Below are 57,671 nucleotides of genomic sequence, written 5' to 3'. Positions count from 1 at the left end.
ATCGGCTATGCAACGGTGCGCGATCCGGCGCCTGCGATCGACGCGGAGACGCGGGACGAGATCGGGAAGCTGATCGACCGGCTGGAGCTGGCCGAGCGATATCCCGTCGACTAGCCGCTCCAGCGTATGATGGCGGCGGACCGCGGCGGCGGAGGATGCGCGTATGGTTCTCGATAGCCGGAAGTGGGACGCCCGCTACGGTCACGATCTGCTCGCGGCCTACGGGCCGACGTACACCTCGTATCTCGCCATCACGTCGCCGAGCGCCTGGGCCGTGGTGGAGGAGTACTTTCCCAACCCGCCTCGTCAGCTCGAGTTCCAGAAAGGTATGGCGGAGGAGTATGTCGAGCCGCTGATCGAACGGTTGCCCGACGCCGACGTGGTGCTGGGCATCGGCGGCGGCAACGCCCTGGACGTGGGGAAATTCGTCGCCTGGAAGCTGGAAAAGCCCTTGGTGCTGATTCCCACCATCGTGTCCACGGGCGCGATCTTCCAAGCGCCCGTGGCGATCCGCCGGGAGAAAATCTGGGAGTTTTGCTTCGACACCGTGGCGCCGGACTATCTGCTGCTTGATTACGACGTGATCGCGGCGGCGCCGCCGCACCTCAACCGCGCCGGCATGGGCGAGTGCATTTGCAACCTGGGACACGTGGCGTCGTGGCGTTGGTGGGGGGAGCAGGGTCTGGACGGCCTCCCGCCGATGGACCAGGCCGTGGCGGATGGGACGCTGGCGTGGATCCACGCACGGTGCCGGCAGTTCAGCGAGGGCCTCGACGAAAACGGGCAGCTGAACGACCACGCGATCCGCATCGCCAGCGAAATCAACCGCGAACGCTACGACGTGCCCACGTTCGACATGAAGATCTCGCGCAGCATCGACCACACCTTCGTCATCGCGTTCGAGTGGGTGCTGGGCCGCGAGCTGATTCACTCGGAAGTGGTGTCGCTGGGCTCGCTCATCAACGCACACGTGTACGAGTGGGGATTCGACGAGACGAAGGCGCTGCTCGACCTCTGCCGCGTGCGCTACCGTCCCGCCGAGGTCGGCTGCACCTGGGACGAGGTGAAGACGGTGCTTGGCAGGATCAACGAGCTGCACGATCTCCTGGGCAATCCGCCCAACTGGTTCCACCACCGCACGCTGGACGACGCGTCATTCGCGCGGATGGCGGCGGCCATCGACGCCGAATAGCGGAAGGAGTGCTAGCTGTGGTGGTCGCTCCGTTCGTGGTGAGCCAGTTGAACCACGGCCCTGAGGCATTCCCAGGAGATGCCCTTCGACAAGCTCAGAGCCAGCCCCGTACTCGATACGGGGGCGAACGGATCTGTCGCTAATGTCGCAATCGGTCGTACGCGTCGCACTGATCGGCGCGGGGAACTTTGGCGGCGAGGTTGCCAAGATCGTCGCCCGGCGTCCCGAACTGGACTTGGTCGGCGTGGCCGACGTGAACGCCGACGCGGCGCGAAATCGTGGCGAGATGTACGGCGTGCCGTGGTGGGGCGATCACGGCGACCTGCTGGCGGAGTGCGACTGCGACGCGGTTGCCGTCGCCACCCCGCACAACACGCACCGGGACATCGTGGTGGCCGCGGCGGCTGCCGGGCGCCACATCTTTTGCGAGAAGACCATGGCGATCACCGTGGCCGAGTGCCACGACATGATCGAAGCCGCTGACGAGCACGGCGTGAAGCTGATGATCGGCCACAAGCGACGCTTCCGCGGCGCGCACGCCGAGATCAAGCGCCTGCTCGACACCGGCGAGTTTGGCCGGCCGCTTTCCATCAACGTGCACGGCTACTTCGGACGGCGGATTCACGGATTCTGGTCCCGCCGGGCGGCCAACGGCGGCTTGCTCTACTGGGCCGGCACTCACGACGTGGACACCATCCGGCACTACCTGGGCGAAGTCGACACGGTCTCGGCGATGGCCGGTCCGAAGCTGTTTCCCGACGTCACCGACTATGACGACGCGATAGCGGTGAATCTGCGGTTCCGCAACGGGGCGCTGGGCTCGATCCAGGTCACGACGGCCTTTCCCATGGCGACCTATCGCACCTCGTTCAGCTACCAGATCGCCTGCGAGCACGGCGGCATCGCCTACGACCCAAGGCAGGTGGCGGTGCACTACGCCACGCACGACGGCCCGATGCAGACGACGTTCTTCGAGGGCTACGGCTTCGAGGAGGCGTTCGACACCGAGTGGGACAGCTTCGCCGGCTGGGTGCTGCGCGACGAGCCGCCGGTGCTGACCGGCGAGGACGGCCTGCGAGCGGTGGAGATCATGCAGGCGGCCTACATCTCGGTCGAAGAGGGCAGCCGGCCGATCTCGCTGCCGCTGGACCGCAACGAACGGCGGCCGTTCGGCTAGCTAGCGCCAGCCCGGCCCGCCGCTGCGGGGGTAATGCTCGCGCATGGCGTCGTACCCCTTTTGGCGCGCCTCTCGCTTGTGGAGAGTCGAGCGCATCCGCTGCTCGGCTGACGGGCTCAGCCAGCGCGAGAATCGGCGCGCGAGGCGCATGACGAAACGAGGCAGCGCGAGGATGACCCGCATAGAGGACCTCCTCTGCTTGGCGCGGGCGCGCCAAAGCGTGGTGATGGCTTGATTCTATCGGGTCAGGACGCCGCGTGAGCGAGTCCGGTGCCTTCTCCCCTGGTGGAGAACCTTGCGGAATCCGGTAGGGGCGGGTCTCAGACCCGCCCGATGCCAAGCGTCCGGCGCGCCTCCAGATTTGACCCGACTGGATTCCGGCCTCCGCCGGAATGACGGAGGGGTTTCGGAAGGGTCGCCCTGATAGGAGCCGGAAAGGCTGAGGGAAATCAGTGCGGAGAGATGAGCCCTAGGACCTACGCCGTCGAGCCAGTCACCCTCTCCCATCTAGAACTTGGGGATCGGGAGCGATGGAGGAGCGATGCCAGCTGCCGCCACCGCGCGGTAGCGGTTGTCGAACTCGACGCTGCCGTCGTCCTCGCGGGTGGTGAGCGTGACACCGCGTTCGAATGCCGGCTGGTTGCCGAGCGTGAAGTCCCGTTCGTAGGCGCGCACCGACACGTATTCGGCGGTGCCACCATCGGGCCAGCGGACGGTGTAGATCGTGCGCGGAAGGGGCTTTGGCCCCGTCACGTCTCGGCGCAAATTCTCGAGCGCCTGCTCGTCGATCTCGACGCCCAAGCCGGGCGCATCGGGCACGCGGACGTAGCCGCGCCGGATGTCGAGCGGCGTGCGGAGCAGGTCGTGGGCGTAGACATTCGACGCGGTGACGGCCGGCCAGCGGGCCGCGGGCAGTGCGGCGGCCAGGTGGGCGGCGAAGGCGGTGGTGATGCCCGTCCCCACGAGCTGCACGAAGAACGGCAGGTTGGCGGCCTGGGCCAGCGCGGCGTAGTGCAGTGTGCTGGCGGCGCCTTCGCCATGGCCGGCGAAGCCGTCGCAGACCCCCTCCCGCATGGCGGTGAGGAAGTCCGGCTCTTCGAAGTGCAACGCGATGGCGCGCGGGGACTTGGCCCGCAGCGCCGCGTTGCCGGCGACGTCGCGCTGCGGAATGGGAGTCTCGAACATGTGAATCTTGGGAAAGGCCTCGAGCTCGGCCAGGACCTGCTGCGCGAATCCGGCATCGAGCAGGAAGCCGTTGAAGTCGAGATCGAAGGTGACGTGGTCCGGAGTGGCGGCGCTGATCGCCTCCATCTGCGCCATGAGATCGAACCAGGGACGCGGCTTGAGCTTGAAGTCCGTATAGCCCGCGGCGACGGCGTCCTCGGCCTCGGCGGCCCAGTCCTCCGGCGGCATGTCGTAGCACCACCACGCTAGCGGCACCCACGCGCGCGCCTGGCGGCCGATGAGCCGGTGCGCGGGTACGCCGAGCGCCTTGCCGGTGAGGTCGAACATGGCTTGCTGCAAGCCGGAGCCAAGCTCGTCGCGCCAGAGCAGCTCCGCCGGGTTGCGGCCGATGACGCCGGCGTCCACGGTGGCCATATCATGGCCCCAGTTGTGCATGGCGCGGGACTCGCCCCAGCCGACGATGCCGGTGTCGGTGGTGACGCGGCAGATCTCGATCAGCGAGAAGTTGGTGATGCCGCGCCGCATGTGCGGCTCGGTGCGCGGGGTGAACCCGACATCAAGCTCGATGCGCTCGACGGCGGTGATCTTCATGCCGACACGAGACTCATGGGAACTCCCATGTGACGCTTGCCCTCCATACCGTCATTGCCGCGGAGGCGGGAATCCAGGCCCCTTCCAAAGCCCCGGAAATGCCCTCACCCTAACCCTCTCCCAGAGGGAGAGGGAACTATGAAGTCGTCTCCGATTCGGTGTAGCGATGCTGCTCCAGGTAGTCCTCGTCGATCTCGATACCCAGCCCCGGACTGTTGCTCACGGTCAGGAAGTCGCGCTCGAATCCCAGCGGCTCCAATAGCGGCGCGTTGTAGACCGGAATCCAGCCCATGGCGTGCTCCAGCCGGTAGAAGTTCGGCGTCGTCAGCCCCACGTGCGCGCCCGCCGCGATCTGGATGGGTCCGGCGGCGTTGTGCGGGCTCAGGGGCACGTAGTGGGCCTCGGCCAGCGCGCCGATGCGCCGCAGCTCACTGATGCCGCCGGTCCAGCACACGTCGGGCATGACGAAATCGGCGAGGCGCCGCTCAAGGATCGGCGCGAAGTCGAAGCGCGTAAACAGCCGCTCGCCCACGCAGATGGGCACCGCCGTGTTCTCGCGCACCTGCCGCAGCGCGTCGTGGCTCTCGGGCGGCACCGGCTCCTCGAGCCAGGCGACGTCAAGCTCGGCCAGGCGGTCGGCGATGCGGATGGCGCTGGGCACGTCGTATTGGCCGTGGGCGTCGATCAGGATGTGGACGTTGGGTCCCACGGCCTCGCGCACCGCCGCCACGCGCGCGATTCCCGCCGACTCGTGCTCGGGCGTGATCTCGCCACTGATGTAGGCATAGAACGCTTCCGCCATTTCGAGGAATGGATCGAACTTCAGCGACTGGTGGCCGCTGTCGACGGTGCGCCGCGCGGCGTCGGCATAGTCCTGCGGCTCGCGCGCGCCGTCCGGCCACCAGGCGTTGGCGTAGACCGGCACCGTCTCGCGCACCTTGCCGCCGAGCAGGTCGTAGATCGGACGTTCCAGCGCCTTGCCCTTGATGTCCCACAGCGCGATGTCGATGGCGCTGAGCACCTGCGTGGGCAGACCGCGCGAGCCCATGTAGGTGTAGCGGCGGTAGATGGCGTGCCAGATGGCCTCGATCTCGGACGGGTCCCGACCGATCAGCATGTCTCGGACCTGCTTGATGCCGAAGTCGGCGATCAGCGCCGCCCCGCCGGCCCAGGTCGACCCCTCGCCCCAGCCCGAGATGCCCGCGTCGGTGTCCACCCGCACGAACAGGATCGGCCCATAGCGCCGATCAGCCTCACCGGCCCGATAGAGAAAGGTGCGGACGTCGGTGATCTTCATCGCGGGGCGCTCCGGTGGTGAGTCACCTCAGGGAGCGATTGTGGACGACGGGGCGGCGGGTGTCATGCGGCCGTGGCGCCGCCCGACGATGGCTCAGTTCGTCGCGCGGCGGTATTCGTAGGTGGCGGCGGCGACGAGGACGGCGCTGGTGGCCAGCAGCACCCAGAATCCGGGGACGATGTGCTCCCAGATCCAGCCGTCGATGATGATGGTGCGCACGGCGACCAGGATGTATTCGATGGGGTTGAGGCCGACGGCGAACTGGAACCAGCCGGTGATGAGGTCGCGCGGCATGAAGGCCGAGGTGAGAAACGCCAGCGGCATGAACAGCAGCCAGCTGTTCACGGTGACCTGCACACTGCGGGTGCGCACGGCGATGATGAGCCCCACGCAGCCCATGGCCACGCCCAGCAGCGTGGTGCCCACGATGACGGCCAGGATGCCCAGTACGCCGCCTTCGAACCGGACGCCGATGGCCGTGGCCACCAGCACGATCGCGACCACCTGGGCGATGGCCCGCGTGGCGCCGATGGCGAGCGTGCCGAGCAGGATCGAGAAGCGGTTGACCGGCGAAAGCAGCAGCTTGTCGACGTAGCCCGACATGATGTCGGTGAGCAGCACCATCGCCATGTCGCTGCCGCTGAAGACCACGGCCATCACGATCACCATGGCGGTCAGGAAGGCCTGGTAGTCGGTGGCCGGGAATCCGGGCAGGCCCGTGATGCCGCGCAGCGGCTCGCCGAAGAAGAGATACATGACGGCGGACGAGAACACGGCGGCCACGATCATCGAGGGCTGCGCCAGCCAGGTCTTCAGATTGCGGACGTAGATGTAGGAGCTCTCGCGCAGGATCAGCATGGTTACCTCCGGTTCACGCCCATCCACTGGCCCCACACGCGCGACTCGGCGTCCTCGTCGGCGGCGGCCTCACGAATCTCGCGTCCCGTGTGATGCAGGAAAACGTCGTCGAGCGATGGACGGGTGACGGCGAGGTTGGCCACGGGGACTTCCACGTCGTTGAGCGCGCGCAGAATCGCGGGCGCGGCCGTACCGCCGTCGTCGACCGTGGCGGTCAATCCGTCAGGGGTTGTGTCGGCTTCCTGCACCGAGGGGAGCTGGCGCAGGGTGCCGAGCGCGGTGTCCGCGCGGCCGTCGGGCGATTCCATCGGGCCGAAGCTCACGCGCACAACGTCGCCGCCGACGCCGGCCTTGAGCGCGCTGGGTGAGCCTTCGGTCACCAGGCGCCCGTGGTCGATGATGGCCAGCCGGCGGCACAGCCGGTCGGCCTCGTCCATGTGCTGGGTGGTGAGCATGACGGTCACGCCCTCGGCGTTGAGTTGCTCCAGGTGCTCCCAGATCGCCAGGCGGCTCTGCGGATCGAGGCCGGACGTGGGCTCGTCCAGGAACAGGATGTTCGGACGGTGCATGAGCGCGCCGGCCAGGTCGATGCGCCGCCGCATGCCGCCGGAGTACGAGCCGATCTTGCGCTTGCCGACGCCCGAGAGTCCCACCAGCTCCAGCAGCTCATCGGCGCGGCGGTTGGCCTCGGCGCGTCCGACGCCGTAGAGGCGCCCCTGCAAGACCAGGAAGTCGCGACCCTTCGAGAGATCGTCCAGGCCGACCTCCTGCAGGGCGACGCCGATGGACGCCCGGACGCCTCGCGCGTCCCGGTCGATGTCGATGCCGGCGACTTCCACGTGCCCGGCGCTCTTGGGCAGCAGCGTGGCCAGGATCTTGATGGTGGTGGTCTTGCCCGCGCCGTTGGGTCCGAGGAAGCCGAAAAACTCGCCCTGCTCGACGGTGAAGTCGATGCCGTCGATGGCGCGCGTGCCGCCGGGGTAGGTCTTTTCCAGACCCTGGACCACGACGGCGGGTTGACGCTGCAAGGAGTCTTCCGATGGACGATGCGCGGTGCTGCGGCGAGCCTACCAGCGAGGGCGGGGCGGCGAATGGAAGGGCGCTTACAAGTGGATTGGCCTTAAAGATCCACCTGAGGCCGATCCCACGCTGCACGCAGCGCGGGCCACCGGATTTGGGCCACCGAACCCCTCACCCTGACCCTCTCCCGCGGGGAGAGGGAGCCGGAACGTGGCGACGACGGGCACGCGGGCGCCCACAAGGGGCGCCCCTACACGAATTCTGGGTTCCCATCGGGTGTAGGGGCAGCCCTTGTGGCTGCCCGTATCCGATCCGGAGGGCGCCCACCAGGGACGGCCCTACAGGGACTAGCCGTAGGGGCGCAGCGTCGCCAGGTCGATTTCGATGCCGAAGCCGGGGGCGTCGGAGGGGCGTAGGCGGCCGTCGACTGGGTGAGACGCGCCGGGGACCGAGACAGCGTCGGCGAGGTCGGTGCCGGGGCCCGAGGCGACGAAATACTCGCCCCAGGGAATGCCGGGCAGGGCGTAGCACGCGTGCTGGCCGTAGGGCTCGTTGACGCCGCCGTGCGGGATGACCGACAGCCCGGCCGCGTCGGCGATGGCGCAGATGCGCATCAGGGCCGTGATGCCGCCCACCCACATGATGTCGGGCTGCAGGATGTCCACCAGGCGGCGGCTGGCGGCGTGCTGGAACGGGACCGGGGTATACCAGTGCTCGCCGGTGGCGAGGGTCTGCCAGGGCACGCGGTTACGCAGCGCGGCGTGGCTGTCCATGTCCTCGGAGCGCAGCACCTCCTCGATCCACTTGAGCTTGAAGGGCCGCAGTTCCTCGATGAGGCGCACGGCGTACTCCACGTCGAGTGACATCCAGCAATCCAGCATCAGCTCGATGTCCGGCCCGACGAAGTCGCGCAGGGCGGCGATGTCGTCGACGTTGCGGCGCAGTCCGTCCAGGCCGTCCGGCGGGCCGTAGCGGCAGGGGTGCTTGGTGGCGGTGAAGCCCAACTCCAGGTGCCACTCGTGCTGTGGCCCGGTGGCGTAGCAGACGATTTCGTCGCGGGATGGGCCGCCCATCAGCTCGTACACCGGTCGATCCAGCACCTTGCCCTTGAGGTCCCACAACGCCAGGTCGATGGCGCTCACGGCGTATGAGGCGAGCCCCGTGGCGCCGAACGGCGAGCACAGCCGCAGCATCATGTCGTACAGGCGCTCGGTGGCCAGCGCCGGCTCGCCGACGATGCGGGGGCCGAGGTAGTCGTCCACCAGGGCGGCCATGGGCCGGCCGAGCGCGCCGATGCCGAGGCCCTGGGTACCGTCGTCGGCGGTGACCACCACGCCCACGCCCGGCCAGTCCGGCGTCCAGCTGGAGCGGACCTCGGCGTAGCGCGGGTAGGGGGCCATGGGCGAGCCCACACGGGCGTCCTCCGTCCACGACGCGCGGGGTTTGCTGGTGGCGCGCCGTTCGCCAAAGTCGAGGGCGACGGCTTGGACGCTGGCGATTCTCATGCCGTCACGGCTCTCATGTTCCCGCCTTCGGAGGCCTCCGAACAAATGGTCAACATCCCACGCCCAAGCCTCGGCTCACCCTCACCCTAACCCTCTCCCATGAAGGGAGAGGGAACCGGAACTACTCTCAAATCTCTACTGGAGGGATTGCGCAAAGGTCTCCCCCGTATCGCGTACGGGGCAAGCTCTTCGCCGGGGTGATGGGCTCGGACGTTGGTGATGGTCACCTCGGTGCGGCTACGGGTAGCTGACGGATTCGCCCGGCTTGAGCTCGATCACGCTCGTGCGGGGCGTGAGGTCGGCGATGCGCCGCCGCAGGTCGTCGATATCCGCCGCCTGGTTCGGGAAGGTGTCGTAGTGGCAGGGGATGACGGCCCGCGGTCGCGTCAGCGCGGCGGCCATGGCCGCTTCCTTGACGCCCATGGTGTATTTGCCGCCGGCGGGCATGATCACCAGGTCGGGCGCGTAGAGCTGGCTGATGAGCGCCATATCGCCGAACACGCCCGTGTCGGCGGTGTCGTAGATCACCGGCCCGTCGTCGAACGTCAGCACGAAGCCGCAGACGCTGCCGTCGGGCTCGGCGTAGACGGCGCCTTCGCGGTAGGCCTGGCCGTGCATGCCGGTCGAGTGGTCGGCGCGCACCATGGTGTAGGCCACGCCGCCCAGCTTGGCCGTGCCGCCGATGTTGAGCGGGCAGGAGTCGGTGTCGAAGCCGATGCCGTGGGTGTCGGCGTATCCGGCCACTTCCGGGCTGGCGATCAGCGTGGCGCCGGTCTTCTGCACGATGGCGATGGCGTCGCCGAGATGGTCGACGTGCCCGTGCGACACGCATACGACGTCCGCGCGGTCGACGTCGGCCAACCCCTCCGAGCAGACGGGGTTGTCGTCGAGCCAGGGATCGAAGTAGATGACCTCGCCGGTGGGGGCGGTGAAGCGGAACGACGCGTGGCCGAGAAAGTCGATTTGGACCGATTTCATGGGATTAAGTCCTCCGAATGGCTGGTCGCGTGTTGCCCGACGCGCTTAGTCGACCCTGAACACGAGCGTTTGAAGCCGAATCTTGTCGTCGGTGATGACAAACGAGTCCGTGCCCGACGCGCTGCGGCCGTCGGCGTGACTGCCCTGCCACTCCAGCACCACGATCGGCTCGGCGGTGGTCACCGACACCTGCTCGACGGAGAAGCCGTCGAGCGCGCCGCCGATATCCATGAAGAACGCGGTGATCTCCGCGTGACCCTGGGCAACCTGGCCCGGTCGCACGAAGAGCGCGTCGTCGGCGTAGTCGGAAAGCAAGCGGTCCATGTCGCCGGACATCACCGCGTCCCAATGATCGTCGAACACCTCTTGGGCGGTTCGCATCTGGCGGCCTCGCTTCGGGGGCGCCGGCTCGGCGTGGCGGCGCGGCGGGGACCTTATGATACCGAGGTGGCGGGAGCGCCCCGCCGCCAATCGCCGGTGCTGGCATGCCCCGAGACACCGACCCCAAGCGCAGCGTCGCCGACCTGCATATCGACGATCCGGTTGAGCTGGAGATCACGCGCAACAGCTTGGTCGGCATCTGCGAGGAGATGGGCGTGGCCATGCTGCGCACGTCTTACTCGACGATGTTCAACGAGGCGCGCGACTTCTCCTGCGTGGTGTTTGACGCCGAAGGCGAGATGATCGCGCAGGGCGACTTCTGCCCGGCGCACATCGGCGCCATCGTGCACACCGTCGAGTGGGCCATCAAAGAGGTTGGCCCCGACAACATGCATCCGGGCGACGTGATCCTGCACAACGACCCCTACCGCGGCGGCTGCCACCTGCCCGAGTTCATGACCCTGAAGCCCTGCTTCTACGAAGGCGAAGTGGTGGCCTACGCGGCCAACATCGCGCACATGACGGATATCGGCGGCATGGTGCCCGCCGCGTTTGGCGACACGCGCAACATCTTCCAGGAGGGATTGCGGCTGCCGCCGATCAAGATCTACCAGGACGACGAGCCGGTGGAAGACATCTTCGCCATCATCACGTCGAACGTGCGCACGCCCAAGGTGTCGCGCGGCGACCTGATGGCGATGGTGGGCTCGACCTACCTGGCCGAGCGGCGCATCGTGGGCCTCGTCGAAAAGCTTGGCGTCGAGCGCTTCCGCCAGCTTTCCGGCCAGATCAAGGACGTGTCGGAAGTGCTGATGCGGCAGGCCCTTGATCGGCTGCCGGACGGCGCCTACACGGCCGAGGGCTTCCTGGAGGACGACGGCGTGATCCCGGACCGTCCCTGGAAGATCCGGGCCACGGTGGTGATTCGCGGCGACGAGGTGATCGTCGACTACACCGGGTCGGACTCGCAGGCGGCCGGCGCGATCAACCAGTCGTTCGGCACCACGGCGTCCGCGACGTACGCCGGCATCTTTCACATGATCGACATCCCGATTCCGTGGAATCACGGCGCCTACCGGCCCATTGCCATCGTGGCGCCGCCGGGGTCGATCGTGAACGTGAACTATCCCGGGTCGTGCGTGGGCGGGAACTCCGACACCTATCCGACGACCGTTGACGTTCTGCTGGCCGCGTTCGCGCAGGCCAGCGATCGCAGCTCCGCGGCCGACGGCGGCACCTGCGGCCTGCTGGGGTTCTATGGGACGAACATTGACACCGGCGAGCCCTTCGTGATCCTGCACCACGAGGGCATGGGCTGGGGCGGCCGGCGCGACGCCGACGGCAACGACGCGCAGATCGTGAAGAACGGCAACTGCCTCAATGCGCCGTGCGAGGTGTGGGAGACGCGCTATCCGGTGCGTCTGGATGAATACTCGATCGCCGAGGGCGGCGCGGGCGCGGGGGCCTATCGCGGCGGCCACGGCGTGCAGCGCATCTGGACGTGCCTGTCGCCGATCACCGTGAGCGCGCATCTCAACCGCACATCCAACCGGGCGTGGGGGCTGCACGGCGGGTCCGAGGGCGGAACGACGGCACTGCTCTTCCGACGCGCCGGGGAGAGTGACTGGCAAACGGCCCGGGAGATGTTCGACACGATCTCCGACGGAAAGTTTTCGAACGTCGTGCTCGACATCGGCGACCAGATCCTGCTGCGCACACCGGGCGGAGGCGGCTACGGCGATCCGAGCGAGCGCGATCCGGCGCTGGTGCTCGAAGACGTGCGGGATCTGCTCCTCGATCCGGACGAGGCGCGCGAGATGTACGGTGTGGCCGTCAACGTGGCGGCTGGCCACGCGGAGCTTAACGAGACGGGCCAGCGCCGCACAGCCAATGGAGCCGCTGAATGAGCCAAGCGCCTGAATTTGACGATGCCACGCGAGAGCGATTCCAGGCGCTGCACTCTGCGCTGATCGCCGACAGCCTGGACCGCATGGGCGTGCCGGTGCAGGCCATGCGGCGCGACGTGCGTCCGATGTATCCCGGCGCCCGCATCGTCGGTCGGGCGCTGCCGCTCTTGCAGACCGCCGTCTACCGGCCGCCGGACGAACCCTACCAGGTGCTGTTCGAGGCCTTCCGCGCCATGCGGCCCAACGACGTGTTGGTGATCACCACCACCGGGCACTACGAATCGGGCGTCTGGGGCGGCCTGCTCAGCACGTCCGCACAGACTCGGGGCGCCGTGGGCTGCGTGATCGACGGACTGACGCGCGACGTGCACGAGATCGAGGAGATCGACTTTCCGGTATTCGCGGTCGGCCAGAGTCCGGTTGACTCCGAGGGCCGTTGCGAGGGCATCGAGTGGGGCCAGCCCATCGATTGCGCCGGCGCGCGGGTTGCCTACGGCGACGTGATCGTCGGGGACGACATGGGCGTGGTGGTGGTTCCGGGCGAGGCGGCGGCCGAAGTGCTGGACCGCGCCGAGGCCAAGGGCCGGGGCGAGACCAACGTGCGCGAGATCCTGGCCACCGGTCGCGATGTGGGCGAGGTGTTCAGGGAATACGGCATTCTGTAGGCACGCGACGTTGGTCCGCGCTCACGCGTGGTGACTGCCCCGTGATTGGATGGCGCCGATGACCGAGCCCCGCTTCCGGGTCGTGATCACCGACTGCGATTTCGAGATGCCGCCGGTGATCGAGCAGGCCGAGCTCGATCCCATCGGCGCCGAGCTTGTCGTCGAGCAGTGTTTCACCGAAGACGCGCTGATCGAGAAGGTGGCCGACGCCGACGGGCTGCTCGAGCAGTACGCGCCGATCACGGCTCGGGTGGTCGACGCGCTGGAGCGCTGCAAGGTGATCGTGCGCTACGGCACCGGCATGGACCCGATCGACGTGGCGGCGGCGACGGCGAAGGGCATCGTGGTGTGCAACGTGCGCGACTACCAGGTCGGCGAGGTCGCGGACCACACCATGGGCTTTCTGCTCGCCCTGGCGCGCCACATCGTGGTCTACAACGACGACGTGCGCGCCGGCATCTGGGACGCCAGCGGCGGCGTGCCGGAGCGGATGGAGCGCGTCGAGGGTCAGACGCTTGGGCTGATCGGTCTGGGACAGACGGCGCAGGCCGTGGCGGCGCGTGCGCGGGCTTTTGGGCTGCGGGCCATCGGGCACTCGCCGCGCGCGCCAGACTCGGCGTTCGAGGCGGCGCAGGTCGAGCGCGTGCCGTTGGATGATCTGCTGCGAGAGTCGGACTTCGTCTCGGTGCACACGCCGTTGCGGGCGCAGACGCACCACCTCATCGGCGAGGCCGAGTTCGACCTCATGAAGCCCAGCGTGTTTCTCATCAACACGGCACGCGGCGCGGTCGTCGACAACGCGGCGCTGGCGCAGGCGCTCAAGGACGGGCGGATCGCCGGCGCGGGGCTGGACGTGACGGAAGAAGAGCCGCTGCCGATGGACTCGCCGCTGCGCGAGGCGCCGAACCTGATCGTGACGCCGCACGGCGGCTTCTACTCGCGGACGTCGATCCGCATCCTGCGCCGTGAGGCCGCGGCGGAGGTTGCGCGGGTGCTGCGCGGCGAGCCGCCGAAGTCGCTGTTCGAGCCGGAGTAGCGGGGCCGCTGGACTTCCGCCTTCGGAGATCCTTGCACTACTGGCCGACTGCCTAGCTCCAAACTCCAGATCCCCCTCACCCTAACCCTCTCCCTCAGGGAGAGGGAACAGGGCCGGCTCTCAGATTTCCGGCGGAGGGGTGTTATGCAGGGGTCTCAAGTCCGGGTCTAGTTCCCGTCGAAGGCCGTCCAGTCCACGTCGACCCAGCGGCGTTCCTGGAAGCTCTGCAGGGCGGCGTCGTGCACGATTTGGATGCCGTAGCCGTCCTGGAACGTGGGAAACGTCGGCGCGTCGGGCTGGCCGCCGTCGCCGACGGCGCGGTAGACCTCGCGGAACAGCAGGCGGAAGGTATCGCCGAAGCCCTCGCGGTAGGCGCCGGGGTTGTCCATGAACCGGCTGCCTTCCTCCGTCGCCTGGCGTGGGTCCGGGAGGACGATCTCGTTGGGCTCGGTGCGGTGTCCGAGCCACAGCTCGTTGGGCCGCTCGGAGTCCCAACTCACGCCCATCGCCGTGGCGTCGATCTCGACGCGGATGCGGTAGGGGTGCCCCACGGCCACGTGCGACAGCGAGAGCACGCCGCGGGCGCCATTTTCCCAGTGCACCAGCAGGTTCGAGACATCCTCGCCGGGCGCGTGGTAGTCGTCCATGCCCCCGTCGGAACGCGGGCGCTTGCGCACGTCGTGCGCCGTGAGGAAGTCCGCGCACACGGCCACGATGCGGCTGCCGATGAGAAAGCTGGTCAGATCGAGCAGGTGGCTGCCGGTGGTCGAGGTGACGATGGTCGGCCCGCCCATTTCGGGGAGCAGGCGCCAGTCCCAATCGGTTTCGAGCCAAAAGGTGTCGTCCGCGACGGATGCTCGGACGAGCATGACGCGGTCCAGCGTGCCCAGCCGCCGGCGCGCGGCTAGCTCTTGCACCAGCGTGTAGAAGCGGTTGTTGAAGCAGATGGCGTGCACGCGGCCCGAGTCCGCCGCGCGCCGGTAGAGCTCTCCGGCCGACCCGGCGTCGGTGGTGAGGGGCTTCTCGCAGACCACGTGCGCGCCGGCGTCCAAAGCCATGCCGGCGTGCTCCAGGTGGTAGGTGTCGGGCGTGCAGACGTGCACCACGTCCGGACTGGTGGCGCGAAGGGCGGTGGCCACGTCCGGGTCGCCGCGGGGAATGCCGAATTCGGCTGCGGCGGCAATGCTCCGCGATTCGCTGCTCGCCACCACGCTCACGATGTCGACGTTGTTGCGGCGCAGGGCGTCGATGTGCACGCGCCCGATCACGCCCGTGCCCAGCACGATGGCTCGCGGTTGCTCCACGGTATGGCCTCTATTCCGGTGCGGCGGCGCCGACCCAAGCGGGGTGATGGCTATGGTAGGCAATGCGCGCATGCGCCGGGCGCATTTCGGTCATACTTGAGCGGCGCGCGATTGCCGGCGGACCAGGGAGCGTTGACATGAGACTCGGCCTTTCACAGGCGGCCTACCGCTGGGTGTCCTACCCGGGGCTGCGCATCGATCAGCCCGAGTATGGATTTCGCGGCCTGGAGTATCCCTACGGCACCACCACGGAGCCGCCGGCGGAGCTTGACGGGGCGCTGGAGTGGTGGATCGAACGCTGCAGTGAATGGGGCTTCGACAACCTCTATACGGCGGCGTCGCTGTTGGACGGCAAGGAGGCAGCCGCTGCCAATGGTCGCCTGCTGGCCGAAAACGGCATCGAGTGGGTCGGCTCCGTAAATGGCGCTTGGGCCGTCGATCGCGACGAGTGGGCGCCGGTTCACGAGCGCGCCGCTATGCACCTGGAGTGGATGCAGGCCGGCGGCGTGCGAACCAGCGCCATGGTCAACGCCGACCCGCCCGGCCCTCCCGGTCAGCCCATGCCAAACGGGGGACTGCGGTTCGGGCACTTCAGCACCGAGACGCCGATCGGCGTGCAGATCGACCGCATGATCGACAACCTGTCGAAACTGGTGGTCGACGCCGAGAAGTGCGGCATCGTCCTCGCCTTCGAAAACCACATGGACTACCGGATCAGCGAGATTGTGCAGGTGGTGGAGGGCGTCGCGTCGCCGTGGCTGCGGATCAACTACGACTTCGCCAACAGCTACTCGGTCGTCGAGGACCAAGTGGATGCCGCCCACATGGCCGCGCCGTACACCGTGATGACGCATCTCAAGGACATGCGGGTTCAGTCCATCACCACGACCGGCGAGCCGAAATTTTTCCACGCACCGGTCGGCTACGGCAGCGTGGAGGTTCTCGAGATCATGGAGATCCTGCAGCAAAATGCGCCTGATCCCGACTACCTGCCCCATTGCATCGAGACGTGCTGTCTGCCGCAGTACGACCCGCAGCTGTGGATGAAGCTGACCGTCGAGTGGCTGGAGCAGAACTGCGCGCAGTACTTCCCCAAGCGGTTTGCCAGCGCGTGAGGCAGGCGTTCGGTAGCCGAGTGGTTGTCCCCCTGCGATGAGCCGTCGGTTTCGCGTGGTGTCCGCAGGCGCGGGGCTGCCGCATCACGATCGAGAGGCCGAGGCGCTTGCCGACATCGCCGACATGATGTTTCTGGGCGCGCCGCCGCGCGCCGAACTCTACGACGCCATATTCGACGCCGACGTGATGCTGACCGAGCTGACGCCGGTGGATGGCGATCTGCTCGATCACGCGCCAAAGCTGCGCGGCGTCGTGGTCTACGGCGTCGGCACGGAGAAGGTCGATCTGGACGCAGCCAAGGAGCGCGGCGTGGTGGTGGCGCATACGCCCGACGCGTTCACCTCGGAAGTCGCCGAGCACGCCATCGCGCTGCTGCTGGCTCTGGCGCGCTGTGTCACGGACTCGGACGCCGACGTGCGCCAGCGCCATCTGTGGCGCACCTACGACGACACGTTTCGACCGCGGCGCCTCCGCGGCTCGAGGCTTGGGGTGCTGGGTTATGGGCGCATCGGCCGGGCGACCGCGGCGCTGGCCGCGGGGTTTGGCATGCGGCTGGTAGTTTTCGATCCCTTCCTTCCGGCGGATCGGCTCACTCCGCCGTCGGGTGCCGAGATGCGCGTGGCGAGCGACTTCGATGATCTGCTCGGTTCGGTGGATGCGCTCACGGTGCACGTGCCGCTCACGGACGACACGCGGGGCATGCTGGGCGCGCCGGAGTTCGCTCGCATGCGCCGCGGTGCGCTTCTCATCAATGTGTCGCGCGGCGGCATCGTCGATCACCATGCCTTGCAACGTGCGCTGGCCTCCGGCGACTTGGGCGGGGCCGGTCTCGACGTGTTCGAGACCGAGCCGCCGGACTTCGACCATCCACTCCTTCGCGAGCCAAACCTCATCGTCACGCCCCACATTGCCTGGAAGTCGGAAACCGCGGCGTTGGACTGTGAACTTGCGGCAGTGGCCGAGGTGCGTCGTATCCTGCTCGGCGACGAGCCCCAATATCGGGTGATCTGAGGCAGGCGCGCATTGGCGATTCGCATCGGTATCGACACGGGCGGAACCTTCACCGACTTCGTCGCCCTCGATGAGGCGACGGGGGAGGCGCAGATCGTCAAGCGGCCCTCGACGCCCGATTCCCCGAGCGACGCGATCTTCGACGCGATCGAGCACAGCGGCATTCCCGCCGACGAAGTGGGCTATTTCGTGCTCGGCACCACCGTCGGCGTCAATGCGCTGCTCCAACGCAAGGGCGCCCGCGTGCTGTATGTGACCACCTCGGGATTCGAGGACGTGCCATTCCTACAGCGGGTCGATCGCAAGTTTCACTACGACCTCGACTGGGAGCGACCGGAGCCTCTGGTGACACGCCGGGACTGCCTGGGCGTGGCGGAGCGGCTGGACTACATGGGCGCCGTGGTGGACCCGTTGACGCCGGAGGCCCTCGGCAATCTCGGCGACATGCTGCGCGCCCGGCTGGACGAATCGACGAATGGCGCCGTCGCCGTGGCGGTCAATTGCTTGTTCTCGTACGTCAAGCCCGACCACGAGCGCAAGATTCGCGAATACCTGGCCGGCGAATTCCCCGAGCTGTCGATTTCGCTTTCACATGAGGTCGCGCCGATCTGGCGGGAGTACGACCGGGCGAGCACGACCATCGCCGACGCCTATATCAGGCCGCTGCTGCAGGGATTCATCCACGCGTTGGATGAGGGCCTGGACGCGTGGGGCAATACCCGCTCGTGGGCGGTGATGAAGTCCAACGGCGGCCAAATGCTGGCGGAGTCCGCGGCCGACCGGCCGGCGCAGACGGTGCTATCCGGCCTGCCGGGCGGGATCATCGCGGCGAAGTACTACGCGGAGTCGCTCAACGACGACAACATCATCAGCTTCGACATGGGCGGCACCAGCACCGACGTCGGCGTAGTGGACGACGGCGCCATCGGCTACACGACGGCCTGGGAAATCGAATTCGGCCTGCCGGTCGCGGCGCCGTTCATCGAGATGACGACCATGGGCGCGGGCGGAGGGTCCATTGCCTGGATCAACCGCGGTGGATTGCTTCAGGCCGGGCCGCAGAGCGCCGGCGCCGTGCCGGGGCCGGCGTGCTACGCGCAGGGCGGTGCCGAGCCGACGGTCACGGACGCCAACGTGGTGCTGGGCCGGCTCAATCCCGAGAACTTCCTGGGCGGCGAGGTGAGGCTCGACGCGGACCTCGCGCATCGGGCCCTTTCCGACCTGGGAGGCAAGCTCGGCCTCGGGCCGGAGGCCACGGCTCAGGCCGTGCTGGACATTGCCGTCGAGAACATCGCAGAGGCCATGCGCCTGCTCACCGTGAGGCGTGGTCTGGATCCGCGGCAATTCAGCCTGGTGGCCTTTGGCGGCGCCGGCCCGCTGCACGCGGCGGCCATCGCCAAGGTGATCGGCGCGCGGCGAGTGCTGATTCCGCCGCATCCGGGTCTCTGCTCGGCTTTCGGCACATTGCTGGCCGACATGCGCGTGGACAAGACCTGGACGCACATTCTTCGGTCGGATCGATTGGACGCGCCGTCCATTGACGCGCGGCTCAACGAGCTGGTGGCGGAGGCCACGGCCGACTTGCAGCACGAGGGCTTTGCGGGCACGCCGCAAGTTCAGCGGTCCGTGAACATGCGCTACCTCGGTCAGAACTACGAGGAAGAAATCCCGATCCCCGGCGGCGAAGTCACGTCTGAATCGCTGTCCCGGTTGCTTGCGGCGTTCGAGACGCACTACGAGGCCACCTACGGCTACCGCATCCCGGATGAGATCATCGAGCTGGTGCAGTTCAACGTCACCGTGTTTGGGGACACCGCCAAGCCGGCGTTGCCGGTGCTGCCGGAGGGGCCTCCCGCGGAACCGGCCGGGACGCGCGACGTGTGGTTTTCGTCGGAAGGTCCGGTCGAATGCGCGGTCTACGCCCGGGAGGACCTCTCGCCCGCCGACCGCATCACCGGGCCGGCCATCATCGAAGAGCTCGACTCAACGACCGTCGTCCACCCCGGTCAACTTCTGACCGTCAGCCCGCATGGCACGGCCGTGCTCGAATGGACCGAGGCGTCCGCATGAATGCAAGGTGTGTAGGGAGACGCTATCAATGACAACGTCCAGCGCCCCATCCAGCGTCGACCTCGTCACCCTGAACGTGGTCTACAACCGCCTCGTCGGCATTTGCCGCGAGATGGGAACCACGATGATGCGCACGGCCTACTCGCCGATCTTCAGCGAGAGCCGCGACTTCTCGTGCGTGCTCTTCGATCGCCACGGACGCATGCTCGCCCAGACCGAGTTCTGTCCCGCCCAGGTGGGCGCGATTCGCTTCGTGGTCAAGTGGCTCATCGCCGAGATCGGCGAGGAGAACGTGCGCGAGGGCGACATCATCGTGCACAACGACCCGTACCGCGGCGGCGTCCACATGCCCGAGCACGTGGTCATCAAGCCGGTCTATTTCGACGGAGAGATCTTTGGCTACGTGGCGAACATCGCGCACCTGGTGGAGATCGGCGGTTTGGCCGTCGGCGGGTTCGCGGCCACCGCCACCGAGATCTACCAGGAGGGCCTGCGGCTGCCGCCGGTGTGGCTGATGCGCGGCGGCGAATACAACGAAGACGTGTGGCGCATCATGATGTCCAACCACCGCGCGCCGCGTTACACCTGGGGCGACCTGCACGCCATGATGGCGTCGCTGAACGTGGCCGAGCAGCGCACGCACGAGCTGCTGGACGCCTACGGCGTCGAGCGCATCACGCAGGTGAGCGACGAGCTGCTCGACTATGCCGAGCGCTGGATGCGAGATGAGATTCGCGCCATTCCCGACGGCGAGTACACGTTCGAGGGCCACATGGAGGACGCCCGCGACGTGCCGCTGCACGACTGGATTCGGCTGCGGCTTGTCGTTTCCGACGGGAGCCTGGTGGCCGATTTCAGTGAGAGCGATCCGCAGGCGGAGCACGTGCTGAACTGCACCTACGGCGTGACCGCCTCGGGCACCTACAACGCCGTGTTCCACTTTGCCGACAACAACGTGCCCCACAATGACGGCGCCTATCGGCCGATTACGGTGATCGCGCCGCCGGGCACGATCACCAACGTCGTCCATCCCGGGCCGTGCGTTGGCGGCAACACCGAGACGCATCCACGGGTGTGGGGCATCGTGATCGGCGCGCTCTCCAAGGCCGTGCCGGACCGGGTCTCGGCCGACACCGGCGGCACCTCCTGCAACTTTCTCTTCGGCGGCACGCATCCGGACACCGACCGCTACTACGTGCACTACCACTTTGACGGCGTGGGCTGGGGCGGGCGCGCGAACGCGGACGGCAACAGCAACCAGGTGATCCCCAACGGCAACTGCCCGTCGACGCCGGTGGAGATCTTTGAGACGCGATATCCATTCCTGGAGCGGTCCTATCGCCTGCGGCAGGACTCCGGCGGCGCCGGCATGCAGCGGGGAGGGCTTGGCTCGGAGCGGATTCTCGAGGTGCGAGCGCCCGAGATCACCGTGTCGGCGCTGTTCGACCGCATGGTGTCGGGCGCCTGGGGCCTCTTTGGCGGCGAGGACGGGCAGCGATCGGCGCTGCTCGTCAAGCGCGCCGGGGAAGACACGTTCGTGACATTCCGCGAGGAATACGGCACGGCCAGCAACTCGCGCGTGGCCAACATTGTGCTGAAAGAGGGCGATCAGGTTATGCTCGCGAGTCCCGGCGGGGGAGGCTACGGCGACCCGAGGACACGTGCCGCGGAAGCCGTGCGACGGGATGTCTTGGAGGGATTCGTGTCGGAGACGGCCGCGCGCGACATCTACGGCGTCGCGCTGCAGCGCCTCAACGGAACGCTGACGATCGATGCCGCCGAGACGGCGAGCCTCCGCGCCGACGCCCCGGCTCCCGCGGCGCCGACCGTCACCGACGAATCGCGCGAGCTCGTCGCCGCAGCGCCCCGATCCGAGACCGGCGGACACTGGGAGGAGCACAAGGGCGATTGGTGGCAAACTAGCGTCACGAATTGCCAGCTATGCGGCCAGGTAGTCCCGCGCGACGTGTGGGTGAGCGCCGGCGGCATGCGCTTCTGCTCCGTGGAGTGCGATGATCGGTATCACGACTACTGGCTGCCGAGGCACGCGGACCAAGTGATTGAGCAGGCGACATGAGCGAGAACGGCATGAGCGAAAACGGCCACTTGCTCGAGGTCAAGGATCTCGCCGTCCAATTCAAGACGGACGAGGGCATCGTTCGGGCGGTCAACGGGATTGCCTACGAGCTTGCGGCGGGCGGCTCCCTCGGCATCGTGGGCGAGTCCGGCAGCGGCAAGAGCGTCAGCTCGCTGGCCCTGCTGCGGCTGATTCCTCAGCCCGCCGGTCAGATCACGGGCGGCGAGGTGATGTTCGGCGACACCAACGTGATGGATGTCGATCCCGAGGAAATCATCGAGACGCGTGCCGGGCGGGTGTCCCTGTTGCAGATTCCGCCCAACGAGATGCGGGGAATTCGCGGCGGAAGGATCTCAATGATCTTTCAAGACCCGATGAGCTCGCTCAATCCGGTGCTGACGGTGGGCCGGCAAATCGACGAGGCGCAGCGGCTGCACATGGGCGTGAGCAAGGACGAGGCCCGCGCCCACACCGTCGAGCTTCTGGATCGGGTAGGCATTCCCTCGCCCGCCGAACGCGCCAACGACTACCCGCACCAGCTCTCGGGGGGCATGCAACAGCGCGCCATGATCGCGATGGCGATCTCCTGCGAGCCGCAGTTGCTCATCGCCGATGAGCCCACGACCGCGCTGGACGTGACCATTCAAGCGCAGGTCATCGAGCTGATCTCGAGTCTGCGCCAAGAGCTGGGCATGGCCGCGATCCTCATTACCCACGACCTGGCGCTGGTCGCCGGATTCTGCCAGGAGATCGTGGTGATGTACGGCGGATATATCGTCGAGCGCGCACCCGCCCGGGACGTGTTCTATACGCCGAAGCATCCATATACGATCGGCCTGCTGGAGTCCATGCCGAGCATCTCCGCGGCGCGGGGAGACAAGCTGAGCGCCATCCCCGGCGCCCCGCCGGACATGACCAATCTTCCGGTCGGGTGCCCATTTGCGCCGCGCTGCCGGTTCGTGAAGGACAAGTGCATCGAGGAAATGCCGCCCGTGGAGACGATCGGCGAGGGCCGTTCGCTCCGCTGCTGGGTGGACGTGGATACGGGTGAGTTGCGATGAGTGAAGCCAGGGCCGGCGAGACGATGTCCACCGCTTCGAGCCGCAACGGCTCCGCCAATGGCGAAACGCTGCTGACGGTCAAGGGGCTTACGAAGTACTTCCCCGTCATGCGCGGCTTCATCATTCGCCGCCAGTCCGGGCTGGTGCGGGCGGTTGACGGCATCAGCTTCGAGCTGAATGCGGGCGAGACCCTGGGCCTGGTCGGCGAGTCCGGCTGCGGCAAGACCACCACCGGCAACACGATCATGCAGCTCGAGCCGCCGACGGCGGGCGAGGTGATCTTCGAGGGCAACGACCTCGTGCAGCTCTCCCGCGACGACCAGCGGCGCGCCCGCCGGAAGATGCAGATGATCTTCCAAGACCCGTACGGCTCGCTGAATCCGCGGATGTCCGTCGGGCGGATCATCGAAGAGCCGCTGCAGGTGCACGACCTGCATGGGAAGCGTGAGGAGCGCCGCGAACGCGTACGCGAGCTGCTGGAATTGGTGGGGCTCGATCCTCGCTTCTCGAGTCGCTACCCGCACGAGTTCTCCGGCGGACAGCGCCAGCGCATCGCCTTTGCCCGCGCGCTAGCGGTGCAGCCCTCGTTCATCGTCTGCGACGAGCCGGTGTCGGCGCTGGACGTGTCGATCCAGGCGCAGATCATGAACCTGCTGCTTGACCTGCAGCAGCAGTTGGGCGTGGCCTACCTGTTCATCTCCCACGACTTCAAGGTCGTGCGCCAGATCAGCCACCGCATCGCGGTGATGTATCTCGGCCAGATTGTCGAAATGGCGCCCAGCGAGCAGTTCTATCTGCGCCCGCTGCACCCGTACACGCGATGCCTGCTGTCCGCGGTGCCGGTGCCGGACCCCGACCTGGAAGCCAAGCGCGAGCGCATCATCCTCACCGGCGACGTGCCCAGCCCGGTGAACCCGCCGTCGGGTTGCCGCTTCCATCCCCGCTGCCCGTGGGCCCAGGATCGTTGCGCGACGGAGGAGCCGGAGCTCAGGGACGTCGGCGACGGTCACTTCGTGTCCTGCCACTTCTGGGACGACATCGAGGAGGCCGGCGGCGCGCTGCCCATGGCCGCGAACGGGGCTTAGGCCGACCAGGAGTCGGGTCCGCTCGGCAGTTGTTTCGGGGCTCCACGGGCCGGGAGCCAAAGGGCTCGCGCCGCTCACCCGATTGTCGTGGAGCCTCGGCGCTCGCAGTTCGGACGGGTGCCGCCAAATCCGCCGAAGTGCTTCCGGTGAGGCCATCGGTGGCGCCCTTCGCGACGCCAGTTGGCTCGGTTCAGCAGTTCCACGGGCTCACAAGCCGACTCGATTCGCAGCCGGGCGGCTCCGCCGAACGAGGTTGGCGTGCCTCAGCCTCAGGCGGCTCCTGCCGGGTTCGCGCTATCAGCCCCTTGCCAAAGTCTCCTCCACCCGTGGACTTGGTGGGACATTTCATCCACCAACTCCTTGTTGCCTATTGGGACGTCATGGGCATCCACGGTCCCCGCCCGAGGCGCGCATGCCTGCGCACAATCGGATTTCGTTGATATAACGTGACCATGACGGCTCTGGAGAATCATGACGACATCTGCATACTGCTGAGAATCAAAGTCAGCGCTCGGCTCGACATGCATTCACCTCCCGAGGAGGCCGTATCAGTGACTCTCCGGCCCGTCACATTCGCGGTCATGCTCGCCTTCGCGCTCGCGACGGCTGCGTGCGACGCGCCCGCCGACACCCGTGAGGCGTCAGGCCCGGCGCCGGCGGCTGCGACTGCACTCGCCACCTCCGCCGCCGACCGGGAGGCGCTGGTCGCGCTCTACCACGCGACCGACGGGCCGAACTGGACAAACAACCGCAACTGGCTGAGCGACGTTCCTATCAGCGAATGGCATGGCGTCACCACCGATCGCACCGGCCGCGTCATCGTGCTGTGGCTCCAGGAGAACCGACTCAGCGGGGCGATTCCGCCCGCGCTGGGCCGCCTCGCCAACCTGAGGATTCTGTGGCTCCAGGAAAACCAACTCAGTGGGGGGCTCCCGCCCGAACTTGGCAGCCTTTCCCAACTGGGGCAGTTGCGGCTCCAGGAGAACCATCTCAGCGGGGCGATCCCGTCCGAACTGGGCAGCCTCTCGCAGCTGAGGCAAATGCAACTCCAAGACAACCAGCTGAGCGGAGAGATTCCGACGGAACTCGGGCGTCTCGAGAGCCTGACATGGCTGGCGCTTGATCGGAATCAATTCAGGGGGGTAATCCCAGCCGAGCTGGGTAGTCTCTCCAGCCTGGAATGGCTGTCGCTCGAGCGCAATCAGTTGAGTGGGACGATCCCGCCTGAGCTGGGCCGCCTCGCCAACCTGGAATTCCTGAATCTGCATGCGAATCAGTTGACGGGAATAGTCCCACCCGAGCTAGGTCGCCTTACCGACCTGACACAGCTATGGCTCAATGAGAACCAGCTGAGCGGGACGATCCCGCCCGAGTTAGGCGGCCTCGCTAAGCTGACGCACTTGGGGCTCAGTGGGAACCAGCTTAGCGGGGCGATCCCACCCCATCTGGGCGACCTCCTCAGGCTGACCCAACTGGGGCTTGGTGACAATCGACTCGATGGGGCGATCCCGCCCGAGTTGGGTTACAGACTCACGAGGCTGACGCACCTCGATCTCAGTGAGAATCAGCTCAGCGGATCGATCCCGCCCGATCTGGGCCATGGCTCCACGCTGCAATGGCTGCTGATTAGCGGAGGCAACCAACTCAGCGGATGCGCTCCCGAGCAGTTGGAGGGTGTAGCGCTCAGTGATCTCGATGCACTCGGTCTGCCATTCTGCGGAGCTGACGGAGGCTCGAGCGTCGCGGCGCCGGTCCAGACGCCCGCGCCGCCCGCTGATCGAGCCGCGTTAGCCGCGCTCTACCACGCGACCGACGGACCGAACTGGGCGAACAACAGCAAGTGGCTGAGTGAGGCGCCAATCGACGAATGGTACGGCGTCACCACCGCCGGCGGGCGGGTCACGTGGCTGCGGCTCGGCGACAACCACCTGCATGGCGAGCTACCGTCCGAACTGGCCCGCCTCACCCATCTGCGAGTGCTGCATCTGGAGCAAAACCAGTTGACTGGGGCGATCCCAGCCGAGTTTGGCCTCCTCACCAATCTGTCCCAGTTGTGGCTGAGTGAGAACCAGCTCAGCGGATCGATCCCGTCCGAGCTAGGCCGCCTCGCCAACCTGACCCTGCTAACGCTGAGCGAGAACCGGCTCAGCGGGACGATCCCGCCCGAGTTGGGCGACCTCACCAACCTGACGGAGTTGTGGCTCAGCGAGAATCAGCTCAGCGGATCGATCCCGCCTGAACTGGGCCGCCTCGCAAACCTGACCAAACTGGGGCTTAGGGAGAACCAGCTCAGCGGCGCGATCCCAGCCGAGTTGGGCCGTCTTTCTAATCTGACAAGACTGTATCTGCATGGCAACCAATTGCATGGAGGGATCCCATCCGCACTGGGTAACCTCGCCAGATTGCAGCGGATGTGGCTCGCCGACAACCAATTGCGCGGGGTGATTCCGCCGGAACTGGGCAGACTCTCGAACCTGGCAGTGTTGGATCTGAGCAAGAACCAGTTAAGCGGGGCGATTCCGTCCGAGTTTTCCGGTCTTGACAACTTGGGGTTTCTGTCGCTGGAAGGCAACCAGCTAAGTGGTGAGATACCGTCCGAATTGTGGCGTGTCTCCCGCCTGGCATATCTGCTACTCGGAGACAACCAGTTAAGCGGGCCGATCCCGCCCGAGCTGGGACGCCTCGCCAACCTGATTCGACTGGGGCTCAATGGCAACCAATTGCATGGAGCGATTCCGCCCGAACTGGGTCGGCTGTCTCTCACCGGCGCTAATCGTCTCTCCAGATTGACCGTGCTGCGGCTCGACGACAACCGGCTGAGTGGGGAGATTCCACCTGAGTTGGGCTACCTTTCCAACCTGGACGTGCTGATGCTCGGCGGGAGCAACCAAGTCGCGGGTTGCATCCCCGAAGAGTTGCAAGAGGTGGAGGTCAATGACCTCGGCGAGCTCGGTGTGCCGGCCTGCGGAGCTAGCTGAAGCTCAAGCGTTGCGGCCATGAGCAGAGTCTGTCTACGTCTCCTGGCGTGATGTCTCCGCTGGCCCCATGCCGCCGACCCCCTAGTTGATGGACCGGCTGGTGGTCCAATGGCTGCACCGCTCCAGCGTGGTGGTCTCGCCTTGCGCAATCGGGCTGAATCTGGATTCCCGTGTGCGCCGGAATGACGAAGTTGAGATACCCCAACACCGCCTCGCCCCTTGGCTGGACGGGACGGGCCCTACTGTCTAGGCTCGCGCGCGGCGCGGCATTGGTGAGGCGAGCCTAGTGCGGATTCGTTCCGTCGAGGTGCGGACGGCCTCCGACACGCACCACAACGCCAACTACGTCACCATCACGACGGAGTCGGGGCTGGTGGGCCTCGGCGAGGCCTACGCCGCCGGTCCGGACCTGGCGGTCGCCGAGACGGTGCGCTACCTCGGCGAGTGGCTGGTGGGGCAGGACGCCACGCGCCGCGAGCGGCTGTGGCACCTGTGCTATCGCGGGCTGCGGTTTCCGGCGGGCGCGGTCGGCTGGGCGGCCATCAGCGGCATCGACCTGGCGCTGTGGGACCTGGCGGGCAAGCTGGCCGATCAGCCGGTCTATCAGCTGCTCGGCGGCCCCTATCGGGACCGTGTGTGGGTCTACTTCGACGTGGTCACCGGCGAGCCGGCGGACATGGCCCAGGAAGCCAAGGCCATGGCGGGCGACCATGGCTTCACGGCGTTCAAGCTGTTTCCCTACTCGCCAGAGGACGACCGCTTGCCGTGGCAACAGGCCATCCGGCTGGTGACGGAGCGCGTTGCGGCCGTGCGAGATGCGGTGGGCGACGCGGCGGAGATTGGCGTCGACTTCCACGCCAAGCTGGAGGAGCCGGCCAAGGCCGCCGAGCTGGCGCGGGCGATCGAGCCCTTCCGGCCGATGTTCATCGAGGAACCGATCCGGCCCGGCAGTCACACCGTGATGGCCGAGGCGCGGCGGGCGATGAACCTGCCCGTGGCGACGGGCGAGAGCCTCTATGGCAAACACGAGTTTCAGGCGCTAATCGAGGCGCAGGGCGCCGACCTGCTGCAGCCCGACATCCTGCTCTGCGGCGGCATGACCGAGATTCGCAAGATCGCGGCGCTGGCCGAGGCGCACATGCTGTCGTTGGCGCCGCACAACCCCTTCGGCGGTCTATCCAGCGTCGCCACGGCGCATTTCGGCGCGGCCACGCCCAATTTTCTCATCATGGAGTCGCCGCAGACCGTGGGTCCGCGGGCCCAGGCAAGCGCGCTGCGGCAAGGCTTTCTTCACGGCGGCATCGAGATCGAAGACGGCTATGTCAAACTGCCGCAGGGTCCGGGTTGGGGCGTGACGCTCAACGAGGCGCTCGTCGAGCAGCACCCCTACCAATCGTGGCGGCGCCCCGTGCCGGCGAAAGCCGACGGCGGCTTCGGCTACTACTAGGAGCAGTGGGTATGGACTGGGCGCCGCGATACTCCGTGGGTCTGTATCACCATCTGGGAATGGTCGACGGCCCCTCGATGGACCAGATCGACGAGGCGTTTCGCGCCGTCGACAAGATTCCCGACCTGGCGGGCATCGAGTTCTTCAGCGGCACGTGCGTCACGCTGGACAACGCGCACCAGGTGAAGCAGCGGCTCGACGACCGCGGGCTGCAATGCTCCATGATTCACCACGGCGAGCCCTACATTCGCGGCTCGTTCCCGTGGGCCGCCTATACCTCGCCCGATGCGGCCGAGCGGCGCGAGGCCATCGACATGTGCCTGCACGCCGTCGAGGTGGCGCGCGCGCTCGACGGCCTGGGTGTCTACGTGTTCACGCCCATGGACGGGGCCGACTACCCGTTTCAGCAGGACTTTCGCGCGGCGCGCGAGCGCACGCTGGACGCGCTGCGCGAGATCTGCGCGGCCGCGGGCGACCTGAAGGTGGCCCTGGAGTTCCGGCCCTACCTCCCGCGCGGCTGGGCCACGGTGGGCTCGATGAGCAAGACGCTGGAGATCATCGGCGAGCTCAACCTGCCCAACCTCGGCGCGCAGCTGGAGGTGAGCCACACCTTCATGAGCGGCGAGAACGCAGCGCAAGCGGCGTGGGAGGCCGCCCGCCGCGGCCTGCTGTATCACGTGCACCTCAACGACACCCAGCTGCCACAGGACCTGTCGACCATCTTCGCCAGCAGCCACCTGTGGGAATCGCTGGAGATGCTCCACTGGCTGCGCGAGGCCGACTACCCCTACTACCTGGGCATGGACGTGGTCTGGACGCGCGAGGAGCCCATCCGCAGCGCGCAGCAGTTCGTCTCCAACACCAACTACCTGCTGCGCGTGCTCGACGCGATCGACGCCGAAGCGCTGGCCGACGCCATGGGCCGCAACGACATCCTCGATACGCAGGAGTTGGTGTGGAAGGCACTGCGCGAGACTTCGTGAAGAGTCGCCCATGAAGCTCGGCATCTCACAGGCGTGCTATCGGTGGATGGCCTACCCGGACATGCGCCGCGACCGCCCGATATTCCTCCAGGACGAGTGGCGGCTGCCCTATCTGCAAACGCTGGACCCGCCGGACCCGGACGAACCCCTCGAGAACTGGCTACTGGACCGGGTGGAGTCCCTGGGCGTCGAGTCGCTGTACGTGGCGTCGCGGACGTTCGCCGGGCGCGCGGCGGCCCAGGCCTTTCGCGAACGGGCGGCGGCCGCCGGGGTGATGTTTGTGGGCAATGCGGCCTTCAACGTCGCCGCCAGCGCCGAAGAGTGGGAGGGCGGGGAGTATCACTCGACCATCCAGCAGATCTGGCGCAGCGCGTGGGGCGGCGGCACGGTGGCGGCGGCGGTGCACAACCAGGCGGTGCGACACAACCACTTCACCAAGGACCCGCCGATCGAGGTTCAGCTGGAGCGGGCGGAGGCCAACTTCAGATCGCTGCTGCCGGTGTGCGCCGAGTACGGCGTGGTGCTGGCGTGGGAAAACCACATCGACTACCGCCTGTCCGAGGTCGTGCAGGTGGTTGAGGCCATCGACTCTCCCTGGCTGCGGATCAATCTCGACACGGCCAACCCCATTGCCGTGATCGAGGACCCGATGGACGGCGCGCGATTGGCAGCCAAATACGCCGTAAACATGCACCTGAAGGACATGCGCATCCAGCCGGCCACGGGCACCGGTGAGGCGCAGGTGTCCTGGGCGCCGTTAGGGCGGGGCAGTGTCCCAATTCTTGAGATCCTGGACCTAGTGCAAGCCGAGGCGGCGGACCCGGACGTGATGCCCGTGTGCGTGGAAGTTGCGCCGCCGCCGGATCACGATCCCGACGTGTGGGTGCGGGCCAGCATCGAGTGGCTGCGCGCCGAGCGCGGGCATCTGTTCGAGCCGGCATGAAGCTCGGACTCTCGCAGGCGAGCTATCGCTGGGTGGCGTATCCCTGGCTGCGCACCGATAGCGCGACCTACCGCTATTCCACCGGACGCCTGCCGTATTTCGAGTCGGTCGATCCGCCGGAAACTGCGGGCGACCTTCCAATGTGGATGATCGAGCGGGCGCGCGTGCACGGGCTCACGGCGCTCTACATGGACCCCGGCTGGTTCGGGGACGAGGCCGGCGCTCACCAATTTGGCGGCATCATGCGCGATGCGGGAATTGAGTATTTCGGCATTGCCGTTCCGGATCTTCCCGCTGACGCCGACGCCTGGGGCGCCACGGATCTGGCCGCGCGGCGCGGCGCCCGCGACGCGGTGTCCTACCGGCTGTCCGAGACGGCGAATGGATGGAGCGGCGGCACCGACTTTCAACGGTGCGTGCGGGCCATCGAGCTTTCCGCGGCCGCGGGGGCGACCATCGTCAACGTGGTCCACCGCGAGGCCGGGTTGCGTCACCGGTTCATCGACGACCCGCCGCTGGCGGAGCAGCTCGACGCGATGATCCGCAACCTGGCGTCGCTCATCCCCATCGCCGAAGAGCTGGGCATCGTCCTGACCACCGAATCGCACATGGACTACCGAGTCGCCGACTTCGTGCAGGTGATGGAGGCCGTCGCGTCGCCCTGGCTGCGGCACAACTTCGATTTCGTCAACTCGATTTCCGTCGTCGAGGATCCGCTCGACGCGGCGCGGCTGGCCGCGCCCTACACCGTGATGACGCACATCAAGGACATGCGCGTGCAGCCCTATACGCTGATCGGCGAACCAAGGTTCTTCAACGCGCCGATCGGGGACGGTGACGTGCCGGTGCTCGAAATCCTCGAGGTGTTGCAGCAGGGCGCTCCGGACCCCGAGAACCTGCAGCATTGCGTGGAGGTCCTCGCACCGCCCGAGCACGACGCCGAGGCCTGGGTTGCCGCCAGCTTGGACTGGCTGCGCGAGCACGCCGCGCCGTACTTTACGTAGACCGTTAGGATTGCCGCTTCGGTTGCGCTTCGAAGAACTACCGTGTGCAAGGAGAATGCCCGTGTTTTGCCAACGCTTAAGGTTCACCGCCGATGACTGAGTCCGATCGCGTACCCGTCGCCCAGCGCCTGTCCGCGCGGGAGGGCGGGACGGTCACCTCGCTGTCCAGCGTCGTGGGCGCGGACGGCACGACCACGGTGTTCGCCGGCACGCTGACCGGCGTATTTCGTTCCGACGACGCCGGTCAAAGCTGGGCCCCGACGAGCGCGTTGCGCAGTCCATTCATCGAGGCCGTCGCCGTCTCGCCGGACTTCGACAACGACCAGACGGCGATCGCCGGGACCACTGACTCCGGGCTGCACATGACGTATGACGGCGGCGAGCGCTGGGAGCGCCGAATGTTCTGGGGCGAGCATCCAACGGTGACCGCCCTGGCGTTCTCCCCCTTCTACGCCGACGACGAAACCATCGCCGCCGGAACCGACGGCCGCGGCGTCTATATCTCCGATAACCGCGGCGGATCGTGGAACGGCTACGGCCCCGAGTTGGCCGACGCGCTGATCACCGCGTTGGCGGTAGCGCCCCACTCCGCCGATGTGCTGTTCGCGGGCGCGGTCGAAGGCGGCATCATGCGCAGCGTCGATCAGGCGCGATCCTGGTCGGCAGGCGCTGGCCTTCCCGACGACGCGACGGTCCTGGGCATCGCCATGTCGCCGACGTTCCTCGATGACGGCCTGGCGCTTGCAGGAACGGAGATGCACGGGCTCTATCGCTCGCAGGACCACGGCACCACCTGGAATGTCATCGACGACGTGCCGCCGAACCGTCCCATCAACGCGGTCACCGTCGTTGGGGGCGCCGACGGGGCGGCGATTGCGGTTGCCGGCAATACGCTCTGGCGGTCGCAAGACGACGGCGCGACCTGGAAGCGCGTGCGCCTACGGGGAGCGCGCAGCGCGTCGCTGCTGGCGCTGGCCACCGCGGGAGATGGGGTCGTGCTGGCCGGAGTCAACGGCACCGGCGTTATCCGCTCCACCAACGGCGGCCAGAAGTGGGCGGCGAGCAGCAACGGCCTGACGAGCCTGCCCATCCTTGCCCTGCAGCCGTCGCCCGACTTCGCCCGCGACGGCGTGATTTTGGCCGGAACGGCCAGCGAGGGCGTGCTGGTTTCTCGTGACGGCGGTCGGCATTGGTCTGCGGTGACCAGCGGGTTCCCCGAACCCACGGTGCTCGGCCTGGCGCTTTCGCCGGCGTTTGCCGAAGACGGTGTCGCCTTTGCCTTGTCTGCCGACTTTCTGATCGGTACGTCGGATGCCGGCGAATCCTGGAATCTGGCGTATAGCGTGCCCGCCAAGCATCCGGTCATGGCGGCGGCCTTCTCGCCGACGTTCGCCGAGGATGGGCTGATCGCGCTCGGCTGCTACGGCGGCTACGTGCTGATGAGCAGCGATGCCGGCAAAACGTGGAATGCGGCCAGTGAGCGGTTTCGCGGATCGGCGGTCGTGGAGCTGGCGTTTTCGCCGCGATTCGCCGAGAACGGAACGATCCTCGCCGCAACGACCGGAGAAGGCGTGATTGCCGTCTACCGCTCCACCGATCGCGGCGCGTCGTGGTCGCGCTACGTGCAGCAGGACGGCGCCTACCACTGGGCGTCGATCACGGTCCCCGATGCAGAGCCCGCCGACGGTGAGGAGTTCTTCTGCCTGGCGACCGGACCGCACGTGCTGCGGCCCAGCGGCACGGTGGTCGGTCACTGGAACGCGCTGTATCCCAGCAGTCTGGAAACGGCGATTCGCACCGTGGTCGCGTCGCTCGACTTTGCGGACGACAACACGCTGTTCGTGGGGACGAGCGCCGGTCTGCTCCGGTCCTCCGACCGCGGACGCTTGTGGTACCCGCTGGTCGCCGAGCTCGACGGCGTCCCGATTGAGTCGGTGGCCGTCGCGCGCGATGCCGCCGGTGGCCAGGTGCTCTTGGTTGCCACCATCCACGGCGCGGTCTGGCGGATTGACGATCCGGCGACTGTTCCGACGTAGCGGCGGGGTCTAGGGCGCCGGATCCTGCACGGCTGATTCCGGACCGTCGTCGCGGAGGCGTTGCTGCAGCCGACGCCAGAGTTCCGATTCTCGTCCCGAACCGCGGCCGTCGTAGAAGCGGTGCTCCCGCAGCGAGGGCGGCGCATACGTCTGCTTGACATAATTATCTGGGTAGTCGTGCGGGAACAGGTAGTCCGTGTCCACCTCGTGCGGCCCGCGCGGCGGCGTGTTGCGCAAATGCGCGGGGACTTCGAGGTCCGCTCCCGCGGCGATCGCCTCTTCCGCGGCGCCGAGGGCGCGTCCGGCGGCGTCGCTCTTGGGCGCGCAGGCGAGGTAGATCGTTGCCTGCGCCAGGGCGTACCGACCTTCGGGCAGGCCCACGCGCTCGACGGCCGCCGCGGCGGCGGTTGCGATTGGGAGCCCTTGCGGATCGGCGTTGCCGATGTCCTCCGAGGCCAGAATCACCAGTCGCCGCGCGATGAACTCCGGCGCCTCGCCGGCCCGCAGCATCTTGGCGAGCCAGAGCAGCGCGGCGTCCGGGTCGGATCCGCGGACGCTCTTGATGAACGCTGAGATGGTGTCGTAGTGGTCGTCGCCGGCGCGGTCGTAGCGGACGCCCCGCTCGAGCACGGCTTGACGAACGGTCGTGGCGTCCACGGTGTCCTCGCCGAGCATCGTGGCGTGCAGCGCCGCGGCCTCGGTCCAGTTCAGCGCCGTGCGCGCGTCGCCGCCGGCGCCGGCGACGATGGCGTCGACGGCCGTTGGGTCGAAGGTGAGCCCCGACTCTCCCAGGCCGCGACTCTCATCCTCGACGGCCCGGTGCACGATTGCGCGCAAGTCGTCGCGTGAGAGCGGCTCTAGTCGGAGCACCCGCACTCGCGAGAGCAAGGGCGCAATGACGCTGGTGTAGGGATTCTCGGTCGTCGCGCCCCAAAGGACGATTGTGCCGTCTTCAACGTGCGGCAGCAGGGCATCCTGCTGGGCCTTGTTGAACCGGTGGATCTCGTCGATGAACACGACGGTTCTGGCCTGGTGCAGCGCCCGCTGCTCGCGGGCCTCGACGACGGCATCGCGAAGGTCGCGCACGCCCGAGGTGACCGCGCTGAGCTGAGCGAAGCGCCGGCGGGTGGCGGAGGCCGCAAGTCGTGCCAGCGTTGTCTTGCCGGATCCCGGCGGCCCCCAGAGGATCGCCGACCAGATGGCGTCGCGTTCGATCGACGCACGCAGTGACGACCCGGGCGCCAACAGATGGCGCTGACCGACAAGCTCCTCGAGTCTGCGCGGCCGCATGCGCGCCGCGAGCGGCGCTTCGGCCTCGATGGTCTCGCGCGAAGCGTATTCGAACAGATCGTCAGCCATGGGCAGGAGGAAACCGCCGAGTGGACGCCTGCCGAGGACGATGTGTTCGGCTATCGGCGACGTCTAGCGGTCGGGCCGCTCGCCCAGCATGACTTCGGTTCGTTGTGGCTCGTCTCCCGCGTCCGTCCGCAGGTACCAGACTGTCACGGTACTGCCTGGTCCGTACTTTGCCAGAATGCGGCCCAATTCGCCGATGTCGGCGACAGCTTCGTCATTGATGCCGATGATGATATCGCCGGCCTCCAGGTCGGACTGGTCCGCGCCGGAGCCCACGGTGATGGCCTGAATGTACAAGCCATGGTTGACCGGCAGGTCGAACTGTCGCGCAATCGCGGGCGTAATGGTGGCTGACCGAATGCCCATGAAGCCCCGCGTGACAACGCCGTCCTGGATCAGGGTGTCGATCACCAGCTTGGCGTTGTCGATGGCGATGGCGAAGCCAATGCCCTCGGCGGCGCCCGCGCCGGCGGAATTCACGGCGACGACCTCGCCGTAGAGATTCAGCAGCGGCCCCCCGCTGTTGCCCGGATTGATCGAGGCGTCGGTCTGAATGAGATCACTCAGGGTGAGGCGTTGCGGTCCGATGTTGGTGAGCACCCGTCCAATGGCGCTGACGACCCCAGCGGTGACGGTGGGTCCGCCGGGAAGGTCCAGGGCGTGGCCAATGGCAACCACGACTTCACCGATTCGCAGATCCGCCGAGGTGCCCAGCGGCAGCGGCGTGAGCCCTTCTACGTCGACGCGAAGTACGGCCAGGTCCGTCTGCGGATCGAGTCCGACGATTTCCGCATCCACCGCATGGTCCAAATGGCGGCGACTCGTTCGCGGCGGACCCTCCGTTTCGCTTGCGTCAGTCGCCGTGGCTTCGGGAGGTGGGAACGTCACCACGACGCGATCGGCGCCCGCCACCACGTGGTTGTTGGTGACGATGTAGCCGTCGGCGCTGATGATGAACCCGGTGCCAACGCCGCCGCCGGGCGTGGGGGGTCTACTGGTATCGGTCGTCGCGACCTCGGTGGCGATGTGGACGACCGAAGGGCGCGCGAGATCGACAAGGTCCGGAATGGTCACCGCACGTCGCAGGTCTTCGCCGGCGAGGGCGGACTCCGCCGTCTCCGGCGTCGTCGTCGCGGTCGGTGCCGGGACGGCGGCAGTCGGCGTGGTGGACACTGCCGGGGCGGTCGCCGTGGGCTGGGAGACCGCAACCCCCGCCGTCGGCGCCGCAAGGTTGGCGGAGGCCGTGGTCGCGGCCAGGTTCGCCGTTGGGCCAACAGCTGAAATCCCGGTCGGCGAGCTATTGCCGTCGCACGCGGCGACGGCTAGCGCAAGGCCGACCGCGATTGAAATTGTCAGGACGAGTCGCCGGAGATTCATGACCCTACTCTCAGGTGCTCCGGGAATCCTCCGTCGAGGCTAGCACCGGAGTCTTGGCCGAAGCGCGGGCTTTCTCACGTTCACCGGAAACCACTTGCAGGTCGGGCTAGGATGGCCCATCCGCCCGTCAATGGATGATGCAGCAACTGATGGCGACGCCGGAGCAGGCACCCGAGGCGATCCAAGAGGTCGTGCGCCGTGCATTGGCCGAGGACATTGGTCCGGGCGACGTGACGACCAACGCCGTCGTCGATGCGCACGGCAGCGTGGAAGCGCGGATGGCGTTCCGCGAACCCGGCATCGTGGCGGGAATGGCTGTGGCGCGCGAGGTGTTTTTCCAGCTGGATGCCGCGGCCGAGGTGCAGGCCGCCGCGGCCGACGGGGCGCGGGTCGGGGCCGCCGAAATAGCGGCCGTGGTGCGCGCTCAAACCCCCGCCATGCTCACGGGCGAGCGCGTCGCACTCAACTTTCTGCAACGCCTCAGTGGCATTGCCACCTTGACTCGGGCCTTCGTGGACGCCGTGCAAGGGACCGGGGTGCGCATCCTCGACACGCGAAAGACCACCCCGACGCTGCGCGCCCTGGAGAAGTACGCCGTGCGGACGGGCGGCGGCGCCAACCATCGCGCCGGGCTCTACGACGCGATCTTGATCAAGGACAACCACATCGCGGCCGCGGGGGATGTGGTCCGGGCCATTTCGCGCGCGCGGAGCGGAGCCCCGACCGGCATGGCGATCCAAGTTGAGGTCGAAACTCCCGACGAGGCAGCGGCGGCCGTTTTCGCGGGCGCGCACGCCCTGCTGTTCGACAACATGCCGGTGGCGGAGGTTGAGCGCGCCGTTGGGGTGGTCACCGGCGAGGTGCGCCTGGAGGTCACGGGCGGGGTGACCCTGTCGAACGTGCGGCAATATGCCGAGACCGGCGTCCACGATATTTCGGTTGGGGCGCTCACGCACTCGGCCCGCGCCATCGATATCGGGCTGGACTTCTAGGTAGCGGCGGTCGCCCTTACGCGCCGAGCATGGGCTGCATGCGCGGCCAGGCCGCTTCGTGATCGAGAAGCTTCTGCTTCACGCCGGTGCCGCGGACGTAGCCGCCCAGACCGCGTGAGCCGACGATGCGGTGGCAGGGGACGAAGATGAGGTTTGGGCTCGATCCGACGGCCCGGCCAATGGCCCGGGTCGCATGGGGGCTGCCGACCGCTCGGGCCAGCCAGGCATAGCTGCGAGTTTCGCCGAACGGCACGTCGCGGATGGCGTCCCAGGTGCGGCGCTGAAAGTCGGTGCCTGCTCGGTGGTCCAGGGCGACGTCCAGGCGCTGGCGCCCGGACGTGAGGTACTCCCACAACTCTTCGAGCGCTTGGCCGGCCGTCTGGTAGGCGGCGCGTCCCGCGACCGGCCACTGGTCATGCTCGGCGCGCCGTCGGCGCAAGCGCTGCGCCCCTCGTGACCGGGTGCGCGCGGCCCCTGACGTCTGTTGCAGGGCGGTGACGCAAGCCGCTTCGCGGCTGTGTGCCAGCGTCGCGCCCACCAGCCCGACTTCGCTGGCCGCGACGCCGCACCAACCCCAGCCATCGATGGTCCTGACGGCGAGGGCGAACTCGAGGAAACCGTCGGTCATGTGGTCAGGCGGCGCTTGCTCCGGGGACTGGCAGTGTATCCAGCACCTCCCGCACCACGTCGCGGGTGTCGACGCTGCGAATTCGGGCGGCCGGGCTCACGATGACCCGGTGGGACAGCACCGCCACGGCCAGGTCCTTCACGTCGTCGGGAATCACATAGTCCCGGCCGCGCATCGCCGCCAGCGCCTGGCTGCCGCGATAGAGAAACAGGCTGCCTCGTGGACTGGCTCCAAGGTAGACCTCGCCATGGTCGCGGGTGGCCCGCACGAGATCGACGATGTACTCGTGCACCAGTTGGTCGATGTAGATTTCCCGCACGGCAGCTTGCGCCGCCAGGATCGTGTCGACGTCGGCCACCTGCCGCACCTCGGTCAGCGGATGGGTGTGCTGCTGGGCGCCGAGGACCTCGACCTCGTCGGATCGATCCGGGTACCCCAGGTTGACGCGCAGGAAGAAACGGTCGAGCTGGGCCTCCGGCAGCGGGAAGGTGCCCTCGTACTCGATGGGGTTTTGCGTGGCCATGACCAGGAATGGGCTGGGCAGCGTGTGAGTCACGCCGTCGACGGTGATCTGGCGTTCCTCCATGGCCTCCAGCAGCGACGATTGCGTCTTGGGGGTGGCGCGATTCACTTCATCCGCCAGCAGGATCTGCGACATCACCGGGCCGGCGCGGAACTCGAACTCCTGCGACTTCTGGTTGTAGATCGTCACGCCCGTCACGTCGCTGGGCAGCATGTCCGGCGTGAACTGCACGCGGCTGAACGTGAGGCCCAGCGACTGCGCCATGGCCTTGGCCAGCGTCGTCTTTCCGACCCCCGGCACATCCTCGATCAAGATATGCCCGTTGCTCAGCAGGGCAACGACGGTGAGTTCAACGGCGTCGCGCTTGCCGACAATGACCCGATTGACGCTATCGGAGACGCGCTGCGCAACTGTGCCGATGTCATCCATGTGGTGCTCGCTCACGTGAGGGCTGGTCCCGCCCGCGCCAAGCCAGCGAGCCGCACTATACCCGAAGCGGCCCCAGTTGACGGCGGTTCGGACGCGCGTGAAGCTTGGGGCGCCGGGCGGGCCCGTTCCCGGCGGGGATAGTTGAGTGGCCCAACGTGGGCTTCCCAAGCCCAAAACGCGGGTTCGATTCCCGTTCCCCGCTCCATCGTCAGTTCAGCGGCGCGTCTAGGCGCCCGTGCCGTCGGCGAGGCGCGGGAGGACGAACTGACGCAGCCTGTCCTTGCCAAGCACGATCATGCGCCCGTCGATTTCACTGACCCAGAGCCCGCGAATATCGCCGAAAAAGTCATCCGAGCCGGCGTATTTGAACTGCCGGACGAAGGTGCCCGCGGTTCCCTCGCGCTTGTCGATTTCGACGATGCGCTTGTTGGATACGTCGGCCAGGAACAGACTCTCCGACTCGGCGTCGGTGAAAATCCGGGACGCGCGCAGCGCGTCACCCTCGAGCCCGGTGATGGTGAAGCCGATCTGGGAACCGCCGCGGAACCTCAGAATCGATCCGTCCTCGAGCAGGACATAGATGTCGCCGTCGATCGCGAAGTCAATGGCCGTTGAGATGTCGATTTCATCCCGAGCGTCCAGATAGCTCGTTGGCCCCAGCTCATATCCGCCTGCCGTCCACTGGTATTTGAAGATCGTGTTCGCGCCTGGGTCAAGCACATAAAGATTGTTGTTGAAGTTGTCGAAGGCCACCGGGGTCCGCCACTCCTCGGTGCCGGTGATGCGCAGCAGGCGCGCCGTATCGCTCTCATCGATGCTGAAAATGTTGTATCGATTGTCGATGACGATTGGGCTCAATGATCGGTCGATGACGGCGATCAAATCCTGAACGGTCACCGAACCGACGACGTCGCCCTTCCTGAGCAGTGACACGCCTTGGCGCGCGGTCTCATAGGACAACAGCTGATCCGAAATAGCATCGATCACATATTTCGAGTCCAGTCGAACATCAAGGGCTTCCACCGCACTGCCGATGCCTGCGCTATCGAACTCGTCGATGGTTGAGCTTGGAACGATCTTGTAAACGCGATTGATGCGTTCTTCCTCACGCGTGATGTCGTCGAGGAGACGGTTGATGTCCTGATCGAGCAGCCGGGCGGTGTCTGCCGATAGCGCTTGATTCGCCAAGTCTTCGGCGTCGCGCAGCATCAACAGTGTGGCGGCGCGGCCCTCCTCGGGCCCGCGGTCTCGCGCCTCGCGGAACAGATCCTCGGCCTGGGTGAGCAGCTCCGTGGCCCGTGAGCTTGACTCAACGGGTTGAAAATTGCCCGGAGTGGTTGTGGCAGCCGGCGCCGGACCGTCGGCCGGGGGCGTTTCGATGAGATCGCTCTCAGCCGGCGCAGGCGAGTTTCGGAGAATCAGCACCACCGCCATGACCACGAGTAACGCCAGCGACAAGCCGAAGAGGAGGGTGCCCGGCCCTGGGAACGAGCGCCGGCGGCGGACCAGCAGCGGATCGCGGTGTCCCTGCAAGTCGGCGCCTACGTATTCGAGCGGGCGCGCCGTCGGCGCCGCATCGACCGGGGACCGCTGGACGCTGGGACCTGCGGCCCGAAGGTCACGCAGGCTCTCCCAGTCGTCGCTAAGCTGATCGGCCGGCGGCTCCGGCGCGGCAGCTTGCGGCTGAACGCGGCGGTTGCGGCCTCTGCCGGTAACGAGATCAACGAGCGCACGCACCCCCACCATCGGCAGCACCACAATGAGCGTGATGAGCGTAACGGGCAGCGCGACAATCCGCTGTGCCAGTGTTTTCCTTGGCGCCGACGCCGCCCGATGTCGCGAAAGGTCGGACTGGGCTTCGGCGGCGTAGGGCCCACCTGTCTGAACGCGCCTCCCGAGACTCGGGTCCGCTTGACGCGGCCACTCCGGGCTGGCGGCGGGCGACTGGCTCGCCGGCTCGCTGTCGTAGCCGAGCTCCGGGTCCTCGTCGTCCAGGGAGCCGATGGGGGGCACGCCCCTCGCTGCGGGGGAATGCCTGTCACCCGTCGGGACTCCACGGGCCGAGATGTCCGCGAACTGCACGACCAAGACCTCGCACTGTTGCCCGCCGCGCTGGGCGATGAGGGCGCACATGTCATACGCCGCTTCCTGGGCCGAGCGCCGGCCCAGCATCCCGCGGATTTCACGTTCCGTGAGTTCATGCCGGAGGTCCGTCGACGCCAGAACCAGGCAGTCACCGTCCTGAAGCTGCGCGCGAAACAGGTCGACCTCCTGCTCAACCTCAAGACTGGATTGGTATGCGGAGTCGAGATCGGGCTCGTTGGGAAGAGCATTGATCGTGCCGTTGCGCAAGAAGAAGACCTGCGTGGGCATGACTTGGGCGATGTAGACGATGCCGTCGGCGATGACGGCCCCCGTGGCGCCGACGATCGCCGCCGCCTCGCCCGGGTCGGCCGCCACGGCGACGCTGTACGACGCTTGCCGCATGCCGCTGACCAACGCCGCGGCGATGTCATCGGGCTCACCTGAGAAGTAGGCGGTGGTCGCAGTGCTGGCAAAGGTGCGGCCCTGGCGGTCCGTGCCGCCTTGCACCACGACATAGAGGTCCCCGAGTGCGGCTTGAGCCGTCGGTGCACGGGCAACCTGGATTCGGGGGCTGTCGTGGCGGGGTGTGCCGCCTCTCAGGCTTGCCTGGCCAGTGTCAACCAAGCGCAGCTATTTCCTTCGAGCTGTGGGACCGGGCGCGCCGTGCGGCCGATCCTGCGGTTGCTAAGTGCCCCGGTCCTCATATGCTAGCGTTAATCGAAGTATTGGTTGACGCGACGCGCCTCGGCGCAAGGAGTTGTCTCTGCGAGCCCCCCACCATCGATTTGCGGAACAGCGGACCCGACCCAAGGGCCCCCGGGTCAACGATGAGATCCGGATCCGCGAAGTTCGCTTGATTGACGAAGACGGTCAGCAGATCGGAATAGTTCCGACAGAGCAAGCCCTGGCAGTGGCGCGGGGGCGTGGGCTCGACTTGGTGGAAGTTTCGCCGGACGCCCGTCCGCCGGTCACGAAGATCCTTGACTACGGCAAATTCAAATACCACCAAACACGCAAGCAGGGTGAAGGCAAGAAGCGCCAAAAGGCCGGCACGGTCAAGGAAGTTCGATTTCGTCCGGCCACTCGTGAGCACGATTTGGAATTCCTCATCCGCCGACTAGAACGCTTTCTCAAAGATGGGAACAAAGTGAAGGCCACGGTTCGGTTTCGCGCTCGCGAACGCATTCATCCCGAGTTCGGGGTCCGAATTCTCGAACGCGTCAAGCAGACGCTGGCCGATAGCGGGGTGGTCGAGCGGGACATCATGCCCGAGCAGGACGGCCGGGTGCTCAGCGTGATCATGGCGCCGAGCGGGCGAGCCTAGGCAGCGCTCCCCAGCTTTCAGACACAGCCGCGCCGTGACTTCTGCTGAACGACCCGCTCCGCTGCGCGCCACGTGGCCGCAGCGCACGCATACGTGCGGCGCATTGCGACTCGCGCACGCCGGCCAGGCCGTCACGCTCAACGGCTGGGTGCACCGTCGCCGCGACCAGGGCGGGCTGATCTTCATCGACCTGCGCGACCGCTACGGCATCACGCAGATCGTGATCAACCGCGACGAGGCGCCGGAAGCGCACGCGGCCGCCAGCCGCGCGCGATCGGAATTCGTGCTCAGCGTGTCCGGACCGGTTCGCGAGCGACCGCAAGGCACCGCCAATCCCGACCTGGCCACGGGCGACGTCGAGCTTGGCGTGCAGGCCGTGACGGTGCTGGCGGAGTCCAAGGCGCCGCCGTTCGAGATCACGGCCGAGACGAACGTGGACGAAAGCGTCCGGCTGCGCTACCGGTATTTGGACCTGCGCCGGCGGCGTCTGCGTGAGCTCATCGAGCTGCGCCACAAGGTCGTGCGCGAGATGCGAGAGTATCTGTGGGCGCGCGATTTCCTGGAGTTGGAAACGCCGACGCTCGTCCGCAGCACGCCCGAGGGCTCGCGTGACTTCGTCGTGCCCAGTCGGCTGCATCCCGGGAACTTTTACGCCCTGCCGCAGTCGCCCCAGCAGATGAAGCAGCTGATCATGGTGGCCGGACTGGACCGCTACTTCCAGTTGGCGCGCTGCTACCGGGACGAGGACCTGCGGGCGGACCGCGTGTTCGAGCACACCCAGCTCGACATCGAGATGGCCTTCGTGGAGCGCGAGGACCTGCTGGAACTCATTGAGTCGCTGTATCTGCACATCGTCGACAAGCTGTCGTCGCAGGCGCTTGCGGAGGTTCCGTTCCCGCGAATCACTCACGCGGAGGCGATCCGCCGGTTTGGCACTGACAAACCCGACGTGCGCTTCGGCCTCGAGCTGGTGGACGTGGCCCCGGATGTCTCCGGTCGCGGCTTCCGCGCGTTCGACGACGCCGTCGCCGACGGCGGACAGGTCAAGGCCGTGGTGGCGCCCGGCATCGCCGGCTACTCGCGGCGCGAGGTGAGCGCGTTGCAGGACATCGTGCAAGAGGCCGGCGCGGCTGGCATGGCGACTATTGCGTTGAACGACGATGGCTCCATCCGCTCACCGCTGGTCCGGTTCTTCGGCGAGGACGCGCTCCGCGAGGCGGCGCGGAACGCCGGCGCAAACCAGGACGATCTTGTCTGCATCGTCGCCGGATCCGCGCCCGTCGTGGCCGAAGCTCTCGGGGCCCTGCGTCTGCATCTGGGCCGAGCCCTGGGCTTGATCCAGCCGAACCAGTTGGCGTTCGTGTGGATCATCGACTTTCCGCTCTTCGAGATCGACGAGGAAACCGGGGGCTTCACGTTCAGCCATAACCCGTTTTGCTCGCCGGCCGACGATTCATTCGATCTTCTCTACACGGACCCGGGGCGCGCGCTGTCCAAGCAATACGACTTGATTTGCAACGGGCACGAGATCGGCGGCGGCAGCATCCGCGCCCATCGCGCCAAGGACCTGCGGCGCATCTACCAGGTGATGGGCTACAGCGACGCGGAGATTGATGACAGCATCGGCCACATGTTGGACGCGTTTACCTACGGCGCGCCGCCGCACGGCGGCATCGCGATGGGCGTGGATCGGCTGGCGATGCTCCTTGGGGGCACCGAAAACCTGCGCGACGTCACCGTGTTTCCCAAGAACCAGGCCGGATTCGACCTCATGCTTGGAGCGCCCGGGCCGCTGGCGCCGGAGCAATTAGACGAGCTGCATCTGATGGTGCGCGGCGAGCAGGAAGAGTCCCCGGCGGACTAGCCGCGGCCCGAGGGCTCCCGCGGCGGGGCCGCGTCTAGCCGGGCATTGAGCCACCCACGAATGTCGTTCAGCTCCTCGGGAGCGATGCGGTGGGCGACTGAGTATTCGCGGTAGGTGACGTCGGCGCCCTTGGCGATCAGGACGTCTCGGGCCTTGTGGCCCTCGGTCACGGGGATGAGTGGGTCGGCATTGCCGTGTCCGATGAAGACGGGCAGGTCGTCGAGCCTTCCGCCTTCGGCGCATACCACCGACTCGGGCAGGTACCCACTCAGCGCGACGACGCCGGCCAATCGCCTGGGATCGGTGGAGGCCGTGGCCAGCGACATCACCGCGCCTTGACTGAAGCCGAGCAGGAATACGCGGTCTGCATCGACCGGGTAGCCCGCGACAACCTCATCGATGAACTCTCGCAGCCGGGCCAAGCTCGGCTCGAAGGTCACGGGATCGGGATCGCCAATGTCGTGCATGTCGTACCACGCGTAGCCGATGCCGAATGGACCGGGGAGCGCGTAGGGCGCTTGCGGGGACACCACCAGCAGGTCTTCGCGACCCAGTTCGTTCGCCAGTGGCAGAAGGTCGTGCGCGTCGGCCCCGCGCCCGTGCAGCAGTACGAGCAGCGCGCAGGTCTCCGAAACCGTCCGCGGCGGGGCGATGAGGTGATCCAGAGGAGCCGAAATGGGATTCCAGCCTCCGGGCACCATCATGAATCCCTGGCCGCGCGGCGCGCGGTGGCGCTGTCAAGCTCGTCCATCGTGCCAAGACCCAGCGTATGCAGGCCGTGATACAGACCGCCGTGGTCGAGCAGCTCGTCGTGCGTGCCGCGCTCCACGATTCGCCCGTGTTCCAGGACGACGATCTCCGTTGCCCGCTGCACCGTCGAGAGGCGGTGGGCGATCACGATGGCCGTCCGGCCGGCCATGAGGGTCTCGAGGCCTCGCTGAATGTACGCCTCGGTCTGGGCATCCACGGCGCTCGTCGCCTCGTCCAACACCAGTACGCGCGGATCCAGCAGCAGCGCTCGGGCGAAGGACACCAGCTGCCGCTGCCCAATCGAGAGGCCGCCGCCGCGCTCTTCGACCTGCGTGTCATAGCCAAACGGCAGCGACTCCACGAAGTCGTGCAGCCCAACCGCCTTCGCCGCGGCGATAACCTCGTCGCGCGTTGCCGTCGGTCGGCCATACGCAATGTTGTCGTGGACGCTTCCGCTGAATAGCGTTGGCTCTTGCAGCACCAGGGCCATGCGCCGTCGGAGCGATTGCTGGGTCACGTGGCGCACATCGTGACCGTCGACCGTGATCGAGCCTGACGTCACGTCGTAGAAGCGAAACAGCAGGTTGATGGCGGTGGTCTTGCCGGCGCCGGTCGCCCCGACGAGCGCGATCATGTCGCCCGGGCGCGCGTGCAGCTCGAAGTCGTGGAGCACCGGCGACTCGGGGTCGTAGCCGAAATTCACTTGCCTGAACTGGATCTCCCCCCTGATTTCCCCGAGGTCTTGCGCGTCGGGGGCGTCGATGATCTCCGGCTCGATGTCCAGGATCTCGAAGACGCGTTCACCCGAGGCCAGGGCGCCCTGCAGCGTTTCGTAGCGTGCGGCGAGCTCCTGGATTGGGGCGAAGAAGCGCTCGATAAACAGCGCGAACGTGGCCACCAGACCCACCGTCAGCCCGTCAATCCCATCAATCACGAAGCTGCCGCCGAACCAGAGCACCAGGCCGGTGGCGATGGCGGTGAACACCTCGACCACGGGCACGGTGGCGGACGAGATGGTGAATGTGCGGAGCTGCGCCTGGAGCTGCGACTGGTTGACCACGTCGAAACGCTCGAGATTCACCGCCTCCCGGGCAAAGGCTTGCGTGATGCGCATGCCGAGCACTGACTCGGCGAGCACGCCGTTGAGCGTCGAGGTGCGGGCTCGCATGGTTCGGTACCACCGACGCGCCAGGGCGGCCACGAGCCGCGCGCTGACGTACAGCAGCGGCGTCACCACCAGGCACAGCAGGGTGAGCTGCCAGCTCAGCAGGCTCATGGCCACCAAGATGCCGACAAGCATGGCCACGTCGGCCGCGGCGCCAAGCACGCCTTCGGTGAGCACCTCGCCGATCGCTTCGATGTCCGACACGACGCGGCTGATCAGGCGTCCGGTGATCTGGCGGTCGAAGAATCCAAGCGAGAGGCGCTGATACTGCCGAAAGACCCCCGTGCGCAGGCGATGCAGCAGCTGGTTCCCGAGACGTGCGGTCAACTGCCGCTGGACGCCCAGGGCGATTCCGTGGCCGAGCGTCACCGCCGCGTAGGCGACGACCGCGAACAGCAGCACGTTCCCGTCATTCGCCAGTACGCCGTCGTCGATCGCGCGTCCGATGATGATGGGCTGCAGCACGCCGAACCCGGCGACGGCCAGGAGCGCCGTGAGCGCGATGCTCATGCGACGGCGGTCGGCGGCCAGCAGTCCAAGCAGCCGTCGGGCCACACGGGCGCCGAGGCCGGCAACTTCCGCCGACTCCTCGGCAAACGTGCCGCGGGCGTTCGCGCCGCTCAGGGCCATCGCGCTACCTCTCGTCCGGAAGGGCGGCTGCGCGCCCGGAGCTTTGGGAATTGATTGCGGAGTGACGCTGCCGCTGCACAAGGTCGTGATAGAAGCCCGGGCGGGCGGCCAGCTCGTCGTGCGTGCCGTGGTCGGTCACGCGGCCGTCCTCGATGACGAGAATCCGGTCGGCGCCTTGGACGGAGCTGACGCGCTGGGAAATGACGAACGTGGTGCGCCCGCGCGCCCGCGCCCGCAGGGCTTCCTGGATGCGGCGTTCGGTCTCCGTGTCCACGCTGGCCGTCGCATCGTCGAGAATCAGCACCGGCGCCTCGGTGAGCAGCGCACGGGCGATGGTCACCCGCTGCCGTTGGCCGCCGCTGAGTCCCACGCCGCGCTCCCCGACGACGGTTTCGAATCCCTCGGGCAGGTCTTCGATGAAGTCAAGCGCTTGGGCGTCGCGCGCGGCGGCGACGATGCGATCGGTGTCCGCCCCGGGATCGCCATAGGCGATATTGTTTCGGACGGTGTCCGAGAACAGCATGGCGTCCTGCGGGACGATGGCCACGTGTCGCCGCAGGGTCGCCAGGTCGAATTGGCGCACGTCGACGCCGTCGAGCCGCACCGTGCCCGCGGTCGCGTCGTAGTAACGCGGAATGAGCTGGACCAGACTGCTCTTGCCGGACCCTGTGGGCCCCACGATTCCTATGACCGAGCCTGCCGAAACTTCGGCGTTGACTTCGCGCAGCACTGGCTCCCGGCGGCCGTAGGACAGATTCACGCCGTCAAGCTCAACCCGGCCGTCCACCCGGTCCGGCGCGTGACCGTTTGGCGGCGAGGCAATACGCACGGGCTCATCCAGCAGCTCGAAGACGCGTCCCCCCGACGCGATGGCGATGGCAATGCGCTGCACCACGAATCCCAGCTGCTGCGTGGGCGGAATCAGCCGGGCGAAGTAGTAGTAGAACGCCACCAGCACGCCCACGGAGACGGCGCCTTCGAGCGCCATTCGTCCGCCGACGCCGAGCACGATGACCGTGCCAATGCCGGCGACGGCCAGCATGGCGGGCATCAGCCGCGCGCGAAGCTGCGCGGGACGCATGGAAAGGTCGAACAGGTCGCTGGCCGAGCGGTCGAAGGCTTCAATTTCTGCGTGCTCCTTGGCGAACGCCTTCACCACCCGCACGCCGTTCAGGTTTTCCGACAGTACCCGGGTCAGGGCGGCTTGCTGCTGCTGGATGCGCTGCCACATGGGTCGCACCACGCTCCCGTACCAAATGGACATGCCCGCCAAGACCACAAGCACGGGAACGATCATCAGCGTGAGCGTGGCGCTGGTGACGGCCATGCCCACGATGATCGCGACGTATAGCCCGAGAATGCGCACCGTCTCGGTCACACCCACGCCGGCGAACATCCGGGCGCGGTTAAGGTCGCTGACGGCCCGGGTAATGATGTCGCCGCTGTCCACGCGGTCGTAGTAGCTGAACGGCAGGCGCTGCAGGTGCGCGTAGAAGTCGAGGCGCATGCGGGACGCCACCCGCGTTTCGTACACCCGCATGGTCATACGGGTGAAAAAGAACCCGGCGCCGCGCACGAAGATGAGCGCGGCGGTCAGGCCCACCAGCGCGGCGAGGCGCGTCCGGTCGCCGGCCCCAATGCCCTCGTCGATGACGCGCGCGATGACCTGCGGTATCAGCAGGTCCATGGCGGTGGCGACGCCCCACATGGCGAGCGACAGCAGCGCCCAACGCCAATGCGGCCGGACATATTTGAGAATCCGGACGAGCGACCTTATGCGCGAACCCCTTGCGAAGGCTCTTTGGCCTCTTCGGGCAGCGTGGCGCCGTTGGCACCGTCGGCTTCCTCCGCCGGCGCCGCGGCTGGCTGCGGCGCCGGCTCGTCCGGGTGCTCATGCAGGCGGGCTTGCGCGTGGAGCACCTCGAGGGCGCCCCAGCGCAGGAACGTCCAGATTAGGGCGCCGATCGGAATGCCGAACACGATGCCCCAGAATCCGGCCGCTACCCCGCCAATGATCACGCTCAGAATCACGATCAGCGGATTGACCCCGAGGGCGGTGCCCATGACCCGCGGCTTGACGATGTTCTCGATGACGAGCGAGAGCACGGCCACGCTGATGCCAACCCAGATCGCCAGATCGACGCGAATGGTTAGGGCCATCACGATAGGGAGTCCGATGCCGGCCGCGAGGCCAACGAACGGGATGAACATGAGCAAGCCCGTGGCAACGGCAACCAGTAGGCCGAACGGCATGTCGGCGATGAAGAAGATCAGGACCACCGCGCCGCCCCAGATGGTCGACGCCACGGCCTGGCCGCCGAGCCAGCCGCCGAACGTGCGCTCGGCGGAGCGAATGCCGCGGTCGAATCGCGCGCGCCACTCGGCGGGCAATTCGCGGCGCAGCCGCTGCAGGTTCATATCCCATCCCAGCAGGATGTAGAACGAAATGATCAAGGTGAGGATGGCCAGACCGAGCCCGCCGAGCACGGCTCCCGTCGACGCCAAGATTCCGGCGGCGATGTCCTGACCGAGCGTGATGATCTGTGCATTGAAGCCGGTGACCACCTCGGTCACGGTGTCCTGGGGCACGCCCCATTGCAGCAGCTGCGCGCGCAGGTTCTCAAGGATTTGCGTGGCATTCGCGGCGCCCGCCGTCAGGTTTCCGGCGGCCCGGCCGATTTCGGCGAACAGCGGCGGCAGGATGAAAAAGGCGGAAAGGGCGGTGATACCGGCGATCACGAGATAGACGATGGTGGCTGCCAGCAACCGTGGTATCCGGAAGCGGCGCATGAATCGCACGGGCTCCAGCGCGATGAGGTTGATGATCCAGGCCAGCAGCAGCGTCACGACCAAGGCCGCGAAGTTCCCGACAAGTCCCCAAAGAAACTGCAAGAGCCAAATGCTGGCGACAACGATCCCCAGAACGAACAGGATCGTCCGCAGACGCAGGTAGTTCACGCGCGCGTGGGCTCGGCGACCCACGAAACCGGTCGACTGTGCGGCATTCTACCCGCGCGGGCGGCGTTTCCCGTGCGCTTTCCCGTCAATTCTCGGTCGGGCCGAAGGCCGGTCGCGATGTCATCGCACTAGAATCGACCCAGGAAACGCCTGCTCTCGTGCCAGACAAGGAGATTGCCCAGCGTGACCCCCGCGGTCAGCGCCGCCGTTGAAGAAAAGCTCGCCGGGCTGCCCGACGCGCCCGGTGTCTACCTCATGCGTGGCGCGCAGGGCAACGTGGTGTACATCGGCAAGGCGCGCTCCCTCCGCAGCCGCGTGCGCAGCTATTTCCGGCGCGGCGACCACTCGACCAAGACGGTTTCCCTTGTGCAGCGCGTGGCAGATCTCGAGGTGATCGTCACCGATTCCGAGGTCGAGGCCCTCTTGCTGGAGAACAACCTCATCAAGGAGCACCGTCCGCCATTCAACGTCACCTTTCGCGACGACAAGGGATACCTCTACGTCAAGATCACGGTCGGTGAGACGTACCCGCGCGTCGGGACGACTCGCCGAATCCTCAGGGACGGCGCGCTCTATTTCGGACCGTTCACCAGCGCCAAATCGGTGCGACAGACGCTCAAGCTGCTCAACCGGCTGTTTCCCTACCGCACGTGCACCATCGACATGGGCACGCCGATCCCACGGCCGTGCCTGAAATTTCACCTCGGCCTGTGCATTGCGCCTTGCACGCGCTATTGCACCGTGGAGGAGTACGCGGCGGTCGTGGACGGTGCGGTTGGATTCATGCGCGGCGACTACGACCACGTGGTGGAGCAACTCACGGCCCAAATGTGGAGCGCCGCCGAGTCCCACGACTACGAATCCGCCGCCAAGCATCGCGACCGGCTCAAGGCGATTGACAAGGTCGTCGCCGAGCAGAAGATCACCGATCTGCGCGGCGGCCAGATCGACGTCATCGCCGCGGCGCGCGAGGGGCGCGAGGCCCAGGCAACCGTGCTACGAATCCGCGGCGGGAAGATGATCGGGCGCGGCGCCTACGAGCTGGCGGTGACGGGCGAGGAGACGGACGCCGAGATGCTCGACGACTTCGTGCGTGAGTACTACGACCGCGCGCCCGAGGTGCCGCTCTTGGTGCTCACATCGGCGCGGCTTTCGGATCCGGAGCCGCTGGCCGCGTGGCTGAGCACCCTGCGCGGCGCGAAGGTTGAGGTCCGCGCCCCGCAGCGCGGCCAAAAGCGAAAGCTCGTGGCCATGGCCGCCCGCAACGTGCGCGACACGCTGCAGATCGAGCGGGCTCGCTGGCTCAACTCCGGCCGCAAGCTTCGGCAGGCGCTGCTCGAAATCGGCACGGCGCTGGGGCTCGAGCGTCTGCCGCGGCGCATCGAGGCCTACGACATCTCCCACATCCAAGGGTCCTTGGTTGTGGGCTCGCTCGTGGTTTTCGAGGACGGCGTGGCCAAGAAGGGCAAGTATCGGCGCTTCAAGATCCGAAACCAGCCGGGCAACGACGACTTCGAATCCATGCGGGAAGTGCTGCGACGCCGCTTTGCGCGTTATACCAAGGTCGCCGGAGAGGCTTCCGACACCAGCCTGGGGGCGCGTGCGCTGGCTGTTGTCCCGCTGCGGGAGATGGACCCTGACACGGACTTGCCCGCGCCGACCAACGTGACGGCGGGCTCGAGCAGCGAATGGGGTTCAGCGCCGGACCTGGTGCTCATCGACGGCGGGAAGGGCCAGCTGAGCGCGGCGCTGGATGTGTTCCGGGAGTTCGCCATCGATCCGGCGGAAATGCCGTTGGCCGCGATCGCCAAACAGCACGAGGAGCTGTTCGTTCCCGGACGCTCGACTTCGATTCGGCTCCCCCACGACAGCGATGGCATGCGACTCGCGCAGCGAATTCGCGACGAGGCGCATCGCTTCGCGGTGAGCTTTCACATCAAGCTGCGCACCAAGAAGGGGCGGCGATCGATCCTGGACGAAATCCCGGGCATCGGCCCGAAGCGCAAGCGGGCCCTGATTCGCGCCTTCGGGTCGCTCGATCAGATTCGTCAAGCATCGGCGACGGAACTCGCCACCGTCGACGGCATGACCGCCAGCGCCGCGCGGGCGTTGAAGGAGGCCCTGTGAATTCAGAAGTAGAGCGCCAGCGCATCTCCGCGCGCCATGCGACCTGCGAATTCGACGCCGACGCGTCGCCGGTCGTCTGGGTTCCGTCGCACGCCCGTCTCACCGTCGAGGCCCGAGACGCCTACGACGGGCATTGCGACGACCTCGATGTCGACGCCTTTGCCCGCCGACGCACCCCCGGCAGCATGAACCCGTGCACGGGACCGATCGGGGTGAGGGATGCGGCGCCCGGCGACACGCTGCGGGTGGCGATCGAGGCGATTCGGCTCGCGCCGCGCGGATACGTGGCGGCGCTGCCGGGCACTGGCATCCTTGGCGATCGGCCGGTGGATCCGGGAATTGAGCCCTTTGACGTGGAAGGCGAAGCCGTCCGGTTCGCTGGCCGAGTCCGTCTGCCGGCCCGCCCGATGGTGGGCACGATTGGCGTGGCGCCGGCCGGGGGCAGCATCATGACCCTCAGCCTCGGGGACCACGGCGGCAATTTGGACTTCAACGAGATCGCCGCGGGCACGACCGTGTATCTCCCGGTGCGAGCGCCGGGCGCGCTTTTCGGCATCGGCGACGTCCACGCCACCATGGGCGACGCCGAGGCGCACTCCGGGGTAAACATCACCGCCGAGATCGACGTGACTTTGGACGTGCTGCGCGGTGAGTCCCTGGAACGGCCCTGGTTCGAGACGGCCACGCATGTGATGACCGTGGGCGTCGCCGACGACCTCACGGAAGCGCTGCGACAGGCCACGTCCGCGATGGAGGAGCGGTTGGTGCGCGACCTCGGCGTGACGCCAACCCAGGCCCGCATGCTTTCGGGGGCGGCCGTGGACCTGAGATTGGGCCAAGCCGGGGGCTATGGCGTGCCAGTGAGCGCCTACGCCCGGTTTCCGAAGTCGGCCCTCTAGCGATGTCGGCCTAGCACCGCACCATGCCGGGGCCACAGGCAGTCGGAAGCAAACGGGCGCCCACGAGGGGCGCCCCTACAGGGAAACCGGCCACCGAGGGGCCAGGAGTCGGCTGATGTAGGGGCAGCCCTGTGTGGCTGCCCTGAACGCCTCGGTACACCTTAGGCGACATGGGGCCGGCCCGCGCCGTGCTAGGAGTCGACCGGATCGCTGCCGGCGGCGCCGGTCTCTGCCCCTTCCTCCCATTGCGTGTGGAACACGCCATCCCGGTCGAGGCGCCGGTAGGTGTGCGCGCCAAAGTAGTCGCGCTGGGCCTGCGTGAGGTTCATCGGCAGACGGTCGGAGCGGTAAGCGTCGTAGTAGTCCAGCGAAGCGCTCATGGCGGCGAACGGCAGTCCGGCGTTCTTGGCGCTGATTACGACCCGGCGCCAGCCCTCGTCTGCTTCGGCCAACTGCGCACGGAACTCCTCGTCCAGCAAGAGATTCACCAGCGACGGGTCGGCGGTGAATGCCCGCTGGATGTCTCCTAGCAAACGGGCGCGAATGATGCAGCCGCCCTTCCAGATGCGCGCCAGCTCGGCGAGTTCGAGCTCGTAAGCGTAGGACTCGGACGCGGCCCGCAGCAGGGAGATGCCCTGGGCATACGAGCACACCTTGGCGGCGTATAGCGCCAGGCGCACGGATTCGACGAGGCCATCGAAGCGTTCGATCCGCGGGGCGCCCTGTGGGCGGAGCACCGGCGCCGCCGCGACGCGTTCGTCCTTGAGCGCCGAGATGTGGCGCGACCACACGGCGGCGTCGATGGTTGGGATTGGCGTCCCCAGATCGAGCGCGTCGCGTGACGTCCAGCGACCGGTGCCCTTCTGGCCGGCCTGATCGAGAATGGCATCGACCAGGAAACCGTCGCCCTCGGCGTCCCGCACCTTGAAGATGTCCGCCGTGATTTCAATCAGATAGGACTCGAGGTCGGACTCGTTCCAGGCGGCGAAAATGCCGGCCAGCTCGTCGGGTCGATAGCCCGCCGCGGCCAGAAAGCTGTAGGCCTCGGCGATGAGCTGCATGTCGCCGTATTCGATGCCGTTATGGACCATCTTGACATAATGTCCAGCGCTTCGGCGCCCCACGTGGGTCACGCAGGGGCCGTCGTCCACCTGTGCCGCGATCCGCGTGAGGATGGGCGCTAGACGCGCATACGCATCCTCGTCGCCGCCGGGCATGATTGAGGGGCCGTAGCGCGCGCCCGTCTCGCCGCCGCTGATGCCGGTTCCCAGGTAGTGCATCCGGGCGCCCTCGACCACGTCGATGCGGCGCTCGGTATCGGCGTAGAAGGAGTTTCCGCCGTCCACGATAGTGTCGCCGGGATCCAGTAGCGGGATGAGCTGGTCGAGCACCGCATCGACGGCGCGGCCGGCATCGACCATTAGGATCACCCGCCGCGGCCGCTCCAGGGCGGCGACGAAGTCCTCCAGACTCTCGACCCCCTGGATGTCAGTGCCGGACGCCTCGCGCTCCAGGAAATGCGTGGTCCGGCTGTAGGTGCGGTTGTAGACCGCGAGGGGAAAGCCGCGCGAGGCGATATTGAGGGCGAGGTTTCGACCCATGACGCCCAGGCCGATCAATCCGGCGGCTGCGGTGGCAGGCATGTCGCGGTGGTCCTCTCAGAGCGTTATGTGCACTGGTGGTGCCTGGCGCCATTATCCGCTCGCCCTGAGCGAAGTCGAAGGGCGCCGTTCATGGTTCGACAAAGCCTGTCCTGAGCTTGCCGAAGGGCTCACCACAAACGGCGCTTACGCATGTGGCCATCCGAGGGACGTGGCTTCATCCCCCGGCGGGCGATGTAAGGGCGCCTCTCGTGGGCGCCCGTATTTCCGCGTCCCGGCCGGCCAAGCAGCCGGTGGCACAATCGCATGAACCAAGTGTCAGACGGGAGACGCCGTGGCGAGGCGACGCGGGTCCAGGGCGGCGGTCAAACTCGAACGTCGCCGGGAGGCGCGTCAAGAGCGGCAGCGCATCGCGCGACGTCGCCGCTGGCTGCGGCGCTCGCTGATTGGCAGCGGCGTGTTGCTCGCGGTGGGCGGCGTCGCCGCGCTGATCGTTCTCTTGATCGTTTCAAACACGCCGTCCGCCGAAGTTGCCGCCCGGCGCGTCCGGATCGACGACGAAGGCCGCCTGCACGTCCCCGTGGGGACGCCCATTGAGTACGCCAACGTTCCCCCGGCGTCAGGAACCCACTACCCCATCGGCGCGCCCTACGGGGTCTACGAAGAGCCGGTCGAGGAAGGTCTGTGGGTGCACAACCTGGAGCACGGGGCCATTGCGGTGCTGTATCGCTGTGACACCGACTGTGACGAGGTGGTGCCGCAGCTGGAGGCCATTCATCAGGACCTTCCCAACGGGGCATTCGGCGAGGTGAAGCTGATCGCGATGCCGTATGCGGGACTGGCGCCCAAGTTCATGCTGGTGGCCTGGCATTGGCAGGAGCCGATGGACAGCCTCGATCCCGACCGCGTGCGCGAGTTCTACCGCGACTTCGTGGACCGTGGACCGGAGGCCGCGCCATAGCTCAGTCGCCCAACCTGCGCTTCGCCATCCTCAGCGACGCCCACATGATCTCGCCCGGCGCCCCGCCGCAGCATGGCGCGGACGCACGCGAGAATTTGAAAGCGGCGGTTCGCGCGCTGGCCGGCGTTCGTCCGGCGCCGCAGCTCGTCGTGCATCTGGGCGACCAGACGAGCACGTCCAGCCCGGCGGCCTATGCCGAATTCGTGCGCATCACGCATGACGTAGCCATGCCGCAACTCTTCGTGCAGGGAAATCACGACGACGGCAGGATGCTGGCCGACGCGCTCGCGCTCCCGAATGACGTCGAGCCCGCGGGAGCGCCCGGCGGCTACTACGCGCTCGTCCGCGGCGGGGTGCTGCTGGTGGTGCTCAATTCCAACCCTGTTGGCGGCGCCGTCGGGGGGCGTCTGGGCGCCGAGCAACTCGCCTGGCTCGATGGCACGTTGGACGCCCGTAGCGGTGAGTCAGCCGTGCTGTTCGTCCATCACCATTGCCATCCAATTGGCATCGATTGGCTGGACCGCGTGATGCTGACAAATGCTGCCGCTCTCATGGCCGTCCTGGAGCGCCACGACCGCGTGCTGGGCGTCTTCTCGGGTCACGTGCATCGGCGCACGAGCGACACGGTGAATGGCATTCGGAGCGAAACGGCGCCATCGACCTGGATAACCCTCGGCCCGGATCAATCCAATCCGCACGCCAACGCCCAACAGGGATTCCTGGTGGTGGACGTGAACGACGACGGGCTGTGCATCACCGAGGTACCGATCTGAGCTAGAGCGGGGCGCGCGGTGAAGCTTCGGGCTGGTTCGTTGTGGCAACTCGGTGATCCAACGGGTGGTCGGCGCTAACTGTGAGGCTGTCGAAGGTCTGCGCATTCGAGATTCGTTGGGCGTACACGCTTTTCCGTATTTGCACTATGCTTCGTGATAACCCGTATCGTCGGGAAGGGGCACCCATGCCAGCCCGGAAGAAGCGATTGACCCTGGACCTGGAGGCCGGCTTTCAGCGCCGCTTGAAGGTCATGGCCGCGCTCAAGGGCGTCAGCATGCGTGGGTACTGTCAGGCCGCTATCGATCGGGAGTTGACAAGGGACGAGGCCAACGGCGCGAGCGAATTGCTGTCCGACAAGCCCGACCACGAACGGTTCGCAGAACTTCAGACGGAGATCTTCGGGGAAAAGACTCTACCCGGAAATTCCGTCGACCTGATTCGCGAGGTTCGCGAGATTAGGGATGCCCAGATGGAGCGGTGGGCGTGAGCGGACATGTCGTCGTCGATGCGAGCGTGGCCGTCAAGTGGTTGGTGAGAGAGGAGCACACTGACAGGGCTTTGGCGATTCTCAGTGCATGGCATGACGATGAGGTCACCCCGGCCGCTCCCTACCTGCTGCCCTTCGAAGTCGCCAACGCGCTCCATCGAAGGGTGATTCGCGACCAGTTGAGCGTCGGAGACTCCGCTCGCATGATCTCGCAGTTGCTTAGCTCGCGGCTTGAGTTGCACCAGACGCAAGAGCTACACGTCAGAGCCCTGGAGTTGGCAACCGAACTTCAACAGGGCGCGGTCTACGACACCCACTACTTGGCGCTGGCAGAAGAGTTTGGCTGCGAGTTGTGGACCGCCGACGAGAGATTCTGCCGCGCAGCAAGCCAGGCTTCCCGGAACGTTCGTTGGATCGGAGATCCCGGCGTCCTCGGTTAGCCCCGGCAAACCGGCGGGGAGGTCGGACGGGCCTGATTTGGAGCCCATTGCAGAAACGGTCGACATCCCACGTCCAAGGCTCGGATCACCCTTACCGCCGGGTTAAGTCTGGGGAAGGCTCTAGCCCACTCCCCACAAGTGACGTGTGCGTAAGAGGGAAGGACGACGCATGCGTCGCCCCTACGCGCGGCTGATTGGTCCTGTGGTACTGGATTCCGGCTCAGGCCGGAATGACGAATCCCGAAGGACCGGAATGACGGAGGGGCCGGCGCGTGGGACGGGTCGCCGTGCCGGCAGCGGTGCGCTCAGCCTTGCGGCGGTGGCAAGCCGAGGTAGCGCTGGCCTGCGACCTGATCGAGATCGCACTTTCCTCTTCGATCGGCCTCGAGGTCGTGCGCGGCTTGCTCGCTGGCGGCCATGGTCGCCAGCGAGCGATCGAGGTTCGCCGAGAGCCGTTCATACGACTGCTGCAGCCGCGCGACCCTGGCGGGATCGGCCTGGCCGGAGTTGTGAGCGGTGAGGTAGTCATTCCACGCCGTGCTGCTCGTGGCGGTGCCGGCCTGATAGAACTTGTGCGCGGCGGTGTAGCTATCCGCGAGGGCCTCGCACTCCGCCTCGGGGTTGCCAAGCGCCGGCACTGGGATTAGTCCGGGAACCTCCGATCGCGGCGCCCGCGAGCCAGGGCCCCGTGAACCCGTGTCCGGCTCGCGGGTTCGAGTCGGCGCGGCGGTCGGAGTGGGGGTGGCTGCGACGCTCACGGCTGGCGTGGAGGTGGGCGACGGCGCGGCAGTTGGTACGGGAGTGGCTGATGCGCTCACGGCTGGCGTGGAGGTGGGCAACGGCGCGGCGGATGGTACGGGAGTGGCTGATGCGGTGACAGCCGGCGTGGACGTGCGGGACCACCCGGCGGTTGGTGTGGAAACGGCCGATGCCGTTTCGGCTGGTCTGGACGTCTGAGACCACCCGGCGATCGGTGGGGGAGTGACTGGCGCGGTCAATGCTGGCGCCGGAATGTTGAATGGCTCCCCGGCCGGTCCGGGAGCGGCCGCCTCCGGGACGCGGAACCAGGCAGCTCCGGGGGCGGGAACGACTAGGGCCTGGCCGGTCGGAATTTGCTCAACGCGGTCGCCGACGCAGGCGCTCTGCACGCCAACACCGACCACGAATGCGACCAACAGAACCGCGGAGACACGGCGCACGGACTGACGCTCCATGCCTCCCGCCGCGCGACCATCACTCCGACGACCGCGCCTGGGTACCTTACCACGAGAATTTCCCGTTGCTTCCGGTAATGGCCCAAATTTGGTCCGTCATTCCCTCGTCCGCTCCCTCTCCCGTGGGAGACCTTTGAATTATTGGGGGCGGGGCGCGTGGGGAAGGGCCTCGGCACCGCC

The 57,671-nt window shown here is 67.1% G+C and carries 48 protein-coding genes and 1 tRNA gene (1 of these 49 running past the window's edge); 29 read left to right on the top strand and 20 right to left on the bottom strand.

The genetic code is table 11. The features are described from left to right. The 3 genes from OXG33_12645 to OXG33_12635 form a co-directional block, all read left to right on the top strand. Positions 1–114: the final stretch of a dihydrodipicolinate synthase family protein gene (locus OXG33_12645; GenBank protein ID MCY4114764.1), read on the top strand. It extends 798 nt beyond the left edge of the window; the window shows 114 of its 912 coding nt (coding positions 799–912); the start codon falls outside the window, past its left edge; its stop codon occupies positions 112–114. 49 nt (positions 115–163) lie between these two features. Next, on the top strand, positions 164–1,192 hold the full coding sequence (locus OXG33_12640; protein ID MCY4114763.1) for an iron-containing alcohol dehydrogenase: 1,029 nt from the start codon (positions 164–166) through the stop codon (positions 1,190–1,192). A 142-nt stretch (positions 1,193–1,334) separates the two neighbouring features. Continuing rightward, complete coding sequence (locus OXG33_12635) at positions 1,335–2,369, top strand: Gfo/Idh/MocA family oxidoreductase (protein ID MCY4114762.1); 1,035 nt, start codon at positions 1,335–1,337, stop codon at positions 2,367–2,369. Here the strand turns inward: OXG33_12635 and OXG33_12630 are convergent, their stop codons facing one another. The 8 genes from OXG33_12630 to OXG33_12595 all read right to left on the bottom strand — a co-directional run bounded on the left by OXG33_12630 (position 2,370) and on the right by OXG33_12595 (position 10,184). Continuing rightward, positions 2,370–2,552: a hypothetical protein gene (locus OXG33_12630; protein MCY4114761.1), complete on the bottom strand. Its 183-nt coding sequence runs from the start codon at positions 2,550–2,552 to the stop codon at positions 2,370–2,372. A 324-nt stretch (positions 2,553–2,876) separates the two neighbouring features. Next, positions 2,877–4,145 carry an enolase gene (locus OXG33_12625; protein MCY4114760.1) on the bottom strand — a complete coding sequence of 423 codons (1,269 nt, stop codon included), beginning with the start codon at positions 4,143–4,145 and terminating at the stop codon, positions 2,877–2,879. Positions 4,146–4,281: 136 nt separating this feature from the next. Then, on the bottom strand, positions 4,282–5,442 hold the full coding sequence (locus OXG33_12620; GenBank protein ID MCY4114759.1) for a mandelate racemase/muconate lactonizing enzyme family protein: 1,161 nt from the start codon (positions 5,440–5,442) through the stop codon (positions 4,282–4,284). 93 nt (positions 5,443–5,535) lie between these two features. Further along, the gene (locus OXG33_12615; GenBank protein MCY4114758.1) at positions 5,536–6,300 is read right to left on the bottom strand and encodes an ABC transporter permease; all 765 of its coding nucleotides are present in this window, start codon (positions 6,298–6,300) and stop codon (positions 5,536–5,538) included. A gap of 2 nt (positions 6,301–6,302) precedes the next feature. Continuing rightward, the gene (locus tag OXG33_12610; GenBank protein MCY4114757.1) at positions 6,303–7,328 is read right to left on the bottom strand and encodes an ATP-binding cassette domain-containing protein; all 1,026 of its coding nucleotides are present in this window, start codon (positions 7,326–7,328) and stop codon (positions 6,303–6,305) included. Between the two features lie 339 nt (positions 7,329–7,667). Then, positions 7,668–8,825: an L-rhamnonate dehydratase gene (locus tag OXG33_12605; protein MCY4114756.1), complete on the bottom strand. Its 1,158-nt coding sequence runs from the start codon at positions 8,823–8,825 to the stop codon at positions 7,668–7,670. Positions 8,826–9,062: 237 nt separating this feature from the next. Next, positions 9,063–9,803 carry a metal-dependent hydrolase gene (locus tag OXG33_12600; GenBank protein ID MCY4114755.1) on the bottom strand — a complete coding sequence of 247 codons (741 nt, stop codon included), beginning with the start codon at positions 9,801–9,803 and terminating at the stop codon, positions 9,063–9,065. 45 nt (positions 9,804–9,848) lie between these two features. After that, complete coding sequence (locus tag OXG33_12595; protein MCY4114754.1) at positions 9,849–10,184, bottom strand: nuclear transport factor 2 family protein; 336 nt, start codon at positions 10,182–10,184, stop codon at positions 9,849–9,851. 104 nt (positions 10,185–10,288) lie between these two features. Between OXG33_12595 and OXG33_12590 the strand changes: the two genes are divergently transcribed. Genes OXG33_12590 through OXG33_12580 form a run of 3 tightly spaced genes read left to right on the top strand, consistent with a single transcriptional unit; the run spans position 10,289 to position 13,792 of the window. After that, positions 10,289–12,091 (top strand): hydantoinase B/oxoprolinase family protein, encoded by a 1,803-nt coding sequence (locus OXG33_12590; protein ID MCY4114753.1) that lies wholly within the window; start codon positions 10,289–10,291, stop codon positions 12,089–12,091. After that, complete coding sequence (locus OXG33_12585; GenBank protein ID MCY4114752.1) at positions 12,088–12,756, top strand: RraA family protein; 669 nt, start codon at positions 12,088–12,090, stop codon at positions 12,754–12,756. The genes OXG33_12590 and OXG33_12585 overlap by 4 nt, the downstream gene beginning before the upstream one ends. A gap of 58 nt (positions 12,757–12,814) precedes the next feature. Continuing rightward, complete coding sequence (locus OXG33_12580) at positions 12,815–13,792, top strand: C-terminal binding protein (protein ID MCY4114751.1); 978 nt, start codon at positions 12,815–12,817, stop codon at positions 13,790–13,792. Positions 13,793–13,959: 167 nt separating this feature from the next. Here the strand turns inward: OXG33_12580 and OXG33_12575 are convergent, their stop codons facing one another. Further along, positions 13,960–15,096 (bottom strand): Gfo/Idh/MocA family oxidoreductase, encoded by a 1,137-nt coding sequence (locus OXG33_12575; protein MCY4114750.1) that lies wholly within the window; start codon positions 15,094–15,096, stop codon positions 13,960–13,962. Between the two features lie 137 nt (positions 15,097–15,233). Between OXG33_12575 and OXG33_12570 the strand changes: the two genes are divergently transcribed. From OXG33_12570 to OXG33_12515, 12 genes are all read left to right on the top strand, one after another. Next, positions 15,234–16,211 (top strand): TIM barrel protein, encoded by a 978-nt coding sequence (locus OXG33_12570; GenBank protein ID MCY4114749.1) that lies wholly within the window; start codon positions 15,234–15,236, stop codon positions 16,209–16,211. Positions 16,212–16,248: 37 nt separating this feature from the next. Then, a complete protein-coding gene (locus OXG33_12565) occupies positions 16,249–17,223 on the top strand; it encodes a C-terminal binding protein (protein ID MCY4114748.1) in 975 nt (324 codons plus the stop codon). Between the two features lie 12 nt (positions 17,224–17,235). After that, positions 17,236–19,293: a hydantoinase/oxoprolinase family protein gene (locus OXG33_12560; GenBank protein ID MCY4114747.1), complete on the top strand. Its 2,058-nt coding sequence runs from the start codon at positions 17,236–17,238 to the stop codon at positions 19,291–19,293. A gap of 28 nt (positions 19,294–19,321) precedes the next feature. Next, the gene (locus OXG33_12555; GenBank protein ID MCY4114746.1) at positions 19,322–21,370 is read left to right on the top strand and encodes a hydantoinase B/oxoprolinase family protein; all 2,049 of its coding nucleotides are present in this window, start codon (positions 19,322–19,324) and stop codon (positions 21,368–21,370) included. After that, positions 21,367–22,431 carry an ABC transporter ATP-binding protein gene (locus OXG33_12550; GenBank protein ID MCY4114745.1) on the top strand — a complete coding sequence of 355 codons (1,065 nt, stop codon included), beginning with the start codon at positions 21,367–21,369 and terminating at the stop codon, positions 22,429–22,431. Before OXG33_12555 ends, OXG33_12550 begins: the two co-directional genes overlap by 4 nt. 23 nt (positions 22,432–22,454) lie before the next feature. Next, positions 22,455–23,516 carry a dipeptide ABC transporter ATP-binding protein gene (locus OXG33_12545; protein MCY4114744.1) on the top strand — a complete coding sequence of 354 codons (1,062 nt, stop codon included), beginning with the start codon at positions 22,455–22,457 and terminating at the stop codon, positions 23,514–23,516. 551 nt (positions 23,517–24,067) lie between these two features. Next, positions 24,068–26,494, top strand: a complete 2,427-nt coding sequence (locus OXG33_12540; protein MCY4114743.1) for a hypothetical protein — start codon at positions 24,068–24,070, stop codon at positions 26,492–26,494. Positions 26,495–26,780: 286 nt separating this feature from the next. After that, positions 26,781–27,941 (top strand): mandelate racemase/muconate lactonizing enzyme family protein, encoded by a 1,161-nt coding sequence (locus tag OXG33_12535; GenBank protein MCY4114742.1) that lies wholly within the window; start codon positions 26,781–26,783, stop codon positions 27,939–27,941. Positions 27,942–27,952: 11 nt separating this feature from the next. Then, a complete protein-coding gene (locus OXG33_12530; GenBank protein ID MCY4114741.1) occupies positions 27,953–28,924 on the top strand; it encodes a sugar phosphate isomerase/epimerase in 972 nt (323 codons plus the stop codon). 10 nt (positions 28,925–28,934) lie between these two features. Beyond that, positions 28,935–29,867: a TIM barrel protein gene (locus OXG33_12525; GenBank protein MCY4114740.1), complete on the top strand. Its 933-nt coding sequence runs from the start codon at positions 28,935–28,937 to the stop codon at positions 29,865–29,867. After that, positions 29,864–30,871: a TIM barrel protein gene (locus OXG33_12520; GenBank protein MCY4114739.1), complete on the top strand. Its 1,008-nt coding sequence runs from the start codon at positions 29,864–29,866 to the stop codon at positions 30,869–30,871. The genes OXG33_12525 and OXG33_12520 overlap by 4 nt, the downstream gene beginning before the upstream one ends. A 92-nt stretch (positions 30,872–30,963) precedes the next feature. After that, positions 30,964–32,907 (top strand): hypothetical protein, encoded by a 1,944-nt coding sequence (locus OXG33_12515; protein MCY4114738.1) that lies wholly within the window; start codon positions 30,964–30,966, stop codon positions 32,905–32,907. Between the two features lie 9 nt (positions 32,908–32,916). On the opposite strand, the gene OXG33_12510 is transcribed toward OXG33_12515, so the two are convergent. Then, positions 32,917–34,266: a replication-associated recombination protein A gene (locus OXG33_12510; protein MCY4114737.1), complete on the bottom strand. Its 1,350-nt coding sequence runs from the start codon at positions 34,264–34,266 to the stop codon at positions 32,917–32,919. 63 nt (positions 34,267–34,329) lie between these two features. Next, positions 34,330–35,640, bottom strand: a complete 1,311-nt coding sequence (locus OXG33_12505) for a trypsin-like peptidase domain-containing protein (GenBank protein MCY4114736.1) — start codon at positions 35,638–35,640, stop codon at positions 34,330–34,332. Between the two features lie 149 nt (positions 35,641–35,789). Here OXG33_12505 and nadC point away from each other — a divergent pair, with 149 nt between their 5' ends. Beyond that, the gene (gene nadC, locus OXG33_12500) at positions 35,790–36,632 is read left to right on the top strand and encodes a carboxylating nicotinate-nucleotide diphosphorylase (protein MCY4114735.1); all 843 of its coding nucleotides are present in this window, start codon (positions 35,790–35,792) and stop codon (positions 36,630–36,632) included. 16 nt (positions 36,633–36,648) lie between these two features. Here nadC and OXG33_12495 read toward each other — a convergent pair whose 3' ends face one another. Both OXG33_12495 and OXG33_12490 read right to left on the bottom strand, forming a co-directional pair. Continuing rightward, complete coding sequence (locus OXG33_12495) at positions 36,649–37,260, bottom strand: methylated-DNA--[protein]-cysteine S-methyltransferase (GenBank protein MCY4114734.1); 612 nt, start codon at positions 37,258–37,260, stop codon at positions 36,649–36,651. Positions 37,261–37,264: 4 nt separating this feature from the next. Beyond that, positions 37,265–38,212: a MoxR family ATPase gene (locus OXG33_12490; GenBank protein MCY4114733.1), complete on the bottom strand. Its 948-nt coding sequence runs from the start codon at positions 38,210–38,212 to the stop codon at positions 37,265–37,267. Positions 38,213–38,343: 131 nt separating this feature from the next. Here OXG33_12490 and OXG33_12485 point away from each other — a divergent pair. Next, a tRNA-Gly gene (locus OXG33_12485) sits at positions 38,344–38,417 on the top strand. Positions 38,418–38,437: 20 nt separating this feature from the next. On the opposite strand, the gene OXG33_12480 is transcribed toward OXG33_12485, so the two are convergent. Further along, entirely contained in the window at positions 38,438–40,921 is a 2,484-nt protein-coding gene (locus tag OXG33_12480) for a hypothetical protein (GenBank protein MCY4114732.1), read from the bottom strand. Positions 40,922–41,054: 133 nt separating this feature from the next. Here OXG33_12480 and infC point away from each other — a divergent pair, with 133 nt between their 5' ends. Continuing rightward, complete coding sequence (infC, locus tag OXG33_12475; protein ID MCY4114731.1) at positions 41,055–41,621, top strand: translation initiation factor IF-3; 567 nt, start codon at positions 41,055–41,057, stop codon at positions 41,619–41,621. Between the two features lie 61 nt (positions 41,622–41,682). Next, positions 41,683–43,485 (top strand): aspartate--tRNA ligase, encoded by a 1,803-nt coding sequence (gene aspS, locus OXG33_12470; protein MCY4114730.1) that lies wholly within the window; start codon positions 41,683–41,685, stop codon positions 43,483–43,485. Here the strand turns inward: aspS and OXG33_12465 are convergent. From OXG33_12465 to OXG33_12450, 4 genes are all read right to left on the bottom strand, one after another. Next, positions 43,482–44,189, bottom strand: a complete 708-nt coding sequence (locus OXG33_12465; GenBank protein MCY4114729.1) for an alpha/beta fold hydrolase — start codon at positions 44,187–44,189, stop codon at positions 43,482–43,484. The two genes, aspS and OXG33_12465, sit on opposite strands and share 4 nt — an antisense overlap. After that, a complete protein-coding gene (locus tag OXG33_12460) occupies positions 44,186–46,030 on the bottom strand; it encodes an ABC transporter ATP-binding protein (GenBank protein ID MCY4114728.1) in 1,845 nt (614 codons plus the stop codon). The genes OXG33_12465 and OXG33_12460 overlap by 4 nt, the downstream gene beginning before the upstream one ends. Before the next feature lie 4 nt (positions 46,031–46,034). After that, entirely contained in the window at positions 46,035–47,717 is a 1,683-nt protein-coding gene (locus OXG33_12455; GenBank protein ID MCY4114727.1) for an ABC transporter ATP-binding protein, read from the bottom strand. A gap of 86 nt (positions 47,718–47,803) precedes the next feature. Next, entirely contained in the window at positions 47,804–49,012 is a 1,209-nt protein-coding gene (locus OXG33_12450; GenBank protein ID MCY4114726.1) for an AI-2E family transporter, read from the bottom strand. A 159-nt stretch (positions 49,013–49,171) separates the two neighbouring features. Between OXG33_12450 and uvrC the strand changes: the two genes are divergently transcribed. Both uvrC and OXG33_12440 read left to right on the top strand, forming a co-directional pair. Continuing rightward, positions 49,172–51,115 carry an excinuclease ABC subunit UvrC gene (gene uvrC / locus OXG33_12445; protein ID MCY4114725.1) on the top strand — a complete coding sequence of 648 codons (1,944 nt, stop codon included), beginning with the start codon at positions 49,172–49,174 and terminating at the stop codon, positions 51,113–51,115. After that, positions 51,112–52,014 carry an acetamidase/formamidase family protein gene (locus OXG33_12440; protein ID MCY4114724.1) on the top strand — a complete coding sequence of 301 codons (903 nt, stop codon included), beginning with the start codon at positions 51,112–51,114 and terminating at the stop codon, positions 52,012–52,014. The genes uvrC and OXG33_12440 overlap by 4 nt, the downstream gene beginning before the upstream one ends. Before the next feature lie 191 nt (positions 52,015–52,205). Here OXG33_12440 and gndA read toward each other — a convergent pair whose 3' ends face one another. Next, a complete protein-coding gene (gene gndA / locus OXG33_12435; protein ID MCY4114723.1) occupies positions 52,206–53,657 on the bottom strand; it encodes an NADP-dependent phosphogluconate dehydrogenase in 1,452 nt (483 codons plus the stop codon). 292 nt (positions 53,658–53,949) lie between these two features. Between gndA and OXG33_12430 the strand changes: the two genes are divergently transcribed. The 4 genes from OXG33_12430 to OXG33_12415 all read left to right on the top strand — a co-directional run bounded on the left by OXG33_12430 (position 53,950) and on the right by OXG33_12415 (position 56,277). Continuing rightward, positions 53,950–54,576 (top strand): DUF3105 domain-containing protein, encoded by a 627-nt coding sequence (locus OXG33_12430; protein ID MCY4114722.1) that lies wholly within the window; start codon positions 53,950–53,952, stop codon positions 54,574–54,576. Beyond that, a complete protein-coding gene (locus tag OXG33_12425) occupies positions 54,486–55,349 on the top strand; it encodes a metallophosphoesterase family protein (protein MCY4114721.1) in 864 nt (287 codons plus the stop codon). Before OXG33_12430 ends, OXG33_12425 begins: the two co-directional genes overlap by 91 nt. A gap of 185 nt (positions 55,350–55,534) precedes the next feature. Beyond that, positions 55,535–55,837 carry a hypothetical protein gene (locus OXG33_12420; GenBank protein MCY4114720.1) on the top strand — a complete coding sequence of 101 codons (303 nt, stop codon included), beginning with the start codon at positions 55,535–55,537 and terminating at the stop codon, positions 55,835–55,837. Beyond that, entirely contained in the window at positions 55,834–56,277 is a 444-nt protein-coding gene (locus OXG33_12415; GenBank protein MCY4114719.1) for a type II toxin-antitoxin system VapC family toxin, read from the top strand. The genes OXG33_12420 and OXG33_12415 overlap by 4 nt, the downstream gene beginning before the upstream one ends. A 305-nt stretch (positions 56,278–56,582) precedes the next feature. Here OXG33_12415 and OXG33_12410 read toward each other — a convergent pair whose 3' ends face one another. Continuing rightward, entirely contained in the window at positions 56,583–56,915 is a 333-nt protein-coding gene (locus tag OXG33_12410) for a hypothetical protein (GenBank protein ID MCY4114718.1), read from the bottom strand. Between the two features lie 103 nt (positions 56,916–57,018). Between OXG33_12410 and OXG33_12405 the strand changes: the two genes are divergently transcribed. After that, the gene (locus tag OXG33_12405) at positions 57,019–57,234 is read left to right on the top strand and encodes a hypothetical protein (GenBank protein MCY4114717.1); all 216 of its coding nucleotides are present in this window, start codon (positions 57,019–57,021) and stop codon (positions 57,232–57,234) included. Positions 57,235–57,671: the final 437 nt, after the last annotated feature.

Source organism: Chloroflexota bacterium (genome assembly GCA_026708035.1).
Lineage (GTDB): Bacteria > Chloroflexota > UBA11872 > UBA11872 > UBA11872 > JAJECS01.
This window is presented reverse-complemented; position numbering and strand designations above follow the sequence as displayed.

Coding starts and splice junctions, on each gene's coding strand:
- OXG33_12640 (MCY4114763.1), top strand. CDS start 164: ATGGTTCTCGATAGCCGGAAGTGGGACGCCCGCTACGGTCACGATCTG.
- OXG33_12635 (MCY4114762.1), top strand. CDS start 1,335: ATGTCGCAATCGGTCGTACGCGTCGCACTGATCGGCGCGGGGAACTTT.
- OXG33_12630 (MCY4114761.1), bottom strand. CDS start 2,552: ATGCGGGTCATCCTCGCGCTGCCTCGTTTCGTCATGCGCCTCGCGCGC.
- OXG33_12625 (MCY4114760.1), bottom strand. CDS start 4,145: ATGAAGATCACCGCCGTCGAGCGCATCGAGCTTGATGTCGGGTTCACC.
- OXG33_12620 (MCY4114759.1), bottom strand. CDS start 5,442: ATGAAGATCACCGACGTCCGCACCTTTCTCTATCGGGCCGGTGAGGCT.
- OXG33_12615 (MCY4114758.1), bottom strand. CDS start 6,300: ATGCTGATCCTGCGCGAGAGCTCCTACATCTACGTCCGCAATCTGAAG.
- OXG33_12605 (MCY4114756.1), bottom strand. CDS start 8,825: ATGAGAATCGCCAGCGTCCAAGCCGTCGCCCTCGACTTTGGCGAACGG.
- OXG33_12600 (MCY4114755.1), bottom strand. CDS start 9,803: ATGAAATCGGTCCAAATCGACTTTCTCGGCCACGCGTCGTTCCGCTTC.
- OXG33_12595 (MCY4114754.1), bottom strand. CDS start 10,184: ATGCGAACCGCCCAAGAGGTGTTCGACGATCATTGGGACGCGGTGATG.
- OXG33_12590 (MCY4114753.1), top strand. CDS start 10,289: ATGCCCCGAGACACCGACCCCAAGCGCAGCGTCGCCGACCTGCATATC.
- OXG33_12585 (MCY4114752.1), top strand. CDS start 12,088: ATGAGCCAAGCGCCTGAATTTGACGATGCCACGCGAGAGCGATTCCAG.
- OXG33_12580 (MCY4114751.1), top strand. CDS start 12,815: ATGACCGAGCCCCGCTTCCGGGTCGTGATCACCGACTGCGATTTCGAG.
- OXG33_12570 (MCY4114749.1), top strand. CDS start 15,234: ATGAGACTCGGCCTTTCACAGGCGGCCTACCGCTGGGTGTCCTACCCG.
- OXG33_12565 (MCY4114748.1), top strand. CDS start 16,249: ATGAGCCGTCGGTTTCGCGTGGTGTCCGCAGGCGCGGGGCTGCCGCAT.
- OXG33_12555 (MCY4114746.1), top strand. CDS start 19,322: ATGACAACGTCCAGCGCCCCATCCAGCGTCGACCTCGTCACCCTGAAC.
- OXG33_12550 (MCY4114745.1), top strand. CDS start 21,367: ATGAGCGAGAACGGCATGAGCGAAAACGGCCACTTGCTCGAGGTCAAG.
- OXG33_12545 (MCY4114744.1), top strand. CDS start 22,455: ATGTCCACCGCTTCGAGCCGCAACGGCTCCGCCAATGGCGAAACGCTG.
- OXG33_12530 (MCY4114741.1), top strand. CDS start 27,953: ATGGACTGGGCGCCGCGATACTCCGTGGGTCTGTATCACCATCTGGGA.
- OXG33_12525 (MCY4114740.1), top strand. CDS start 28,935: ATGAAGCTCGGCATCTCACAGGCGTGCTATCGGTGGATGGCCTACCCG.
- OXG33_12520 (MCY4114739.1), top strand. CDS start 29,864: ATGAAGCTCGGACTCTCGCAGGCGAGCTATCGCTGGGTGGCGTATCCC.
- OXG33_12515 (MCY4114738.1), top strand. CDS start 30,964: ATGACTGAGTCCGATCGCGTACCCGTCGCCCAGCGCCTGTCCGCGCGG.
- OXG33_12510 (MCY4114737.1), bottom strand. CDS start 34,266: ATGGCTGACGATCTGTTCGAATACGCTTCGCGCGAGACCATCGAGGCC.
- OXG33_12505 (MCY4114736.1), bottom strand. CDS start 35,640: ATGAATCTCCGGCGACTCGTCCTGACAATTTCAATCGCGGTCGGCCTT.
- nadC (MCY4114735.1), top strand. CDS start 35,790: ATGGCGACGCCGGAGCAGGCACCCGAGGCGATCCAAGAGGTCGTGCGC.
- OXG33_12495 (MCY4114734.1), bottom strand. CDS start 37,260: ATGACCGACGGTTTCCTCGAGTTCGCCCTCGCCGTCAGGACCATCGAT.
- OXG33_12490 (MCY4114733.1), bottom strand. CDS start 38,212: ATGGATGACATCGGCACAGTTGCGCAGCGCGTCTCCGATAGCGTCAAT.
- OXG33_12465 (MCY4114729.1), bottom strand. CDS start 44,189: ATGATGGTGCCCGGAGGCTGGAATCCCATTTCGGCTCCTCTGGATCAC.
- OXG33_12460 (MCY4114728.1), bottom strand. CDS start 46,030: ATGGCCCTGAGCGGCGCGAACGCCCGCGGCACGTTTGCCGAGGAGTCG.
- OXG33_12455 (MCY4114727.1), bottom strand. CDS start 47,717: ATGGACCTGCTGATACCGCAGGTCATCGCGCGCGTCATCGACGAGGGC.
- gndA (MCY4114723.1), bottom strand. CDS start 53,657: ATGCCTGCCACCGCAGCCGCCGGATTGATCGGCCTGGGCGTCATGGGT.
- OXG33_12420 (MCY4114720.1), top strand. CDS start 55,535: ATGCCAGCCCGGAAGAAGCGATTGACCCTGGACCTGGAGGCCGGCTTT.